The sequence below is a fragment of the Blastomonas sp. genome (assembly GCF_030373265.1).
Classification (GTDB): domain Bacteria; phylum Pseudomonadota; class Alphaproteobacteria; order Sphingomonadales; family Sphingomonadaceae; genus Blastomonas.
Map to the genome: position 1 here is coordinate 1 of NZ_JAUCZC010000001.1, position 55,834 is coordinate 55,834.

Genomic DNA, 55,834 nt, shown 5'->3' on the forward strand with positions numbered 1-55,834 from the left:
GCCCATGGCTGCGTAACTTAAACCAAACAGCCTCCGGGAAACCCGGTGCGGTTCACATCCATGATGGCCTGTCTCACAAACGCTGGCCCTTCGTCGCTATCCTGCAACTCTTCCATATAGACATTAATCAGAGCGATCATTTCTTTTCGCTCGTGTTCTTCGAGTTCAGGATAGCTTACAACTTGTCTGACTGTTTTCTCCAAGAACCCTAACCGAGCACCGTGGTCCCTCATAGCCGGAAGTCCACCATTGCCGTGGTTCCAGACGTTAAAAAGAGCCGATCCAGCAAATCCATTCTTAAACGCAGTGATCTCTTCTGCCGCTTTGTCGCGGTTGATCGGCTTCATGTCGGAAGCGACCACAATGTCATAGACCAGATCGGCACGTTCTAAAATACAGGCTACAATCTTGTAGAATTCAGCTGACCAAGGTTCCACCTCAAACTTTTCTGCGAGGTAAGCACCGCCTTTTGTGTTGGTGCTGTCGAGGAGGTTTGAGGCGACATCTGAAAGTTCTGTCGCGGGATCGGTTATTGTGGCCATGCGCCGTTATAGCGGACGGCCGTTCACCGTGGAAGCGTTAGGAAAGTTGCTTGCGGATAATCCGGTGGATCGTCTTCAATGGGCCGGAGGGAATCTTCCAGCCCAGCTGCTCCGCGATATGGTCGTCACTGCAACTCAGCTGCACCATCCTCAACCCGGCTGTCATTCGCTCAGGATCGCCAATCGCGTCGGGCTTTTCCGGTCGTTCAATGGCGAGGAGGAAATGCCACGAGGATGGCCATGCGGTGATCTGCTGTTGTAGGTCGCGGGCTTGCGCGAGGGTGAGGATAATGGGCGAGGTCATGCTGTATTTAAGGGACCACGTAGCCTACACGGCTTGCCCATTAGCCCGATGCCTGCTTTCTGCTTTTTCGAATGTTACTCGTGGGGGAGGCGATGCCGGACAAGCTCTACAAATATAAACCGTTTGGGGTGAACACCCTCCGGGCGATAACCGAGGCGGAGGTTTTTTATGCCAAGCCTTCCACATTCAATGACCCACTGGACTGCGATCCAACAATCGACATGGATATCGATCGAACCCATTTGGAGCGGCTTCTGTTTCGAATGTTGATGAGAGATGAGACTGAGGACGATGCTCGAGAGCGGATTGGATACCTTCGTTACATGTCAACGGAATATGGAGATTTTAGAACGGACCCGGACGTTGAAAACTACCTCATGCGAATGTTGGCACGGGATATAAAGTCTGAGTTGGATAAGGAGCTGGGTACAGAGGGAGTGCTTTCTTTGTCTGCTACCTGGCAAAGTGGATTGATGTGGTCGCACTATGCAGACGAGCACCGAGGCATTTGCATTGAATATGACACTCGTGACATCCCACATCCGTGTTTGGGGAAGGTGGATTACAAAGGTCCGCGCGCTGTCAAAACCAGCGACCTATACCGTTGGAAAGTTCAGGAGCGAACAGATGCCAAGGATCGGGTCTTTCAAACGTACTTTTACACGAAGTCAAAAGAGTGGCGTTATGAGCGCGAGTGGCGTGACCGGCGATTCAAAAGCGGTGTAGCGGAAGTTCAATTCCGAACAACAGCTATACTTTTTGGATATCGCTGCAATTCAAGTGTCATCAAAAGCATTGTAAAGTTGCTAAACGACAACCCGGAAATCAAAATCTGGCAAGTGCTTCCAAAGGATGAGGGCTTCGGCCTTCGTCGCCAACAGGTTGATAGGCGGGAAATTGACGCATTGGCAATCCGCGAGCCAGGATTCTTGATGTTCAAGGACATCGTTTGGGATGACGATAATGCCGACACTGAAGACCTTGGACCAATTGCCGAGATACAAGCCGACGAACCGCCAAAGAAGGATTAGCCCAGCGCCAGCTTGAGCATGATCGCGGTGGTGCGGTCGTTCAGGACGACGACGATCTTGGGCCGGATAGGATTGCGGCATAGGTAGGCATTTAGGAAATGGTCGGTGCGGGCATTTTCGTCCAGCCATTCAGGCAATTGGGATCGCCATGGTCGGCTTTTATGGTCGAAGTTCAGGTAAGCCTTATAGGGAGGCTCCCTCATCGGTTGGCCTGCAAGGGTGCATAGGTGAGGCATCTGGGTTTGAGGCTGTCGAACACGTCCTTGAACCTACTGTCGCAATCTGTTTCCTGCCATAGCGTTTTTAGTTGATCCTCATCCAAGGTCAGGTTCCAGCGATAGCCGATAGTGAATTGCACCTCACGTTCGTTGAGCTGTCGGGTATCGACGCGGAGGCGCGTGACCCTCGCAAGTGTGGTTTGAACATCAAATGCTGCGTGGGGCTTTATCACGGACGAGCATCCTCGCCGGGCGGCTTCCACATGGCCAGCTTGAACATGATCGCATCATCGCTGGATTTGAACTGGATGAGGTAGGTTTCGACGCCTCGCGCCAGCTCAGCCGCATAGTTTTCTCTAGTGATCCCTGCATTCGAGACACCAACCTGAATGGCTACGCGGTTTAGCAGCCGGCGGCTGATGTTGGTCGGCAAGCCTAGCACGGTGACCGCAACCTTCTCATTGCTATCCGTGGATAGCAGGGCAATTCGCTCGATCAAATCCGTGATGCGATGGTAATCACCGCATTCACGCGCTTCTTGCTCGACAGTAATGCGCTTTATCTCTCGCCACTCATCAATGGTGAGATCACCCACCATTTCTCGTCGAGCGATGGTGTATCTGTCCGGTGTTAAGGTATGAAGGTATTCTGCCACTCTGTCGTATTCCAGTGTCGTGACGTTGAACTTGTAGGGATAGTGGTCGGTCATTGTAGTTCTCCTTTCCTGACCCCCTATTTACGCAGATGGCTAACTCAGATTTTGCAGTGAGTCCGCGTCACCGGAAAAGAGTGAAATCAAGTCCAAAGAGTGGATGACGCAGGAGTCGGGCGATGTCTTTTACGATGATGTCGGCGCAATAGTGCAGCTGGCAAGATCGGAGTAACTCACAATGGCTAAGTTCAACCCCTCGCTGCTCGTTCCTGCAAACGCCCAGGCAGCAGCTTCCGCGCAGCGCAGTGCAAAGGAGGTCGCACTTGCAAACATTGACAAGCAAAAGCACCTCTTCAACACTCCGGAGGACAAGGAAGGCAAGCGGACGTTCAAATCCGTCGATGGCGGTCGGGTGCAGTTCACTCTCAGGGTCAGCAACACTCCGCTGGTTCTCGGTCAGTATGAGGTCGATGGTGTGAAGGCTGATGTTCGCGAGATGACCGTCCCGGCGGCAAACTTTGCTGAGGCGCTCGACTATTTCGCGGACAAGCTGAAGGCTGGAGAATTTGACGGCCAGCTGGCTGCGCTGGATGAAAAGAAGACTGCCCGCACTGCAAAGCTGCGCAAGACCCGTTCGGAGAAGAAGGCGGAAGCAAAGCCTGCATAACTGCAAGCCACCTCAACCCAAGCCCCGGTGCTAGTCACCGGGGCTTTTTTGCTGTCTGCTGTTGACCTCTGGTTAAGATTGTGTGCCTATCGCGCCAGCATCACACTTGTGGAGATCGAAATGGCAGGCTTTCTGGAATTCATCGACAACACACTGGGCACTCATTTCGATGCACCAGTCTATGACCCCTCAAAGGGCCGGAAGAAGATGGTGTCGGTAATCGACAAAGCGGCAGCACAGCACAATGAGGGAAAGACACCTCCCACGCGCTCGTGGAAGCTGGGCAGCAACAATGCCATCCGGTTTTCCCCAAAGATCAATGGCAATCCCGTGCTGATTGGTGGTGAAGCTGAGAACCATATTCCAGCTGATCGCTTTCAGGACTTCCTTGCCGGATTGAAGGCCGCAGTTGAGGCGGGTGATTTGGACGAGGAGATCAAGGCCGCGCTGGAAGGCGAGCAGGGCAGCACGGCTAAGCCAGCCCGCAAGCGCACCACATCATCCTCAAATGCCGATAAGCCTTGGGCTGTTCGGAAAGGCTGGGGAGAACTTTCGGCTGAGGATAAGCGCGCTGTTAGCTCACGTTACCGCTGGGGCAAAAACCCCGACAATTCGATCATTGCGGAAGCGGGCCATAAGCCGGACGCGCCGATCTCTGCTGAGCGCAAGAAAGCCTAATAAGGATGGAGCGGCTGAGACCGATCAGCCGCTCCACCGCTTTTAGCCTTTGATGTAACGCAATCGGGAAGCCTCGCTCGCATATTCGCTGAGCGTTTTCGTGGGCTTCCAATGCAAGTCCTGCTCAATGCGCAGGCCACCCATCAGCTTGAGGCTGGCTAGTTCGTCTAGGCACACATAACCCAACTCGGGTTCTCCCACGCCCAAATCGCAAAGGCCGAATGCCAGGCTGCTATCGGGTTCGAGTTCGGTCAGTACCCACGTGCCTGACCCACAGGGGTTGAACAGCTTGACCACAGGTGTGAAGTCTCGTTCCTGTCTTGTGCCCTTGAGGGGCGCTTGTTCCTGCCAGTTCATCACCAGCTGCTGAACGTCCTCGGGGCGGATCATCTTGAGGAAGTCCATCATGCACCTCCCTTGTGGATAACAGGCTGCTTACCAGACCAGTCGATATTCTCGGCAATCCATGCGGGGACGAACTCCCAATCGAATGGCTGGTCATACTGGTCTTTGACCTCTGCCCAGGCGGCGTCGATCTCATCTACCCATTCAAGCACGGTGAGACGCAGGCCGCTTGTGCCGATTTCCTCGCGGATGCGATTGGCCTTTGCGCGCAGACCTTTTTGCCCTGCACCGCCGTTGAGAATTTCGAGAACGGCTTGCCATGCGACGGCTGCTGTTTCCAAACTGCTTGGGGGATATTGCTTGCTTGTCATGTGGCTCTCCTTGTTTTGCCACAAGAACATCAAGCGCCTTCGGGCTGGGAGAGCAAGAACAAGGGTGGTCGGAGAGAAGGGAAAAGAGTGGCCGGTTGCGCCAGGAAGTAGATGACTGGTGAATCAGGTGATGTCTTGATGTCCTTGCATGGAACAGGAGACACACGCCATGCAGATCGATCTCAGTGCGCTCGCAACCTTTGTTGAAACTCTGGACTGTAACGCAGAGTTTGAAGATGATGCGTTCGCATTCACTTTTGATGATGTGCGCGTCTACTGCGAGCGCAAGCGTAGGCACTTCAACCTGCACATTGGTGCAGAGGTGCTACAAATGCCCCGCTAAGGGGTCTGCGCGGTTTGATAGGTCTAGAGTGCGCCTAATTTGCGGGCGCGGTCGGCCAGCTTCTCATATCGCCCGCCAACGATCTTACCGAAGTGGCGACACCACGCCGCTAGAAATGCCGCTTCTTCCTCACGGCGCTTGGCTTTGCCGAGAATGACGGCGATACGCCATGGATAGTAGGGCGCTGGCTGGTCGCCTTTTATAAACCAGTTATCCAGGCTTTCGTTCACAATGGCGATTTGCCTGCCAAGGTCATTGTCGATTGACCGCAGTTCGGCACGAAATGCCTCCTCCGATTGGTTGAGGATCGTGAGGCCGCCTGAAGCCTGCCCATATGTCTTGCCTTGCAGCATCGTAGGAAATGCAGCTGCAAACGACGCCCTAAAGAGGTCACTTGCCTGATGGCGAGGTAGGATTGCGGTCGTGTCGAGGCGATGGGTTATCTCACTCAATTCCTTTTGGAAGTCCATCGCTGTCTCCTTTGTTCGCAGTCTGTCCTATTTCCGTCCCTGCTGTCCAGAGCATCTATAAGGCGCTTTGGTGTATCTGGTATTCGGCTTCGGGAAAATCAGGATGCCAGTCGATCTCACCATTGGGACCAAGGAAGGTTGTGCCTTGACCGTGTTCCTTTCCGATCAACTCACCTTCCTGATTGTATGACAAGCGCAGCGCATTGGCACCAATTACGATGTGCATGTTGCGCTCAGTGTCACATTCCATCGACTTGATGAGACTGTTGAGCGTTTGCTTCATCGCAACCCTGGCTGCATTTCGTGTTTCCGCATCATCTGAGAACACCGAAGTCTGCTGGTGGTCGATTAGCGCGAGAAAATCCGGGGAAGGGGAGGAGGATCGCAAGGACATCAGGTGCGCTTCAAGCGAGGCTATCTCTTTGGACTGTTCTGCGGCCTCTGCCTCAAGTTCAAGCATCAGCCGCTCCATTGTGGCGCTGTTGGTCCTGACGAAGCTAACGGCGGCATTGGCTGCTTGGGCTTGCTTGTCCTCCAGGTAGCGCCTCGCCTCTGCAACCTGCACCTCAACGTCTGAGATGTCGGCAGTTGGAGCGCCTAACTGGTTTTGGGCAAGCCATCCTGACACGAGTTCGACAACCGCCTTTTCCAGTTTCTCGTATCGGACCCAATTTCGGTTCGTGCAGCGCGGTATGCCTCGCTCCTCGTCATGAACTCGATTGAGGGCGTTATGGCATTTCAGGTAGCTGAAGCTCTGCTTTGCAACATATTTGAGGTGCGGTGTTTTGCTATATCGCCTCAGGGCACCTTTCTTCACCGTTGTTTCGAGCTTCATCCGACCATCACAAACGCCGCATTTTGCGATGCCGGAAAAAAGGTTGTCGTGGGTTTTCTTCCATGAACCACTCGTGCTTTTCCTGGCTTGCCGTGCCGCGTGAGCCTTTGCGAAGGTCACGGGGTCTATGGCTTGTGGATAATGGTTGAGGACGACGACGCCTTTGCTGGTCATGGGACCACTGCGCGGCTGGTTCATCGGGTTGTATTCCCCCATAACCGCACGGTTCAGCACTAGCTTGGTCAGATAGCCGACGGTCCAACCATTGTTGCTTTTCTGTCCTAGGTGGTTCCAGACGGGTTCACCTCGCGCATTCAGTATTTTTGCAATCGACGGAGTGCCATGCCCGTCAATGGTAAGCTGGAATATCTCGCGGAGGATGGCGACCCGATTGAGGTTTAGGGTCATCTTGTAGGCTGGTCGATCTGCTGCCTTGGTGATTCGTTTTGTGTCCAACCAAGCGGGCACGGTGGAGGTGTAACTGATATGTTGCCCAGCTGTTGACTGTGCCACCTCAACCTTCCGGTTATGCGCAGCGCGCAGGCGCTTGCTCTTTTTCTCGCTTTCCTCGCGTGACAGTTCCGACTTGACCACCGCCTCAATAACGCTCGTCATCGAGACGCGCTCATAGGCCGGGTAAACCCGGTCACCATCCACAGTTGCGACTGTTACGCCTTGGCTGGTCAGCTTTTGCAGGAAAGGCAGGATCGCATCGTAACCTTGGCGGCTGATGCGGTCCAAATTCTCGACGACCAGGACGTGCCCGTTCCGATAAAGCCCTGCTTCTGCTTCCTGCTCAAAAGCGAAGAGGAGGCCATGCTCTGACCTGTTTTTCCCGGTGTAGGCGCTGAGGCCTTCATCGACCAGCTCGCGGGCTGCTGAACCCTGCCAACCGCGTCGGGCTATCATGTCCCTGCACAGGATCAACTGGCGTGCCTTGCTGTTGCCTAGGGCTTGCTCGGCGTTTGAAAAACGCGCGTAAATTGTTGCTGGTAGCGTCATCGTCCCCTCAATGCGTTGGGAGGGGTTAAAATATCCCAACTCCTATAACGGTATTACCGGCGCGGAGGTTCCGACGATCCGCTCGTGCGCGGCGGCGCTGCTGGTGCTCGCGGCGCTGGCGCTCGGGCGCGATCCGGTGTCACCGCGGCTGATCGCGGCAGGGGCGATGCTGGTGCTGGTCTTCTGGCCGGAAACGCTGATGGGGCCAAGCTTTCAGCTGAGCTTTGCAGCGGTCACCGCGATCATCGCGTTGCATGATCACCCGAAGATGCGCGGCTGGGCGACGGCCGACCTGTCGTGGCCGGGCCGCCTCGCGCGGTTTCTCGCCATGCTGTTCCTCACCGGGCTGCTGATCGAGTTCACGCTGATGCCGATCGCGCTGTACCATTTCAGCAAGGGGGGGCTGTATGGCGCGTTGGCCAATATGATCGCGATCCCGCTGACGACCTTCGTGATTATGCCGCTTGAGGCCATCGCGCTGCTGCTCGACATCGCAGGGCTGGGCGCTCCACTGTGGTGGCTGTGCGGTGCGGCGCTTGATGCGTTGCTGACGCTCGCGCACGCGGTTTCCGATGCACCCGGCGCGGTGACGCTGTTTCCCAAGATGCCGCCCTGGACGTTCGCGCTGTTCATCTTTGGCGGGTTGTGGGTGTTCCTCTGGCGCAGCCGCGCGCGCTGGCTGGGACTGGTTCCGATCGCGCTGGCCAGCGTGCTGGTCGCCCTGCAACCGGTGCCCGATCTGCTGATCACCGGCGATGGCCAGCATATCGCGATCACCGGACAGCAGGGCCAGATGGTGGTGCTGCGCGCGCGCACCGGCGATTTTGCGCTGCAGACGCTGAGCGAAAGCGCGGCGTTCGAGGGGGAGCCGACCGCGATGGAGGACTGGCGCGAGGCCAGCTGCAGCGCCGAGTTCTGCAGCTTTGCGCTGCCAGGGGATACGCGGACGTTCACCGCGCTGGTCGGGCGCAACCGCGAGCGGGTGCCCGAGCGTGCGCTCGCGGCAGCTTGCAGGCGGGCCGATATCGTTATCGCCGCCCGCTGGCTTCCGCGCAGCTGCCGCCCGCGCTGGCTCAAGGTCGATCGGGCGATGCTGGCACGGACCGGCGGGCTGGCGCTGTATCTCGATCAGGGGGCAGTGCGCACCGTGGCTGCCAATCATCGCGGGCATCCGTGGTGGGACAGGGCGGTGGCGCTGCGCGAGGCGGATCGGGAGGCGAAGCGCGCCGCCCGGTTCAGCACTCCACCACGTTGACCGCGAGCCCGCCCTGCGAGGTTTCCTTGTAACGCTCGTTCATGTCGAGCCCGGTGCGGCGCATCGTTTCGATCACCTCGTCGAGGCTGACCCGGTGGGTGCCGTCGCCCATCATCGAGAGCCGTGCCGCCTCGATCGCCTTGACCGCGCCGACCGCGTTGCGCTCGATGCACGGCACCTGCACCAGCCCCGCGACCGGATCGCAGGTGAGGCCCAGATTGTGTTCCATGCCGATCTCGGCAGCGTTCTCGACCTGCATCGCCGAACCACCCCAGGCGGCGACCAGCCCGGCTGCGGCCATCGAGCAGGCGACCCCGACCTCACCCTGACAGCCGACTTCGGCACCCGAGATCGAGGCGTTCTCCTTGAACAGCGAGCCGATCGCGGCGGCGGTCAGCAGAAAGCGTTCGACCCCGGCCTGGTCCGCGCCCGGCGCAAAGCGGTCGTAGAAGCGCAGCACCGAGGGCACGATGCCGGCGGCGCCGTTGGTCGGTGCAGTGACGACCTTGCCGCCTGCCGCATTCTCCTCGTTCACCGCCAGCGCCCACAGGTTGACCCAGTCGATGACGGTGAGCGGATCGGACAGCATCCGTTCCTGCCGGGCCATCAGATGCGCCATGATCAGGGGCGCGCGGCGCTTCACGCGCAGGCCTCCGGGAAGCTCGCCGCCGGTGCGGATGCCGCGATCGATGCAGGCTGACATCGCATCGGCAATCTTGGCCAGCCCGGCGGACAGCGTGTCGGCATCGCACGCAGCCAGTTCATTGGCGCGGGTGATCTCGGCGATCGACATCCCGGTGCGCTCGGCGATCATGAGCAATTGCGCGCCCGAGCCGAAGACGTGCGGCGGATCCCACAGCCCGCCTGCGGCCGGGGCATTGGCTGCGGTTTCATCCTGATCGACCACCGCGCCGCCGCCGACCGAGAAATAGGCGCGCTGTTCGATCTGCGCTCCGGCGCAATCGAATGCGGTGAACGTCATCGCGTTGGAATGATAGTCGAGCCGCTCGCGCTGCAGAAACAACAGGTCGCTGTTTTCGTCGAAAGCGATGCGGTGGCGCTTGCCCAGCAGGATATCGCCCGAGCTGCGGATCTGCTCGACCAGCCGGTCGGCGGAGTCGGGATCGCAGCTCACCGGTTCTTCCCCAGCCAGCCCCAGCAGAATGGCACGGTCGCTGGCATGGCCCTTGCCGGTCAGCGCGAGGGATCCGTAGAGCCTGGTCTCGATCCGCACGACGCGGTCCAGCACCCCAAGCTCACGCAGCCGTACGACGAATCGGTTGGCAGCGACCATCGGCCCCATGGTGTGCGAGCTCGACGGCCCGATGCCGATCTTGAAGAGGTCGAAAACAGACGCGACCATTTTGTGTCCTTGTGTTGGGGGTCAGTCTGCCGAGCGGCCCTTGGCGCCGAGCAGGTGGCGTTGCCAGAACGCCAATGTTGTCCAGAACAGGAAGTCGGCATTTTCCTTGCGGCGAAAACCATGGCCCTCGTTGCGCGCCAGCAAATGCCAGGCGACGCCGCCACGCGAGCGCACCGCATCGATGATCTGGTCCGCCTCGCTCGCGGGCACCCGCGGGTCATTGGCACCCGTTACCACCAGCAAAGGCATCTTGAGCTCGTCGACTCGCGTGAGCGGGCTGATTTCCTCCAGCTTGGCGCGCAATTCGGGCACGCGCTCGTCGCCATATTCGAAGCGTCTCAAATCCCGGCGGTATTCCTCTGTATTTTCAAGAAAAGTAACGAAGTTCGAAATCGCAACGATGCAGTTCGCGGCGTTGAACCTGCGGCTGTAGCGAATGGCGCTGGCATAACACATATAGCCGCCATAGCTGCCTCCGGTGACTCCGAAGCGTTTGGGATCGAGCATGGGATGCTTGCCGAGGCGATCGAGCAGCGCGCCGATATCCTTGACCGAGTTTTCGCGCAGGAATGGGCCGTTATCCAGGCTGACGAACCGTTTGCCAAAGCCTGTCGACCCCCGGACGTTGGGATAAAACAGAGCGATTCCAAGCTCATTGATCAGATAGTTGCTGCGACCTAGGAAGCCTGCCGTGGCCTGGCCCTCCGGTCCGCCATGGATCGACATGATCAGCGGGCGTTTGCCGGGATGGCGCTTGGCGTCGGGACGGTAAAGCAGACCGGATATCGGCTCGCCATCGAAGCTCTGGATCTCGATCAGTTCGGGCAGGACGTTGTCGGCAGGGTCGAGTCCACCGGTTTCGCTTTCGGTCCAGCGGGTGATCCGCAGCGTGGCCGGATCGAGACTGTAGGCATCACCGGGCGACTGGTTGGAATAGACCGTGAACCCCAAGGTCCCCCATGGCGCGAACTTCATGCCCGCCCCGATCTCCCCGGGGGGAAGCCCCGCCACGGGACGCTTGGCGCCGCTGTCAATATCGTACAGGTAAAGCCTGGAAAAGCCTGCCTCATTAACGACATAGGCAATGGTCTTGCCGTCGGCTGCAATATCGAAATTGCTGATGTCCCAGCGTTCTCCATCGATCATCGGGGTGAAAAGTCCCGTGGTCGGATCGAGCACGCCGATCCGCTGCACGTCCGAATCCTTGTCGCTCGATACCCAAAGCTGGCCATCGGGCGCGAATTTGAGCGTCCCGTACGCAACCGGCGTGGCATCGCGGGTCACCTTGCGGATCTCGCCGCTCGCCACATCGATGATATGCAACTGGCTATCGGTCACCGAGATATAGTTGAACACCAAAAGTTCTTGGCTGTTGGGGGCAAAGTCGATCGCCACCCAGCCGCCGCTGTCGCTGGACAACACCAGCCGCGCCGACGCGGGATCGCGCGGATCCATCACATAGATATCGTTATACACGCCGGTGCGCATGTTGCTGCCAAACGCGACCAGTGTGCCGTCACCCGACCAAGGGCCCAGCGTGTGACGGCTTTTGCCATCGCTCAGCAATGTCATCCGGCCGACGTCGAGCGCGTAGATCTGCGAAACTTCGTTGCCGCCAGCATCCTTTTCGACCAGCAGCATCGACCCGTCGGGTGACCAGCTGCCGCGATAGATCGGCTCTTCCTCGAAGCTGATCTGGCGCCGCGCGCTGCCCGGCGCGGCGACGCGGTGGAGTTGCGAGACATTGCCGAACCGCGTGGTGATCAGCATCGAGCGGTCCTGGGGATGCCAGCCCGAAAAGCTGGCTGTGCGGTACTCCAGATATGGCCGGGTGTCGGCGACCAGCGACAGCGGGATGGGCGGAACGCCATCGGCCAGCATCGCGACGGGCGGCGGCACGGCAGGCTCGGCGATGGCGCTTTCCTGGGCGATGGCGGACACCATAGTGGTCAGCATCCAAACAGCGCACAGGCACGGTGCAACTGCCCGCCATTTCCGTCTGCCCATGCGCGATCTCTCCCGTTCTCGTTGCTGGCTGCTCTATGCGGGCGATGGCTTTTTGGCAATCAGTGCGCTCCAGGCGCTCTCCATGCGTTAGCCCTAGGCAGTGCTTGCACCACGTCCTAGAAGCCCCTGCATGGACCGCACCGCCGCCCGTACCCCAGAACGTACCCCTTCCAGTAGCGCGCCCTTCGTTTTGCTGGACGACGCCCGGGCCGATCATGCCAGCGCCGCGCGGCTGTATGCCGATCCGGTGCGCTGCCTTTCTGCGCGCACTGCTGGCGAACTCGACCTGCTGCTGGATGCGCTTCAGGCGGCGGGCCGGGAAGGGCTACATGCCGCAGGGTATTTTGCCTATGAGGCCGGGCTGGCGCTGGAGCCGCGATTGCGCCCGCTGCTGGCGGACATGCCGCCGATGACTCTGGCGTGGTTCGGACTTTTCGAGGGTCATGACGTCATGACACCGGATAGCGTGCCCGACTGGCTTGCCGGCCAGGGCGAGGCAGCCGACGCCTATCTCGCTTCGGCTCGCCCCGCGATGCTGCAGGAGGACTATGCCGCGCGCTTTGCCCGGGTCCACGATGGCATCTCGAGCGGCGACATCTATCAGGCGAACCTCACCTTCCAGAACCATGCGGCGATGTCGGGCCACCCGCTGGCCTTGTATGGCGCTCTGCGGGCCGGCTCGGCGGCGGGCTATGGCGGGGTGGTCTTCGATGGCACCGACTGGCTGCTCAGCCTCTCGCCCGAACTCTTCTTCTCGCTGCGTGGTGGAGAGGTCACCGCACGGCCGATGAAGGGAACTGCCCCGCGCCACCGCGATCCGCAACGCGACGCCGATGCCGCACGCGCGCTGGAAACCTCCGAAAAGGATCGCGCCGAAAACCTGATGATCGTCGATCTGCTGCGCAACGACCTGTCACGGGTCGCAGTCCCTGGCAGCGTGGGGGTAACCGATCTGTTCCGCATCGAAAGCTACCCCACGGTGCACCAGATGACCTCCACGGTGCGCGCGGCCATCGCGCACGGGCTCGACGCGATCGATGTGGTGCGCGCAATCTTTCCGTGCGGCTCGATCACCGGTGCCCCGAAGATCCGCGCGATGGAGATGCTGCATGCTATCGAGGCCGGGCCGCGCGGGATCTATTGCGGTTCGATCGGCCGGATCGACCCCTATCGTGGCAAGGCCCCGGGCGATGCCGCCTTCAATGTCGCAATTCGCACCTTGCATCTGGCAGGCGATGCGCAAAAGGTCTCGCTTGGGCTGGGATCGGGTGTGGTCGCAGATTCCAGCAGCAGTGCCGAATGGCGCGAATGTCTGGTCAAGGGGGCGTTCTTGAAGGCGGCGACGAAGCATTTCGATCTGATCGAAACCATGGGGTTCGATCCCGCGCAGGGCATATTGCGGCTCGAGATGCACCTCGAGCGGATGAAGGAGAGCGCGGCGGAATTGGGCTTTTCGTTCGATCGTCACGCCGTGCGCAATGCGCTCAACCATGCCTGTTTCTATCTCGACGCGCCCACCCGGATACGCCTGCTGCTTGCGCCGAGCGGCGATACCGCGATCGAGATGCGCGCTGCGCCCGCACCGCTCGCCGAGCCGCTCCGCGTGGCAATCTGTCCCATGCAACTGTCGCCCGCCGACCTCAGGCTTGTGCACAAGACCACCGATCGTGCCTGCTACGACCAGCCGCGGCGAGCCTCTCAGGCGCAGCATGGCGCCGACGAGGTCGTGTTCACCGATGGCAATGGCGCCCTGACCGAGGGCAGCTTCACCAGCCTGTTCGTCGAGCGCGATGGCAGGCTGTTGACCCCCAAGCTGTCACAAGGCCTGCTGCCGGGCGTCTTGCGGCGCGAACTGCTGGAGCAGGGCAGGGCGGCCGAGGCGGTGCTGCACACAGACGATCTTGCCGATGGGTTCTGGCTCGGCAACTCGCTGCGCGGGTTGATGCGAGCCCAACTGGTCGACTGATCGACGCCGGCCATCGCCTTGCAGAATTGGCTGAACATTGCCCTGTGCGCTGGTTCACAGCGGATACAGACGATTTAGGCGAGCTTGGGGAGGCCCAAGCAATGCCATCACCGGTACGGCTTGATTCGCATCCGGCGCGGCATACGTCGCATTCACGGTTGTAACCCCGCGGGCCATGCCGACGAACATTGGCTGCGGCAAGAAGAAGACGAGATCGAAATGAGCATTATCCTGACATCGGACCTGTTCCGCAATTTCATGGGTGGATTTGTCATCGGCGCGGTGGCGTTGCTAGCGTTGCAGCCGCGTGAATCCGATGCCCGATCCTATTCTGCGCCGGTCGCGGTCGAAGCGCCCGTCACCGGCCTGGGGGTCTGATGGCGCTGCGTTCTGGCCCCTTGACCGCGCTGGCTGCGCTCGGCTTGCTGAGCGCTGCGGTGGTCGCCATCGGCGGTGGCACCCAGGCTTTTGCCGCCGAAGAGGCCAAGATCATCCCCGCGCCCAAACTCAAGGCGGTGGAATCCGGCAAGCAGCGGGTGGCGATTTTCGCAGGTGGCTGTTTCTGGGGTGTCGAAGGCGTGTTCAGTCACGTCAAGGGCGTCAAGAGCGCGGTGTCGGGCTATCATGGCGATGGCAAGGCGAACGCCAGCTATGACGATGTGTCGAGCGGTGCGACGCGCCATGCCGAATCCGTCCGCGTGGTCTATGATCCTGCGCAGGTCAGCTATGGCCAGCTGCTGCAGGTCTATTTTTCGGTGATTGCGGATCCCACGCTGCTCAATCGGCAGGGCCCCGATACGGGCCGTCATTACCGGACTGCGCTCGTGCCGATGGACAAGGCGCAAGCACAGGTCGCGCGCGCCTATATCGTCGAACTTGAAAAATCCGGCGTATGGAAGAAGCGCATCGTCACTGCGGTCGAACCGTACAAGGGCTTTTTTCCGGCGGAAACCTATCACCAGGACTTCATGTTCAAGAACCCCGACCATCCCTACATCCAGCGCTGGGATGCGGTGAAGGTCGTCAATCTCAAGCGTGTCTTTCCTGCACTCTATTCGGCAAAACCCGTCCGCGGCTGATACGCTGCCAGCATGCTTGCCATTGCAACCGGCGGGTGCGGCGCGTAGATACACAGACATGTCCACCGTCAAAGACCATGGCCACAGGCACAAGGAGCATGCGGGGGCAGACCTTGCCCATGCTGCGCGCGTATCGCTGGAAGCAGCGGGCGAGCAGTGGACCGACATGCGCGAGTCGATCTTCACCGCCTTGGCGGAAATCGAAAAGCCTGCATCAGCCTATGATATTGCCGACTCCGTCAGCAAAGCGCGTGGCAAGCGCGTCGCCCCGAACAGCGTGTATCGCATTCTCGACCTTTTCGTCCGCACCAACCTTGCGCGGCGGGTGGAGAGCATCAACGCGTATATCGCCAATTCTCATCCGGGTTGCCTGCACGACTGCATCTTTCTGGTGTGCGATTCGTGCGGATCGGCGACCCATATCGACGACGACGGCCTGTCGCGCAGCGTTCGCAAGACCGCTGAAGCCGCAGGCTATGCCGACATCCGTCCGGTCATCGAGGTTCGTGGCCGCTGTGCGGAATGCGACTGAAACTCCGCATTTGCGGAACTGTCCAAAAAACTTTACACTTATCCCGCCAGTCCATGTCGGTTATTCGACAGAGCCCCGCAGTTGGGCTAGGATCAGCGGTCGAAAGGGAGCTCAATGACCACTCTGCCCGCCACGCCACTTCTCGATACCGTCGATGTGCCTGCCGACATGCGCAAGCTCAAGCCTTCGCAGCTTCGCCAGCTTGCCGATGAGCTGCGGCAGGAAGTCATCTCGGCGGTTTCTGTCACCGGCGGGCATCTCGGCGCGGGCCTGGGCGTGGTCGAACTGACCACCGCGATCCATTATGTGTTCGATACGCCCAATGATCGGCTGATCTGGGATGTCGGGCACCAGTGCTATCCGCACAAGATCCTCACCGGCCGGCGCGACCGGATTCGCACACTGCGCACCGGCGGCGGCCTTTCGGGCTTCACCAAGCGCTCCGAGAGCGAGTACGATCCGTTCGGCGCAGCGCACAGCTCGACCTCGATTTCCGCTGCGCTGGGCTTTGCCACCGCCAACCAGATGACCGGAGCGCCGGGCAAGGCGATCGCGGTGATCGGCGACGGTGCGATGAGCGCGGGCATGGCCTATGAGGCGATGAACAACGCCGAGCGCGCGGGCAACCGGCTGGTCGTGATCCTCAACGACAACGACATGTCGATCGCCCCGCCGGTCGGCGGGCTGTCGGGTTATCTCGCACGCATCGTCTCGAGCCGCGAGTTTCTGGGGGTGCGCGAGGCGCTCAAGCGTCTGGCGCGCAAGCTGCCCAAAAGCCTGCACCAGGCGGCGCGCAAGACCGACGAATACGCGCGCGGAATGGCAATGGGCGGCACGCTGTTCGAGGAACTGGGCTTCTATTATGTCGGCCCGATCGACGGCCATGACATGGACCAGCTGGTCGCGGTGCTCGAGAACGTGCGCGATGCTGCCGAAGGGCCGTGCCTGATCCATGTCGTCACGCAGAAGGGCAAGGGCTATGCCCCCGCCGAGGCTGCCGCCGACAAATATCACGGCGTCGCCAAGTTCGATGTCGTCACCGGCAAGCAGGACAAGGCCGCCGCCGGTCCGCCCGCCTATCAGAACGTGTTCGGCGAAACCTTGGCCAAGCTCGCCGACACCGACCCCCGGATCTGCGCGATCACCGCGGCGATGCCTTCGGGCACCGGGGTCGACAAGTTCGCCAAGGCGCATCCTGACCGCAGCTTCGATGTCGGCATTGCCGAGCAGCACGCGGTGACCTTCGCGGCAGGCCTTGCCGCGCAGGGCATGCGCCCGTTCTGCGCGATCTATTCGACCTTCCTCCAGCGCGCGTACGACCAGGTCGTGCACGATGTCGCGATCCAGAACCTGCCGGTGCGCTTCGCGATCGACCGCGCCGGCCTGGTTGGCGCGGATGGCTCGACTCATGCCGGATCGTTCGACGTCACCTACCTTGCGACCCTGCCCAACATGGTGGTGATGGCCGCCGCCGATGAGGCCGAACTGGTCCACATGACCTACACCGCCGCCTGCCACGACAGCGGCCCGATCGCATTCCGTTACCCGCGTGGCAACGGCATCGGCATTCCGCTGCCGGAAGTTCCCGAGCGGCTCGAGATCGGCAAGGGCCGGATCGTGCGCGAGGGCAAGAAGGTTGCCATTCTGTCGCTGGGCACGCGTCTGGCCGAGGCGCGCAAGGCGGCCGACGTGCTCGATGCCAAGGGGCTGTCGACCACGGTCGCCGACCTGCGCTTTGCCAAGCCGCTTGACGAGGAACTGATCCGCAAGCTGCTCGCCACCCATGAGGTGTGCGTCACGGTGGAAGAAGGTGCGATCGGCGGATTGGGCGCGCATGTGCTGACGATGGCATCGGACGCGGGGTTGATCGATGCTGGCCTCAAGCTGCGCACGATGCGTTTGCCTGACGTCTTCCAGGACCAGGAAAAGCCCGAAGTGCAATATGCCGAAGCCGGGCTCGATGCCGACGGCATCGTCGAGACGGTGCTCAAGGCATTGCGCCACAACAGCGCTGGTGTCAGCGTCGTCGGGGATGGTGCGCGGGCCTAGCTGTCCCGCGCCGCATCACCTGCGCCAGGCACAAAAAAGCCCGGCCGATCGCGTGATCGGCCGGGCTTTTTGTATCCGGGGTGCCCGTGCTTATTGCGGGATGGAGGCTTTCGCGTCCTGCCCGTCGCCTTCAGGAGCAGCGACGATGTCGCGGGTTGTCGCGCCCTTGTCGGTGGTCTGGGTGGCGGGGTCGCCAACCTGCGAGCGGATCGCGGCATCGGGCCTTCCGGCACGGTCGAGCGCTGCGCCCTCGACACCGGGGCGCTGCTGCGGGCCGCCGAACAAAGCGTCGAGCGCCTGCTGGCTGGCCGGAACCGACTGCGGACGCGCGGCGCCGGGCGTAGGCGGGGTCAAGGCAAAATCGGGTGGGATCACCAGGGGTGCCTGGCGCGACACCGCGAACTCGTCCGGACGGTCGCGGTTGAAGACGCCGCCGCCCGAGCCGCAGGCCGACAATGTCGCTGCCGCGACCGAGACGCCGGCGAAGAGGGCCAATTTGCGGCCAGGATTAAACATGCTCATTCTCCGTTTTGGCGGCAGGGGCGCCATCGTTAGTCCCGCCAGCCTGAACCGCCGCTGTCGCAGGGTCCGATTTCGAGGACTTGTCGCCGATTATCAGAACGCGGGCAAGCAATAACAACACCCCGATGGTGATCGCGGCATCGGCCACGTTGAAGATCATGAACGGCCGGAATGCGCCGATATGCAGGTCGGCATAATCGACGACATAGCCCAGCCGGGCGCGATCGATGATGTTGCCCAGAGCCCCGCCCAGGATCATCCCCAGCGCCAATATGTCGCCGCGCGCGCGTTCCTTCCACATCCACAACAGCACGATGGTGGCGATGATGCCGGTCAGCGCAACCAGCAGCCAACGCGCGGTATCGGTCTCGGCGGTGAGGAAGCCCATCGAGACGCCGCGGTTTTCGGCCCAGGTCAGGTTGAAGAACGAGGTGATCTCGATCTGCATCCGGCTTTTGAGCGCGAGCGGCCCTGCGACGATGAACTTGACGAGCTGGTCTGCGACCAGGATGGCGCCAGCCAGCGCGACGCCCTCGGTGCGATAGCGAGCGAGGGTCACGCCAGCATCTCCGTGCAGCGATCGCACAAGGTGCCGTCTTCGGTCACCTCGGGCAGGTGACGCCAGCAGCGGCCGCATTTGTGGTGGGTTGTGCGGGTGACTTCGATGACCTTGGTCTCGGCAACAGCATCATCGGTAAAGCCGGTGACCTGCGCGGACGAAACGATGAGCAACTCGTCAAACTCTTCCTTGCCCAGCGAAGATGCAGAAGCAGCGGCAAGCGGGTCCTTCAGCTTGATAGCAACTTCGGCCTCAAGGCTTGAGCGAATGATCTTGTCCCTGCGGAATGGCTCAATGGCTGCGGAAACACCAAGCCGCAGGTCTCGCAAACGCTCCCACTTCGCGACAAATTCCGGTTCCCCGCGAAGGCGGGGACCCATCTCCTGACCGTCCGATGATGGGCCCCTGCCTTCGCAGGGGACCGCGTCCGCGCCGCTCAGCAGCGCCGCAAAATCGGGCCATTCGAGCAGATGCACGCTGCCGCCATCGGGATAGCGCGTCGTCCACACCTCTTCCGCCGTGAACACCAGCACCGGTGCGGCATAGCGGACCAAAGCCTCGAACAGCACATGCAGCACCGTGCGGTACGCGCGGCGCTTGTCGGTGCCGTGCGGATGCGCGGGGCCGATGTCGCAGTACAGGCAGTCCTTGCGGATATCGAAGAAGAACGCCGACAGGTCGTTGTTGGCGAAATCGGCCAGCGACCGGACATAGGTGTTATAGTCGAAGTCCTCCACTGCCTGGCGCAGCTTGGCGTCGAGATCGGCGAGCAGGTGAAGCACATAACGCTCGAGCTCGGGCATGGCCTCGACGCCGACCCGTTCCGCGTCATCGAACCCGGCGAGTGCGCCGAGCAGATAGCGGAAGGTGTTGCGCAGCTTGCGATACTGGTCCGAGACGCCGGCGAGAATTTCCTTGCCGATGCGGTGGTCCTCGGTGAAATCGACCGACAGCGCCCACAGCCGCAGGATGTCCGCGCCCGAATCCTTGATCAGCGTCAGCGGATCGATGGTGTTGCCCAGCGACTTGGACATCTTCATGCCCTTGGCGTCCATCGTGAAGCCATGCGTCAGTACCGCCTTGTATGGCGCATGGCCGCGCGTGCCGCAGCTTTCCATCAGCGACGACTGGAACCAGCCGCGATGCTGATCCGATCCTTCGAGATACAGGTCCGCCCACGGACCGACATGACCTTCGGGCCGCGTCAGATCGGGCCATTTGCCGCTTTCGAGCACGAAGGCATGGGTGCAGCCGCTGTCGAACCAGACATCGAGAATGTCGGTGACGCGCTCGTAATCGGCGATGTCGTAATCGGGGCCGAGCAGGGCAGGGGCGGCGGCGTCGTTCCAGGCGTCGACGCCGGCCTCGCGCATGGCCGCGACGATGCGGGCGTTGACGTGAATGTCCTTGAGATACTGGCCGGTCTTGCGGTTGACGAACAAGGTGATCGGCACGCCCCAGGCGCGCTGGCGGCTGATCACCCAGTCGGGGCGACCCTCGACCATCGAACGAATGCGGTTTTCGCCCTTCGTAGGCACCCAGCGGGTTTCGGAAATCGCGGTCATCGCGGTCTCGCGCAGCGTGTGCGAGGCGCACAGGCCCTCGTCCGCCGGATCGATCGCGCCGCCTTCGTTTTCCCAGCCCTTTTCGGCGCGGGTCTTGGCGGGGAGATGGGTGAGCGGCGCGTCCATCGGGATGAACCATTGCGGGGTGCAGCGATAGATCACGCGCGCCTTCGACCGCCAAGAGTGCGGATAGCTGTGCTGGAATGCGGCGGCGGAAAGCAGGGCACCGGCGGCGCGCAGGTCTTCGCAGATCGGGCCGTCGGGTGCATTGAACTTGGGGTTGATCACCGACATCCGCCGCTCATCCGCGCCGCCGAGCCAGGCCCAGTCATCGCGATAGCGTCCGTCGCCCTCGACCGCGAATACCGGTTCGATGCCATGCGCCTTGCACAGATCGAAATCGTCCTCGCCATGGTCGGGCGACATATGGACGAGGCCGGTGCCCGCATCGGTGGTGACGAAATCGCCGGGCAGGAACGGGCGGGGCTTGGCGAAGAAGCCGCCGAGTGCGTGCATTGGGTGCCGGGCGGTGGCGCGATCGAGCTGCGAACCTTGCAGATTGTAAAAGCCGCCATCGAATTCAGCGGCGTCATACAGAAAGTCGTCAAATTCTACGATAGGGTTCTCGCTCGACCACTCAGCAGCGGATGGCAGCTCACGAAGCTGCCGTTCAACCCGCGCACGGAATTCCGGATACAGCTTTTTCGCAACAACGACTCTCTTCCCATTCCATGGCGCGTCGATGTGTGTCGTGATCTCAAAAAGCGCGTACTCAACCTCAGGCCCATAAGCGAGCGCCTGGTTCACCGGGATCGTCCAGGGCGTGGTCGTCCAGATCACCGCATAGGCGCCAACAAGTTCGGGCGCATTGGGCGCATCGATGATCTCGAACGCCACATCGATCTGCGTGCTCGTCACATCGGCATATTCGACCTCGGCTTCGGCGAGCGCGGTCTTTTCGACCGGCGACCACATCACCGGCTTGGCGCCGCGATAGAGCTGGCCGCTTTCCGCGAACTTCATCAGCTCCTGCACGATGGTCGCTTCCGCAGCGAAGTCCATCGTCAGGTACGGATTGTCCCAATCGCCGTTGATGCCCAGGCGCTTCAACTGCTCGCGCTGGGTGTCCACCCAATGCTGGGCATAAGCGCGGCATTCGGCGCGGAAGGCGACGGGATCGACCTCGTCCTTGTTGAGCTTCTTCTTGCGATACTGCTCCTCGATCTTCCATTCGATCGGAAGACCATGGCAGTCCCAACCGGGAACGTACGGTGCGTCCTTGCCGAGCAGCGACTGGGTACGGCAGACCATGTCCTTGAGGATATGGTTGAGCGCATGGCCGATGTGCATGTCGCCATTCGCGTATGGCGGGCCATCGTGGAGGATGAACTTTTCACGACCTTTTCGTGCGTCCCGCAGCTGACGGTAGAGGTCGGCCTCCTGCCAGCGCGCCAGTATAGCCGGTTCCTTCTGGGCGAGGCCAGCCTTCATCGGGAAGTCGGTGGCGGGCAAAAAGACGGTGTCTTTATAGTCCGTGGCGGGGCTTGCAGTCTGGTCAGTCATAGACGCTGGCGCTTAAGGCGCGCGGGGCTTTCAGGCAAGCAATTCCCGCGCGCGCACGCAGTCCGCCTCGATCTGCGCGGTCAGTTCCTCCATCGAGCCGAACTTCGCCTCGGGGCGGATGAAGTGGCGCAGCGCGACCTCGATCGTCTGGCCATACAGGTCTTCGTTGAAATCGAAGAAATGCGGCTCGAGCAGTTCCTTGGGCGGATCGAACTGCGGGCGGATGCCAAGGTTCGCCGCGCCCTTGAGTACCCGGCCATCGGCGAGGTGCCCGGTAACGGCATACACGCCGTATTTCGGCCGCAGATAACTGCCCATGTCGACGTTCGCGGTGGGATAGCCCAGCAGCCGCCCGTTCTTGTCGCCATGCTGCACAACGCCCTGCACCGCGAACGGGCGGGTCATCAGCCGCTCGGCCTCGTCGGGATGGCCGTCGATCAGGCACTGGCGGATGCGGCTCGACGAGATTACCGCGTCTTCGGTCGACACCGGGCCGATCGCCTCGCTGCGCAGGCCGAGCAAAGCGCCCAGATCGCGCAGCACCTCGATGTTGCCACCGCGGCCCTTGCCGAAGGTGAAATCCTCGCCGGTGACCACGCCCTTGGCGCCGAAGCGCGTCACCAGCAGATCGCCGATGAAATTGCCCGCGGTGGTGTTGGCGAGCTTTTCGTCGAAGGCGAACACCAGCATTGCGTCGGCCCCGGCCTCGGCGAATAACGTCTGGCGCTGGTCGAGACTGGTCAGGCGGAAGGGTGCGACGTCGGGCTTGAAATAGCGCACTGGGTGCGGATCGAAGGTGGCGACGATCGCGGGGCGATGGTCTTCTTTCGCCCAGGCGATCGCGCGGCCCACCACGGCCTGATGCCCGGCGTGAAAGCCGTCGAAATTGCCCAGCGCGATGATGCCCCCGCGCAACCGTTCTGGCAGCCGATCGCCGCCTTCCACCCTGATCATGACATCGGCCTATAAGCGCTTGCCGGGCAGGGGTTCAATGCCCTGTTTGATGATCCGCAGAGCGTTGCCGCCCATCACGGCGCGAATCTCGGCCTCGGTGAAGCCGGTATCGAGCAACGCCTGGGTCACCTGGACGATCTGGCTGGCGTCGAACCGGGTGGTCACCGCGCCGTCGAAATCGCTGCCCAGCGCGGCGTGCTCGATGCCGACGAGATCGCGGACATGCTTGATCGAGCGCGCAATCTGCACCGGATCGGTCGAGCACAACGCCCCATCCCAATAGCCGATGCCGATGATCCCGCCGGTCGCCGCGACGCCGCGAATCTCGGTATCGCTGAGGTTGCGGTTGACCCTGCACACCGCCTGCACGCCGCCATGGCTCGAGACGACGGGGCGGCGCGCCATGGCGAGGATGTCGGCGACCGCCGGATGGCTCGAATGCGCGATGTCGACGATGATGCCCTTGGCTTCCATCGCGCGGATCATCTTGCGGCCAAATGGGGTGAGCCCGCCTTTGGCCTCGCCGTGCATCGATCCGGCAAGATCGTTGTCGAAGAAATGCACCAGCCCCGCCATGCGCATGCCGACGCTGTAGAGGCGGTCGAGATTCTCCGCCTTGCCCTCGAGGTTCTGCAATCCTTCGACCGAGAACAGCGCGCCGGTGACCGGCTTGCCTGCAGCGCGCGCGGCGAGCAGTGTGTCGACATCGGCGGACCGGCGCACCAGCATCAGCCGGCCATCCGAGGCTTTGGCGGCGGCCTCGAGCCTCTGGCCGTGCCACATTGAGCGTTCGTGCACCGAAAACCAGGTGCGCACCGGCTGCAACTGCGCCATCGCCAGCAGCGTGATGTTGTCGGTGTCGGCAGAGTTGCTGTCGTAGTTCTGCCCGCGCGGGGTCTTGGACACCGACGAGAAGATCTGCAGCGCGACATTGCCCGCCTCGAGCCTTGGCAGATCGATGTGCCCGCGCTCCGCCGTGTCGAGCAGGTCGCGCTTCCACAGCAGGGTGTCGCCGTGCAGATCGGCGATCTGCAGCGTCTTGTGCAACGCCGCCGCATCGGCGCGGATTTGCGGCAGCGGCTCGTCGGTGACGACATTGGTCTGCGCCTCGAACCGCCCCGGCAGCACTGTGACCACGAACACCAGCCCCGCTGCCAGCAGCAGCACCAGACCGATCAGGATCTTGCGGATCACCGGCGGATCATTTGCGCACGAGCGTGACGAAGCTGAACGCGGGCCGGTCGCGATGCTCGGGATCGGCCGCATGATCGGCGCGGGCGGTCTCGCGCCATGCGTCCGGGTCGAAGGCGGGCATCACCGTGTCGCCGGCTGGTTCGGCATGGACCTCGGTCAGCTCGATCCGGTCGGCGCGTGGCAGGAACAACGTGAAGATCTCGGCGCCGCCGATCACCGCGACATGCGGCGCGTTGGCAGCCGCGATCGCCGCGTCGACGCTGTGCACCACTTCGGCGCCCTCTTCGGCCCAGTCCTTGCTGCGCGTGAGCACGATGTGGCGCCGCCCGGGGAGCAGGCCGGGCAGGCTGTCGAAGGTCTTGCGGCCCATGATCATCGGCTTGTTCTGGGTCAGCGCCTTGAAGTGGCGCAGGTCCATCGGAAGGTGCCACGGCAGCGTGCCATTGGCGCCGATGACGCCGTTGCGCGCGCGCGCCAGCACCAGAAAGATATCGGGATGGTTCATGCTTGCCCTCCCGCAGGCGTCAGCGAAATGCGTGTGACATGGCCCATCTTGCGGCCGGGCGCGGCGCGATGCTTGCCATAAAGATGCAGGTGGTTGGCCGGATCGGCGAGCAGCTCAGGCCAGCGATGCGCGTCCTCGCCGATCAGGTTGCGCATCTCGGCGCTGTGGCAGGCCAAAGCGGTTTCGCCCAGCGGCAGACCGCATATCGCGCGGATGTGGTTCTCGAACTGGCTGGTGAACGCGCCCTCGATCGTCCAGTGGCCGCTGTTGTGGACGCGCGGCGCCATTTCGTTGAACACCGGACCGTCGGCGGTCGCGAAGAACTCCAGCGTCAGCACGCCGACATAATCGAGCGCTTGCGCCACCTTGGCGGCAAGCGCGCGGGCGGCGGGAACCTGCGCGGTGATGGCAGCGCTGGCAGGGACGGTCGATTTGTCCAGAATCCCTGCGACATGCGCATTTTCGGCGCTGTCCCAGAAGCGGATATCGCCATCGAGGCCGCGGGCTAGGATGACCGAGAATTCGGCATCGAAGGTGACAAAGCCTTCGATGATCGCAGCCACAGCGCCGGCCTCTTGCCAGCGCGTAACCGGGTCGTCGCCGGGCATCACGCGCGCCTGGCCCTTGCCATCATAGCCCATGCGGTTGGACTTGATGATCGCAGGGATGCCCGAGATGGCGATCGCAGCGGCGACATCGTCGGCAGTCTCGGCAAAGCCGTACGGCGCAGTGCGACCGCCCAGATCGGTGACGAAGCGCTTCTCGGCAATCCGGCTCTGCGCGATTTCCAGCGCTTTGGGCGAGGGGCGCAGCGGGACCTCGCCCGCTATCGCGACCAGCGGCGCCACGGGCACGTTCTCGAATTCATAGGTCACCACGTCGCAGGCATCGGCAAAGGCGGCGAGCGCGGCCTGATCGGAATATTCGGCCTGGGTGCTGGCGGCGGAAACCTCCGATCCCGGGCTGGTCGCCTCGGGCGCGAAGATGTGGCAGCGATAGCCCAGTTGCGCCGCCGCCATGCTGAGCATCCGGCCAAGCTGGCCTCCGCCCATGATGCCGATGGTTCTGCCCGGGGGGATAATGCTGCTCATACCGGGCGTTCACCCACCGATTCGCTCTGGGCGCTACGCCAGGCATCGAGCCGATCGGCCAGTGCCGGATCGGACAAGGCGAGGATCGAAGCGGCCAGCAGTCCGGCGTTCTTGGCGCCTGCCGGCCCGATCGCCAACGTGCCGACGGGAATTCCGCCGGGCATCTGGACGATGGACAACAGGCTGTCGAGACCGCTCAGCGCCTTGCTGGAGACCGGAACCCCAAGCACCGGCAGCCGTGTCATGCTGGCGATCATTCCAGGCAGATGCGCAGCGCCGCCTGCGCCGGCGATAATCACCCGGAAGCCAGCATCGACTGCGGTTCTGGCAAAATCGGCCATCCGTTCGGGGGTACGATGGGCCGATACGATTCGGCAATCATGCGCCACCCCCAGATCGTCGAGCACGGCTGCCGCACCGGACATCGTTTCCCAGTCCGACTGGCTGCCCATGACGATCGCCACCGGGGGAGCAACGGAAGATGCTATGGAAGGCGCAACCGGCACCGGGTCGGGCTTATGGGATGGCTCGGCCACGCATTTGTCTCCGCAGGTTTGCTGGTTCGATCAGCGTCTTAAAGCCAAAGACCTGCACCCGCAATCACCATGCAAAGGAAATTCAGCCCGTTCGCAAGCCCGAATAGCTGTCCCGGTTGTGCACACTTTATACTTGGTTTCCGGCATTTTCATCATGCTGCGCGGCATCAGAGTTGCTATGTCCGGCGTAGGGATCGCAAACAGGGGCTTTCAGGTATCACTTCATGAAAATGAACGACGTCCAAGGCAACGAGGGTGTGTATGCACCCCAGGCTGACATGGCGATGAGCCATGAACAGCTTGCGTTGCTTTGCTCCGATCTGAGGCAGCAAAATGCCTTTCTCAGCGCGCGGGTGCGCGTGCTGGAAGAGGAAATTTGCCGCGACACGCTGACGCCGTTGTTCAACCGCCGACATTTCGAACAGGCTGTGGCGGTCTCGATCGCGCATTGCCAGCGGTACGGCAGCCGCTCCGCGCTGCTGTTCATCGATGTCGATGACCTCAAGTCGATCAACGATTCGTATGGCCATGCTGCAGGCGATGAAGCGCTGCGCACCATCGCCCAGGTGCTGCTGGCCAATGTGCGATCGACCGATGTGGTCGCGCGGATCGGTGGCGACGAGTTCGCGTTGCTGCTGGGCACGATCAGCGATGACGATGTCGAGCAGAAGATCGCACAGTTGACCGCCGGAATCGCAGCCTGCCGTCCCGACTTTGCAGGCGGACAGGCCCGTCTTTCGGCGACGTTCGGCCATGCATTTATCCATCCGGATGACCGCGCCGACAAGGTTTTGGCCCGTGCCGACAGCCAGATGTACCGATCGAAGCGCTCAAGAGGCGGCCTGCTGCGCTGATTCGCGCGTTGCCCCCCCTAAATTCGGGGAGTGTTAACGCTTATGCTTTACGCGGCGTTACATGACCCAATGGCACAAGATCCTGATCGCGATGGGGTTCAGCGTTGGCGTAACACTGGCGTCCATGCTGGCGATGGCGACATTGACCGGTGAGGATATTCCCTGGCCATTCTGGGCTTGGGGCGCTGCCTGCCCGGCGCTGATCTCGGGTCCGGTCACCTATGTCCTTGCCAGCCAGGCAGAGGCCAATCGCAGGTTGAACCGTCAGCTGCTGGCGACCCAGAGCGTCTTGCGAGCACAGGCCGATATCGATCATCTCACCGGCACGCTCAACCGCGCTGCCTTCTATCGCTCGGCTGCGAGCTATGACGGGGACGCGCCCGCCTGCGTGCTGCTGGCGGACATCGATCATTTCAAGGCGATCAACGATCAGCATGGCCATGCGGCGGGTGATCACGCGCTCCGCATCGTGGCCAGAACGCTGCAGGCGGCGCTGCGTCCGGACGACCTGCTGGGTCGGGTGGGCGGCGAGGAGTTTGCCGTGCTGCTCGCCGGCATGCCGATGGAGTTGGGATTGACCATCGCCGAGCGGGCACGTTCGGCGATCGCTGGCCTTGAGGTGACGACCACAGAGGGCGTGCCGATCGCGCTGTCGATCTCGATCGGTGTTGCTCCGCTGGCGGCAGGGGCGGTGCTAGATCAGGCATTGGCGCAGGCCGATGCAGCGATGTATTCCGCCAAGCGCAGCGGCCGCAACCGGGTTCTGGCGGCGGTGTAACATCCCGATTGCAAGCCGGCCCACCCCCTGCAATGCTGCAGACCGGTTTGGAAACAGGGGTTTGCGATGCGATCAAAATTGTTTGGACTGCTTTTGGCGTGTTCGGTGCTGGGCGCGCCAGCGTTCGCACAATCCGCTCCTGCTCCTGCGGCGACGCCGGGCTCCACCCCCGGTCCGGCCACCGGCACCGGCGCGGTGGATTACGCCGCCCAGCTCAAGCAGGGCGATGCGATCCTCAAGGATTTCAGCTTCGGCACCGGCGAGACCATGGCCGAACTGCGGATGCATTACGCGACATTGGGCACGCCCCGGCGCGATGCGCAGGGCAGGGTGACCAATGCGGTGATGGTGCTGCACGGCACCGGCGGCAGCGGACTGCAGTTTCTCCAGCCACAGTTCGCGCAGGAGCTGTTCGGCCCCGGCCAGCCGCTCGATATCACCCGGTATTATGTCATCCTCCCAGACAACATCGGGCATGGCAAATCCTCCAAGCCGAGCGATGGGCTGAAGATGCAATTTCCCGCCTATGACTATACCGACATGGTCAAGGCGCAGCGGCGGATGCTGGTCGAGGGGCTGAAGGTCGACCGGCTGCGGCTGGTGATGGGCACATCGATGGGCTGCATGCACGGCTTCGTCTGGGGGCAGGTCGACCCCGGCTTCGTCCAGGCGATGATGCCGATGGCGTGCCTGCCGATGCCGATCGCCGGGCACAACCGCATGTGGCGCAAGGCCGCGGTGGAAGGGATCAAGGCTGACCCGGTCTGGGCGGGCGGTGATTATACCGCGCCGCCGGTGATGGGGCTGCGCGTCGCTGCCAGCCTGTTGCAGGTCGCAGGCTTCGCGCCGCTCTATCTGCAAAAGGCCTTTCCCACGCGCGATGCGGCGGACGCCTATATCACCCAGCGGATCGAGGCTTCGATCAAGGGCATCGATGCCAACGACATCATCTACCAGGTCGAATCCTCGCGCAATTACGACCCGTCCGCGAGCGTCGAGCAGATGACGATGCCGGTGACCTGGATCAATTCCTCGGATGATTTCATCAACCCGTGGGATTATGGCGTTGCCGAAGACTTTGGCGAAAGGCTGCCCGATGGCAAATATCTGCTGATCAAGGCCACCGACGACACCCGCGGCCACAGCACGCACACCTGGGCGAAGTTCTGGACGGACGAGCTGGTGGCGCTGCTGGCGCGGAGCGGGAGGTAACGCTTCTCCTTGCCGTCACCCCCGCGGACGCGGGGGTGACGCTTTTATAAGCCGATCACGGCAAAGAAAGCGGGATTCCCGCGTACGCGGGAATGACGGGGTTAAAACCGATACTCAGGCGAACACGCTCGCGAGCTGGTCGCTGTTGGTGCCTTCTTTCGATCCGCGCAGCTCGATATAGACCGCAGCGATGCCCGCCGCGCCGACGGCGGCGCTCACCGTGCTGAGCAGCGCGCTGCTGACCAGCGAGAGGCTGGTGCTGATCAGCGAGATCACGCCGATCGGAATGGCGATGATCATGCTGAAGATGAAGAAGACCACGATCAGCCCCAGCAATTTCCAGCGCGATCCCTTTGTCAGCGCCGCGCTGCGGCTCAGCGCCTCGAAAACCCCCATATTTTCGACCATCAGCACCGGTACCGCGACCATCCACATCAGGTAGAGGATCACCCCGGGGATGATCAGGAAGACAAAGCCGATCGAGACACCGATGGCCACGACGATGCCCAGGCCGATCAATGGAAGCAGCTTGGCGACGGCGCGGTTGACGCACTCGCCGAAATTGACCGGCCTGCCGGCAAGGTCGTTCGCCGACACCACGATCAGCGAGGCCTGCAGCACGATCGACAGGAACAGGAACACGATATAGCCGATCATGCTGGTGAAGATCGCTCCGGGGCTGGCGAACAGCGCCAGCGGATCCGATGACTGCGGTGTCGTTGCCATCCCGATCAGCAGCTGCGGCAGGCCGACAATGATCAGCGACAGCCCCAGAAACAACGGTGCGTTGCGCGCGATCACGCCAAAGGTGTTTGAAAATACGTTCGAAATGCTGAAATCAGCCGGTCTGCTTGCCATGGAAATCTCCCCGTTATCGTGTCCCGAGCACCCGAATCCTTCTGGTTTTGCAGGGGCAACCTAACACGCAGGTCCAAGGCGTCCAGTGTCCCAGGACACAGGCCGGTTTCGCGGCCGCCCATGATCCTCTGCAAATCGCCTTGCTCCACCGCACGGCTTCTGCGATCAAACCGGCTGTGACTGCCGGCCCAGCCCTTTCCGCACCACGCCGTGACGGCTTTGACGCGGCCTATGATCAGGTGCGTGGGGGCAGTGATATCCAGTTTGCGCCCAGCTTCGCCAAACCCCCCGACCCGCCACCCGCATGGTGGGGCGATGTGATCAAATGGCTCGAACAGGCTTTGGGCCCGGTGGCGCAGGCGCTGGCGAGCGCATGGCCGGTGCTGAGCAAGCTGTTGCTGGTCGCGCTGGCGGTGGGCGTGCTCGCGCTTGTGTGGGTGATCCTGGCCCCATACATCGCCGACTGGCGCGAACGCCGCGCAGGCGCGGCGCCTGACTGGACGCCCGATCAGGCGCTGGCGCGCAGGCTGCTCGAGGAGGCCGACGCGCTGGCCGCCCGGGGCCGCTATGACGAGGCGGCGCACCTGCTGCTTTACCGGTCGATCGAGGATATCGCGGCCAAACGGCCCGAGCTGCTGCGACCCAGCACCACGGCGCGCGAGATCGGTGCGTTCGAGGCGCTGTCGGCGCGGGCGCGGTCTGCCTTTGGCGTGATCGCCGGGCATGTCGAGGCGAGCTTCTTCGCGCGCCGCCCGCTTGATCGCAGCGCATGGGACAGCTCGCGCGAAGCCTATCGCGCGTTTGCGCTGGATGGTGGCTGAGATGAGCAGCGGGGGTGGCACCAATCCTTTCGCGCGCGGCACGGTGCTGCTGATGGTCGCCATCGGTTTCGCCGCATTCCTGGCGCTGCTGTATGCGATCGGCGCTGGCGGGGCGCTCAGATCGGGCAACAATGGCGCGGCGCATGGCGCGTCGGTCAGTTCGATCGGCTATTCGGCTTTGGGGCGGCTGCTCGAGCAGACCGGCACCAAGGTAAGCTATGGCCGCGGCCCCAATGCACTGCAGCAGCAGGACATGCTGATCGTAACCCCCGAGATCAGCGCGGACCCCGAAGAACTCGCGGCCCTGGTCAATCAGCGGGCTTTTACCGGTCCCACCATCATCATCCTGCCCAAATGGCAGGTGACGCCCGAACAAGGCCTGAAAAGTGGTTGGGTGCGGCTGGATTCCCCGATGCTGGCGATGCAGGCGCCGCAACTGCTGAGCCAGCTTGCGCCGGCGCGCACCAAGCTCGAAGGGATGGATGAAGCCCCCATCCCCGTGCCGTTCATTCAGCCGGAAAAGCCCGAGGATCGCGGCGTAATGATCCGCCAGGCGCTGACATCACGCGTCACCATCTCTGGCGATCGATTGAAAACCGTGCTGGCCGACACGGCCACCGGCCGCGCGCGGGTGGTGGTAATCGATGATGGCGGCTGGTACCCCGCACTCGATCGCACCGCGCCCGACAATCCCGCCGCAGCGCCCGGTATCCAGCAGGGCCGCTATCCGGTGGTCATCGTCGCCGATGCCGACCTGATGAACAACATGGGCCTGGCAAACCGCGAGACCGCGCGGCAGGCGCTGCAGATCATCGACAGCGCCTGGTCGGGCGGCGGCGAAGGCGTAGTGTTCGACCTCACCCAGAACGGGCTGGGCGCGTCGGAAAACCTGCTCTCGGTCGCGTTCCGTCCACCCTTTGTCGGTGCGGTCGTGTGCCTCGTGCTCGCCGCCATCGCCTTTGGCTGGATGGCGTTCTGTCGGTTTGGTCCCGCACTCGCCGAGACCCGGCCCTTCGGCTTCGGCAAGACCGCGCTGGTCAAGGGCAGCGCTGGTCTGATCCGGCGGCTGGGGCGCGATCATCTGATCGCAGACGCCTATGCGGATCTGGTGCGCGACCGGGCGGCGCGGTCGCTGGGCCTGCCGCCGGGCCTGCCGCGCGATCAGGTCGATGCGCGGCTGGCGATGGTTGCGCCCGACGTCGAAGGCCACAGCTATGAAACCCTCAGCGACAACATGCGCGCCGCGCGCGACCGCCCCGCTATCCTGGCGGCGGCGCGCGCGCTGAATGCCTGGAAGAAGGAACAATTGGGATGAACATTGCCGATATCAATGCGCTGGGTACGCGCATCCGGGCGGAGATGGCGAAGGCGATCATCGGCCAGGACGACACGATCGACCATATGCTGATTGCATTGTTCTCTTCGGGTCACGTCCTGCTCGAAGGGCCGCCGGGCACCGCCAAGACGTTCATGGCGCAGTGCTTTGCCGCGTGCCTGTCGCTCGATTACGGGCGTATCCAGTTCACGCCCGATCTGATGCCCGGCGATATCGTCGGCTCCAACCTGTTCAACTTCCAGACCAGCCAGTTCACGCTGACCCGCGGGCCGATCTTCACCGACCTGCTGCTCGCCGACGAGATCAACCGCACCCCGCCCAAGACGCAGGCGGCGCTGCTCGAGGCGATGCAGGAGCGCAGCGTCACGCTCGACGGCACCCGCCACGCGCTGTCGCCACACTTCATGGTGGTCGCAACGCAGAACCCGATCGAGCAGCAGGGCGTGTATCCGCTGCCCGAGGCGCAGCTCGACCGCTTCCTGTTCAAGCTGCTGGTCAGCTATCCCAGCGCCGAGGAAGAGACGCGGATCGTTGCCGAATATGGCAGACGCACCGGTGCGCAGCGCCCATCGGCGTTCGACATCCAGCCGCAGGTCAGCGGCGAAGACCTGACAGCAGCCCGCGCGGCGGTGGGTGAGGTGAAACTGGTCGAGGATGTCGTCGCCTATATCGTGCGGCTGGTGCGCGCGACGCGCGAGGCCGCCGATTTCGAAAGCGGCGCCAGCCCCCGCGCTGCGATCATGCTCGCCAATGCGGCGCGGGCGCGCGCGGCGCTGCAGGGCCGCGATTACGTGGTCCCCGATGACGTCAAGCAGCTTGCCGCTTCGGTGCTGCGCCATCGCACCTTGCTGTCGCCCGCCGCCGAGATAGAGGGCCGCAGGGTCGAGACGATCGTCGCCGATCTGGTCGAGCGCACCGAGGCGCCGCGTTGATTGCGGTCTACCCCAGTCTGCGCGCCGGGTTGCTGATCGCCGCCGGTGCGCCGGTGGCCATGCTGCTCGCGGCGGTTTCGCCGGGGTTGTGGGCCTTGGGCCCGGCGTGGTCAGCGGCCATGCTGCTGCTCGCCGCGCTCGATGCCCTGGTCGCGGGGCGCGCGCGCTCGATCCGGCTGGTGGTGCCCGCAAGCAGCGAACTGGGGCAGGCGGTCCACATCAGGGTGGAGGCCGAACTTTCGGGCCGCACGCCGGTGCGCCGCGCGCAGGCCAGCATCGCGGTCGAGACGCGTCTTGTGCCTGACGGTCGCGGCGATGGTGCGCTGGCGGACCCAGATGGGTCGGGCACCTTGTCCGGCACCATCAGCCTGCAACCTGTGCGCCGCGGCGCGCTGGTGATCGAGACGCTCTGGCTGCGCTGGCAGGGGCCGATGGGGCTCGGCTGGCGGCAGGCCAGCCGGGCGAGCGGCGAGAGCGTGGCTATCCTGCCCGACATCGCCGCGGTCCGCGCGCCCGCTTTGCAGGTGTTCCTGAAAGAGGCGATCTTCGGCATCCTTGCCCGGCAGGTGCGCGGCGAGGGCAGCGAGTTCGAAGCGCTGGTGGAATATCAGCCGGGGTTCGACCGGCGCGCGATCGACTGGAAGAGCTCGGCGCGGCACTCGAAGCTGCTGGCGCGCGAGTACGATACCGAGCGCAACAACCAGATCGTGTTCGCGCTCGATTCGGGCTCGGACATGTGCGAGCCGGTCGCGGGCCTTCCGCGGATCGACCGCGCAGTCTCGGCGGCTTTGCTGACCAGCTATGTCGCGCTCAAGGCAGGCGATCAGGTGCGGTTGTTCTCGTTCGCGGCCAGACCCGAACGCACCACCGGGTTCGTCTCGGGAAGCCGCAATTTCTTTCGCCTGCAGTCGGAGGCTGCGCAGATCGACTACCGGCACGAAGAGTCCAACTACACGCTCGCGCTCTCGACGCTGGCGGCGCAACTGCAGCGGCGGTCGCTGATCGTGGTGTTCACCGACTTTACCGACCCCACCAGCGCCGAACTGATGCTCGAATCGGTCGGAAGGCTGATCGACCGGCACCTGCTGCTGTTCGTGGCGATGGAGGACGAGGAGCTCATGGCGCTGGTCGATCAGGCGCCCGAGGCCAGCGAGCAGGTCGCGCAAAGCGTCGCGGCGGCGGGCCTGCTGGCGCAGCGGCGGCTGGTGATCACGCGCCTCAGGCATCTCGGGGTCGAGGTGATCGAGGGGCGTCATGACGAGATCGGCACGCGGCTGATGAACGCCTATCTCAAGATCAAGCGGCGGGGACAGTTGTGAACGGATCGGTGGGCCAGCCCGGCGGTGAGCAGGCAGTCGCCGCAGCGGTGCTGCGCAGCGACCGCTTCCGGCTCGAGCGCGAGGCCGACTGGGTGCGGCTCGATGGCATGATCACCGCGATGGAGAAGGGGCGGCTCAAGCGGCTGGCGGATGACGATGTCATGGCGCTGCCGGTGTTGTACCGCAACCTGCTCTCGAGCCTGTCGATCGCACGCGAAAGCTCGCTCGATTCCGGGCTGATCGCCTATCTCGAATCGCTCACCTTGCGCGCGTATTTCATCGTCTATGGCACGCGAACCACTTTTGGCGGATGGTGCCGCAGCTTCTTCGGCGGTGACCTCAGCCGCGCGGTGCGCGCGATCGGTCTCGATATCGTGATCGCGCTGGCGGCGATGGTGATCGGAGCGATGGTCGGCTTCTGGCTTGTCGAGGCGGACCAGCAATGGTTCTACCGGCTGGTGCCAGCCCAGTTCAGCGATGTCCGCGTCCCCGGCGCCTCGCGCGAGGCGCTGCTCGGGACGCTGTTCGGCGATCCCGATGGCGAGGGTTTGGCGGTATTCGCCGCCTATCTGTTCAGCAACAACGCGCAGGTCGCGATCCTGGCCTTTGCCTTGGGCTTTGCCTTTGGCGTGCCAACGGTGCTGCTGCTGATCTACAACACCGCCTCGCTCGGCGCGATGCTGTGGGTCTTCGCCTCGCGCGGGCTGACGGTCGAGTTTGTCGGCTGGCTATCGATCCATGGCACGACCGAATTGCTGGCAATCCTGCTCGGGGGCGCGGCGGGTCTGCACATCGGCCGCGCGCTCGGCTTCCCGGGACGGCGCAGCCATCTGGCGGCGCTCAGCCATTCCGGGCGGACCGCGGCACAGGTGATGACAGGCGTCATCGTCATGCTGATCTGCGCGGGACTGCTCGAAGGCTTTGCCCGCCAGCTCGTTCAGTCGACCGAGATCCGCTATGCCATCGGCTACGGCATTCTCGCGCTGTGGCTCGCCTATTTCTTTGCGTTCCGTCCGAGGCGCAGCTGATGGCGCGCAAAGCCCAACTCGGTCGCAGCCACGGCACCGACCCCAAGCTGAAGCGCACTCTGGTGACGCCCGAAGGGGTGGCGCTCGATATCGCGGTGGCTCCGGCGAGCGCGCGTATCGGGGCTTTGTTCATCGACCTCACTGCGCTTTTCGGGCTGGTGCTGGCTTTCGTGCTGACGGTGTTTCTGATCGCCTGGGCCTATTCGAGTGCTGGCCTGCCTGCGGTGTCGGATGGCTTCACCGGCTTTCTGTTCGTGCTGTTCATCATTGGCCTGTTTCTGGCGCGCAATGCCTATTTCCTGTTTTTCGAGCTCGGTCAGCGCGCCGCGACGTGGGGCAAGCGCGCGCTTGGCATCCGGGTGGCCTCGCGCGACGGCGGCAGGCTCACGGCAGAGGCGATCATCGCGCGCAACCTGCTGCGCGATATCGAGATGTTCCTGCCGCTCATGTTCATGACCTCGGGCGGCGTACAGGGCACGCTGAGCGAGTTCGCCGCCTGGTCGGGGATCATCTGGGTCGGCGTGTTTCTGGTCTTTCCATTGCTCAACAAGGACCGGCTGCGCTGCGGCGACCTGATCGCGGGCACCTGGGTGGTGGAAGCGCCGCGCTCGGCCCTGGGCGCGGTCGTTGCGAGCGGGGTCACGCCCGCGCCCGCAATGGGTGACGGCCCGGGGCTACCAGCCGACCGCTACCGCTTCGAGGACGCCGAATTGTCGGTGTATGGCGAATATGAGCTTCAGATGCTCGAGACCGTGCTGCGCACCGCCAATCCCGACGCGATGGAAACGGTGGCCGCGACCATCTGCGCCAAGATCGGCTGGACCCCGCCGACCGGCGACGAACGCGCATTCCTGGAGGCTTATTACACCCAGCTGCGCTCTCGTCTCGAACGCGGCCTGCGCTTCGGCAGACGCCGCGCCGACAAGAACAGCTGACATTTCCGCTCGATGCGAGGGGATCTGCACCGTCTTCAGACTCTCATTTGACGCACCGCTGCAACGCTTCGTCGTTTCCCGCGTAAGGGTGATGTTCAATCGAAACGCACCAAAAAATCAGCCTTCTGCATGGTCTGATCAGAAAAAACGGTGTGCTTCGTAATAGAGGGAAACATTACCATGCCGATTCTCAGCTTGATTCTCGTACTTGTCGCCGTCGGCGTCGGCCTTTGGTTGATCAACAACTACATTCCGATGGACGGAAAGATCAAAAGCATTCTCAACGCGGTCGTGGTCATTGGTGTGATCATCTGGCTGCTGCAGGTTTTCGGCATTCTGGGTTCGCTCAGCGGCGTTACCGTCGGCTAAACGCAGTTCGGCCGCTCCGTCATTGTCGACGGAGCGGCCGATTCTTTTTGACGTTCGACGCGGGTTCAGCCGAAGCGGTTGCCCAGCAAGCCGCTGACGGCTTCCGACGTCGGCGCACCCTGGATGCGCATGGTCTGCATCGGATCAGCAAGCATCGCCTGAGCCGTCTGCCAGGCAAATACCTCCATCGAAGCATCCGAGCGATCGCCACCATCGATTGCCATCAACCGTGCAGCCGGAGGGCTTGCAGCGGATGGTCGGCTGATCAGGCTGATCACGCCGTCGTCGGGCGCGAGATTGGCCGGCGGATCGGTCGCAGGTGGCACGATCGCGCTGGTCTGGGTCGACGCGCGTATATAGACCGTCCGCATGGCCGGCGATCCGGCAGGGTCTGAACTGTTGTTGATCATGATGACACATCCCGGCAAAGTTTCAGCCGGAGAATGCCAGACGCGCCCTTAAACGAAACTTTAGAAACGTGGGCGCCGGCGTCTTAACGATGATTTGCCGCGGAGCACCGCCGTGTCGCGCCGAGCTTGGCCCAGGCGAGATCGGCGAACTCGCACAATAACGGCCGTGTGTCACGCGGATCGATGATGTCTTCGATGGCAAAATGCTCGGCGCTGCGAAACGGGCTGCGGACCTTGTTCAGCCGTTCGCGGATTGCCTCCAGATGCGCCGCAGGATCGGCGCTGGCTTCGAGCTCGGACTTGTAGGCCACCTCGACGCCGCCTTCGATCGGCAGCGAGCCCCAGTCGCCGCTCGGCCAGGCGAAGCGATACTGGAAGCGCTCGGCGTTCGACATCGCCGATCCTGCGATGCCATAGGCACGGCGGACGATGACCGAGGCGAACGGCACCTTGGCGCGGTAGATCGCGTTCATCGCGTTGACGCCGTAGCGGATCGTGCCTGCGCGCTCGGCATCGGCGCCAATCATGAAGCCGGGATTGTCGACCAGATGGACGATCGGCAGCCCGAACTGGTCCGCCAGCTTGACGAAACGCTCGGCCTTTTCGCTGGTCCTGGCCTCCCACGAGCCGCCCAGAAAGCTGGGATCGCTGGCGAGCACCGCGACCGGCCAGCCGTCGAGCCGGGCAAAGGCGGTGATCGCCGCGCGGCCCCATCGCTTGCCCATCTCGAACACGCTGCCGGTATCGAACACCTGTTCGAGCACGCGGCGCATCGCATAGACCTGCGCCGGGTTGCGCGGGACGGTGCTGAGCAGGGCCTCTTCTCGGCGGTCCGCCGGATCGTCGCAGGGCGTTCGCGCGGCGAGCGTATCGACCGACGAGGGGAGGTAGGAGAGGAATCGGCGCGCGACGGCAAAGGCTTGCGCCTCGGAGGCGACCTCTTCGTCGACCACGCCGTTGCGGCAATGGATTTCGGTGCCGCCAAGGCCCTCCTTGTCCACCGTCTCGCCGATCGCGGCAGCGACTGCGGGGCCGGCGGCAAACAATTGCGACAGGCCCTTGACCATCACCGAATAATGGCTGGCGACGGTGCGCGCCGCGCCCAGCCCTGCGGTCGGCCCCAAAGCGAGCGCGACGACCGGCACGGTTTCCAGATTGGTGACGATATGGTCCCAGCCGGGGACCATCGGCACATAGGTGTAGCCCATCGTCTCGAGCGTCTTGACCGAGCCGCCGCCGCCGGTGCCATCGATCATCCGGATCAGCGGCAGCCGCATCTCGTGCGCCATCGCCTCGCACTGGACGAACTTGCGGTACACAGCGGCATCGCCTGCGCCGCCGCGCACGGTGAAATCGTCCGCGCTGGCGACGACGGCGCGGCCATTGATATCACCGCGCCCGAAGATGAAGTTGGACGCGGCAAAGTCGGCCAGATCGCCGTTGTCGTCATAGCTGCCGCGCCCGGCGATCTTGCCGATCTCGCGAAAGCTGCCCGGATCGAGCAGGCCGTCGATCCGCGCGCGGGCATCCATCTTGCCGCGGCCATGCTGGCGCGCGACTTTTTCCGTGCCGCCCATGTTTTCGGCCAGCGCACGGCGCTGATTCAATTCGTCGATTTCGGTCTGCCAGGTCATAACAGCGACGCTAGCGCGGGACCCTGGCCGGGTCACGCACCAATAGTGGTCAGCCCTTTTTCGCCTTGGCCATCGACTGGACCGCACCCAGCGTCAGCTTGACGTGATCGCGATAGTCCATGTCGTTGTGGAGGAAGGTGACGCGGCCATTGGGGGCGATGACCATGCTGGTGCGCCCGGTCATGTTGGGGCGTCCCGACAGGCCGACGCCATAGGACTGGATCATCTGCGGGGTGGCCTGCGCGACGGCGAACTTGCTCTGGCACGCTTCGGTCGAGAACTTCTTGAGCTCGTCGATGCCGTCGGCGGACAGGCCGATCACGGTGGCGCCGGCCTTTTTGAAATCGTCCATGCGGGTGGCGAACTCATGCGCTTCTGCGGTGCAGCCGCTGGTGAACGCCTTGGGGAAGAAATACAGCACCACCGGGCCTTTCTTGAGTTCGCTGGCGAGGCTGAGCTTGTAGGCCTTGCCCGCTTTCGCACCGGTGGTGGTGAACAACGGCGCCTTGCTGCCGATCGCAAGCTTGGCGGTGTCTGCCGCGATGGCAGGGGCAGCCGCCAACAGGGTGGCGGTTCCCGCGGTCAGCGACAGGGCGGCGAGGCAACAGGCAATGGAAGCGCGCATGGGTTTGGATCCTTCTGGAAGAAAGCTGTTTCACACTTAGGCACCGGACGCAGCTTTTCCAGTGCGGCATCGGCAATTGCCCCGCGCGTGGCGTGAAAACAACAAACCCTTCCGCCCAGGAGGGAGGAAGGGTTCGTTGTGTTCGGGCTGAAACCCGGGCTTAAGCCTTGCGCGTGCCCGACATCGCCATGGTGCCGAAAGCGCCGGCCTTGACCTGACCGGTGATGGTGTCGCCCTCGACGGTGGCGGTGCCTTCCAGCTTCATCGGCATGGGCACCTTCATGTCCATGGTCCAGGTCAGCGTGTTGCCGTCGACCTTGCCGTCGTTGATGTCGAGCGCGCCCATCTGGCCGGCGTTCGATCCGGTCCAGCTGTCGCCATCGACATTGACGGTGAGCACCGACTTCTGGTCGCCCATCGGCGATTTGGTTACGCAATCATATTGTCCAGCTACTGACATGGTCATTCCTCTCTTGGGTGGTTGAAGTGAAAACGCTTAGTTGTCTCCGGCTGCCGGGGCAGCACGGCGAACTTCGATCGGCATGTTCAATGCCTTGAGCTGATCCTCGATCTTGGCGGCATCGCCGACGATCAGCCAGGTCAGCGTCTTGGGGTCGAGCGCACCGCGCATCGCCCCATTGAGCTTGTCGGCGTCCATGGCGCGATACTGCGCGGCCAGGCTTTCGGCATAGTCCGCCGGGCGGCCATAGAGCACGTCCGACTGCATCTGCGACAGCACCGAGGCCGAGCGCTCATAGGTGCCTGCCAGCTCCAGGCTGTTGCCCTTGACCGTGCGGTCGAGCTCTGCAGGCGTCACGCCCTTGTCGCCGATGAAGCCGTTCATCTGCTCGATGATCGCGGCAACCGAGGGGCCGGTCTGGTTGGTCTGCACCGGCGCGAAGATGAGGAACGGCACGTCGTTCTTGGGCCGCTGGATCAGCGAGCGCGAGCCGTAGGACCAGCCCTTGGTTTCGCGCAGGTCCATGTTGATCCGCGACAGGAAGTCGCCGCCCATGATGTCGTTGGCGGTTTCCAGCGCGAGCAGGTTGTCGGTGCCTTTGGCCTTGAGCACCTGACCCGCCAGGATCAGCGACTGCGGCGAGTTGGGCCGGTCGACCAGGATGATTCTGCCCTGACCTTCGGGGATGGCCGCACTGAAGTCCTTTTCCAGCAGGGCCATGCGGTTCGACGGCCATTTGCCGAAGCGCTGCTCGAGCATCGGCAGCATGTCGGCGAGCGTGGTGTCGCCGACGACGAATATCGACGCGCGCTCGGGGCGCATCCACTGGCTGTGATAGGCGGCAAGCTGGTCGCGGGTCAGCGTCGTCACCGACTCGGGGTTGCCGGTGCCGGTCAGCGGAACGCCATAAGGGTGGTTCGCGCCGTACAGCAGGGGCGGCAGGTTGCGCAAAGCGATGCCCTGCGGCTGGCTGAGCTCGGCCTGGATGCGGGTGAGCTGCTGCACGCGGACGCGCTCGAGTTCCTTGGCATCGAAGGCAGGGTTGCGGATGACATCGGCCAGCAGATCGAGCGAAGCGCCCAGGTTGGGCTTCATCGCGCTCATCGAGACGATGGTGCGATCAAGATCCGACGAGGCGTTGATGTTGGTGCCCAGCCGCTCCTGCGCCTCGGCCAGCTGCACCGAGTTGAGCGTGCGGGTGCCTTCCTGCAGCAGCGCGATCATCAAGCTGTTGGTGCCCAGCGCATCCTTGGGGTCGCTGGCATAGCCGGCATCGAAGCTCACCGCGACGCGCACCACGGGGACGGCGGTCCGCTGGGCGAAGCGCACCTTGATGCCGTTGGACAGCTCGGCTTCCTCGACATCGGGGAAATCAAGATCGGGCACCGCGCCGGCTTCGGGGAAGGTCGAGCGGTCGACCGCGGCCAGCGGCTGCTTGCTCGCCGACCCTGCCGCGATCGCATCGGCGGACAGCGTCGAATAGAACGCCGGGGCGGCCAGCACGCCGGTGCGCATGGCGGGGCCTGAAGCATCTGCGTCACCGGCAGCGCCGCCAGCGTCGTCCTCATAGGCATCGCGCTCACCGGGGAGCACGTGCAGCTTGGCGACCGGCCGCGTGAGCCACTTGTTCATCGCTGCGGTGACCTTGGCCGGGGTCATTGCCGCGAGCATCTCGAGCTGCTTCTGGTAGAACGCCGGATCGTTGGAATAGAGCGCGCCTTCGGCGAGGGTAACCGCCTTGCCGCTGAACCCGCCGACCTGCTCAAGCCCGTTGATCCGCTGCGCTGCCTCGCGGGTGGCAACACGTTGAACCTCATCGGCGGTGGGGCCCTTGGCGATGAAGTCGGCCAGGATCGCGTCGAAGCGCTGCGAGACGGCGTCGATATCCGCGCCAGGTTTCACGTCGACATAAGCCTCGAACACGCTGCCGTGCACGAAGGGCAGGGCCATCGCGGTGACGGCGACCGCAGTCTGTTCCTCGCGCACCAGGATGTTGTCGAGCCGCGAGCTGGCAAGGCCGCCCAGTACGGTGGCAGCGACATCAAGCGCCGCATAATCGGGATCGTTGAGCCCCGGCACCGTCCAGAAGCGATACAGCCGCGCGGTAGGAACCTTGTCCTTCATCTCGGCAACCTTGACGGCATCGAGCGTGGGCAGCGGCGGGTTGAGCTTGGCGACCTGCGGGCCGCGCGCGATATCGCCGAAATATTTTTCGACCAGCGGCCGCGCCTCGGCAACGTTGATGTCGCCGGCCAGCACCAGGATCGCGTTGTTGGGGCCGTAATGGTCAGTGAACCACTTTTTCATGTCGTCGAGCGAAGCGGCCTGCAGGTCGGCCATCGATCCGATCGTCGAGTGGCCATAGGGATGATCGGGCGGGGTCAGCATCTCGATCTGCTTGTATTCGACCAGGCCATAAGGCTGGTTGTCGCCCTGGCGCTTTTCGTTCTGCACCACGCCGATCTGGTTGGTCAGCTTTTCCTGGGTGATGCCGTTGAGCAGATGGCCCATGCGGTCGCTCTCGAGGAACAGCGCGCCTTCAAGCCCGGCCTTGGGCACGGTCTGGAAATAGTTGGTGCGATCGAACCAGGTGGTGCCGTTGAAATCGGTCGCGCCCAGCTTCTTGAGGTACTCGAAATAGTCGCCCTCGGCGTTTTCCGAACCGTTGAACATGATGTGCTCGAACAGATGGGCATAGCCGGTCTTGCCCTTGGGTTCGTGCTTGGAGCCGACATCATACCAGATCGACACCGCGACGATCGGTGCCTTGCGGTCCTCGTGCACGATCACCGTCAGGCCGTTGTCGAGCTTGAACTGCTGATAGGGGATATTGACCGTCTTGACGAGATCGGCGACCGGTGCAGCCTGTTGCGCCGAAGCGGGTGCGATCGCGACGGTCAGCGCCAGCGAGGAGACGGCGATAAGCGAACGGAAAGGTTTGAACATTGAAGTGAGCCTCTCTTGGGAACGTTGCAATGCTTGTGGTTCGATCGCATCGACAGATGCGTCAGGACGGCGGTCTGTCATAGGTTGCTGATGGAAACCATAAGCACTGTGGCCCTCGATTCAAGCGGTGTTTCGCCCGAAATTCAGACATGGATCAGGGTCGGTAGCGGCGTTTGGCATGCGGCATCAACTGTTCGCGGGTAAAATAGACCGGCTTGGTCTTGTGGTCTACGAACAGCTTCGCCTGATCGGTATAATGCGGGCTGTCGGGCCGTGTCGTTGCCGCGCCGAAAGGTTGGATCGAACGCGAGGTGACATTGCCCTCGGCATCCCATTCGACGAACTGGATGAAGCTGTCGCCATGGCGCACCGCGAGCCGGCCGTCCGTCTCGTCGATATCCCACAAGGTCGCCGCGCGCAGCGTGTCCGAGCCACCATCCATCGGCAGATCGACCTCGCCCTGGCGCAGCCGCAATACGGTGCCGAGCTTCGGGTCGAGCGAGGCGAAATGCGTGTCCAAATGGTCGATCGTCTCGGTCAGGACCTCGCGCGCGTCAGGCAGCGGCAGGCGGCGATAGCTCTGCCGCATCGCCGGACGCATCACCATCAGCGCCAGGGCATCGCCTTTGCCCTTGCCGTCGAGCTGCCAGTCCCAGGCGCGCAGCAACGCCTGGGCCAGCGCGATGCGGTTGTCGCCGTCTGGTTTGACCGCAAGCAGGGCCGCCATCCACTGGGTCGCGTAATCCGATTTGTCGTAGCCGACATCGTATTTGATCCGCTCGAGCGTCGCCGCGTCGATCTGGCCCGCCGCCTCGAACAGCTTGATCGCCTGCCGCGCGCGGTTGGTCATGTCGTCTTCGATCCCCATCAGCGGGGAGAAACTGGCAGGGTCGAGCTCGTCACCCGGGCCGGCGGCGACATAGGGCGTGTTGTTGGCGTTCATGATGTAACCCGATGCCGGATTGACCAGCATCGGCACCCGGTCCCACGGCAGATGCGTCTGCCAGATCAGGTCGCTGCGATTGCCCGGCAGCACGCCGCGCCAGTTCGCACCGGGTTTGCGCGCGGGGAACAGCGCATTGTACGCCATCGCGATATTGCCCGCGGCATCGGCATAGATGAAGTTGGTCGCGGGCACGCCCTGGATCGCCATCGCCTGCTGCCATTCGGCGAAGTTACGCGCCTTGTTGATCCGGAAATACTGCTCCAGCATTTTCAGGTCATCTAGTCCGGCATAGCGGATGGCGAACGCCCCCTTGGCGTTGATGATCACCGGTCCGTGCGCGGAGCGGTAGATCGTCTGCGGATAGGGCAGGGTGAACGGCCCCATCTTGACCTTGAGCCACACCCGTTTCGCCTCGAGATCGCGCCACTGGCCGTCGAGCCGGTACTGCGTCTTGTCGTCGTTGAGTTCGAGCTTGTAGACATCGATCAGATCGGGGCGGTTGACGGTGTTGGTCCAGCCCAGGGTCTTGTTGTGCCCCAGGAACGGATAAGGCGATCCGGGGAAGGTCGCGCCGGCGAAGTCCCAGCCTTCTTCCGAATGCACCACGAGCTCGTACCACGCGACGCCGCCGCGCCAGGGCTGGTGCGAGTTGGACACCAGCCGGGTGACGTTGTCGGTCGAGCGGCCAGGGGCGATGGCAAAGGCGTTCGATCCGTTCATGTCGGGCTCGGGGCCGATCGGGGTGATCCGGTTTTCAGGCTCGCCGGTGAGCTTGGGTCCGCCTTCGATGGGCAAGTCCTTGCCCTCGGCCAGTGCGCCCAGCACCGAATCGAGCCCGAAGAAGAACGGCGAACGCAGCGCGAACCCCGCCGCGATGTCCTGGCCGTTGAGCGGGAACAGGCCGCTGAGGCTGACCTCTTCGGGATGCTTGTCGGCATAATGATTAAGGCCGGCGGCATAGGCATCGAGGAGCGCGCGGATGTCGGCGGGCAGCGCGGCGTACTTGCGATCCACCGTTCCGCGGATGTCGAGCAGATGCGCGGCGAAATCGATCTTGGCGCCGTCGGCGCCCGAGAGTGCGCCCATCCGCGCCCGGGTCATCGCGGCGACTTCTTGCAGCGTCGAAAAGTCATCCTCGGCATGGGCATAGGCGATGCCGTACGAGACATCGGGGTCGGTTCGCCCAAAGATGTGCGGAACGCCGAAATCATCGCGGACAATCTCGACGTCATAAGCACGCTGCGCGGGCGCACGAACCTCTTCGGCCACCAGGGGTTCCCAGATGGCAAGCGCGATGGCGGTGACGAGGATCAGGGCGACGAGGCCGAGAGCGATGCGCTTGAAGACACGAAACATGCAGCGCACCATATCAGCCCGGCAGGCCGCGTCTACTGACAAAGCTGTAGGTAGCGCGTGGTTGGCTAACACCCAGCCATTCGGCTAGGGCAGGTGCTCATTCACGGGCGGACAGGGAGAGCAGGCGATGCATCTGCGACAGCGCTATGGAACTTGGGCGGCGGCTGGCGGGGACATTGTCCGTGGTTGATGGCGCCCGTCCGTTTGTTCTGCGCGAGCATTTCGCCGATGGCTCGCCGCCCAGCGCGATCGAGCGCGCGCTGGTCGAGGAGGCGCCGGTGGCGATCGAGATCAACGGGCTCGGCTATGCGGTGATGATGGCAACGCCCGCGGATCTTGAAGATTATGCGCTGGGTTTCTGCCTGTCCGAACAGCTGATCGCGTCGGCCGGCGAGATGGTGTCCGCTTATGCTGCGCCCGTCGACGCAGGCGGCTGGGTGCTGCGTGTGCAGCTGGATGTCGCCAACGCCGCGCCGCTGATCGAACGCGCCCGGTTGCGGCTGGCCGAGGGGAGCTGCGGACTGTGTGGGATCGAGAGCCTCGAGCAGGTGATGCGGCCGCTGGCGCCGGTCGCCGCCTCGCTGGACGTCGAGCCTGCGGCGATGTTCCGCGCGGTCGATGCGCTGCGCGACCGGCAGGTGCTGGGCAAGGTCACCCGCGCTGCGCACGCTGCGGCGTTGTGCACGGCCGATGGCACGATCCGGCTGGTGCGCGAGGATATCGGGCGGCACAATGCGCTCGACAAATTGCTCGGCGCTGCCGGGCGGCAGGGATTGGCGATCGCCGAGCATTTCATCGTGCTCACCGCGCGGTGCAGCTTCGAACTCGTGCAGAAGGCGGTGATCGCCGGAGCGCCGGTGCTGGTCACGATCTCGGCGGCCTCGACGCTCGCGGCTGATCAGGCGGCGGCGCATGGCCTGCGCCTGATCAGCCTGGCGCGGCACGACAGCCTGCTGGAGCACGGCGGACCGGACATTCGCGGATAGCTGTCCGGTTGCTCGGCTGCTCTACCAAACGTTGGCGCGTGCGGGTCAGGCTGTCCGGCGGGCGGCGGCTGCCGTCACCAGTTCCGGCACCGGCTTGGCATAGCGCATATTGGCGATCAGCGAATCGACCAGTTCGATCCCGACGGGTCGGCTGAACAGATAGCCCTGGATGTTCGAACAGCCCTGCGCGCGCAGCGCCTCGAGCTGCGCAGCGTCCTCGACGCCCTCCGCGATCGTTTCCATGCCCAGTGCCGCGGCGAGCGCGGTGATTGCGCCGATGATGGCACGCGCGCTGGCATCGGTGGCGAGATCGTCGACGAAGCTCTTGTCGATCTTGATCTTGTCGAAGGGGAACGAGCGCAGATAGTTGAGCGAGCTGTAGCCGGTGCCGAAGTCGTCCAGCGCGATGCGCACGCCGCATTCGCGCAGCGCGTTGAGCATCGATGTGGTCCGCTCGATATTGTCGATGAACAGCGATTCGGTGACTTCGAGTTCGAGCCGCCCGGGCTTGAGGCCGGCCTTGTCGAGCGCCTGCATGACCAGCAGCGGCAGCCCGGCGTTCTTGAACAGCACCGGTGACAGGTTGACTGCGACTCGCACATCCTCGGGCCAGTGCCGCGCGCGCTGGCACGCTTCGTTGAGCACCCATTCGCTGATCGGCACGATCATGCCGGTATCTTCGGCGAGCGGGATGAAATCTGCCGGGGACACCCGTCCGCGCAGCGGGTGCTGCCAGCGGACCAGTGCCTCGAACCCCATAACCCGGTCCTGCTCGAGACTGAACAGCGGCTGGTAGTTGAGGAAGAACTGGCCCTTGCGGACCGCCTCGCGCATGTCGATCTCCATCTGGTGGCGCTTGCGGGCCTCCATATCCATCGCCTGCTCGAAAAAGCACGAGCAATTGCGGCCCTCGTTCTTGGCGCGATAGAGCGCAAGATCCGCGTTCTTGATGAGATCATCCGGGCAATTGCCATCGCCCGGCGCGACCGCGATCCCGATACTGCAGCTCGTTTCCAGCCGGTGATCGCGCAACTGGAAGGGGGCCTGGAAGACCGCGCTGACCCGGTCGGCGAGCAGAGCCATATTGGCATTGGGATCGAGCTGGTCGATCAGGATGGCAAATTCGTCCCCACCCTGGCGGCTGATCAACGCTCCCGGCATCGTCGTGCGCAGCCGGTCTGCCACCGCGCGCAGCAATTCGTCTCCCACCGGATGGCCCAAGGTGTCGTTGACCGCCTTGAAGTTGTCGAGGTCGAAATACATCACCATGATGCGTTCGGAGTTGATGCGCCGGCCCAGTGCGAACTCGAGCTGCTCGGCGAACAGCTTGCGGTTGGGCAGGTTGGTCAGGTCGTCGTGCAGCGCGATATGCGTGATCCGCTCCTCGCGTTCCTTGATCGAATCGACCATCGAGTTGAAGCTGTCGGCGAGGCGCCCGACTTCATCCTGCGACGCGATCGCGACCTTGTCGCGCGATCCACGGCTGATTTCCTGCGCGGCGTTTTCCAGCGCTGCGATCGGGCGGGTGATGCCGCGCGAGACAATCGCGCCGATCGCGATCGACAGCACCAGACCGATCGCGCTCAGCGCCAGCAGAAGATATTTGATCGGGTTGTATTGAGCGAGCGCGCTGCCCAGCGAATAGCGCAATACCAGGCGCGGTTCGGGCCCCTTGTCGAGTGCACTCAGCGGCTTGGACCAGTAAAGCGTCCGCTCGCCCGCGATCCGGGTTTCGACCGGCTCGGTGGCGCTCGCTTGCTGGAGCGTGATCCCGCCAGGCAGCTCGCCCGATGTCCGGATGCGCGCCGCCATGCCTTTGGGGGCGAGTTTGGCCATGTCGCGCATCGCTGCGGCGTCGAGTGGGCGGGCCAGCACCAGCCAGCCGGCAAGGTCGGGGATCAGGATCGGCGCGGCCACCGCGTTGTAATGATGGTCGCCCACCTGGAGAACGCCGCGATCCAGCCCCGAATCGACGGCGTCCCACAGGGCGTCCTGTTCGGCTGGGCTCAACTGCGCGCCGGTGCTGACGAAATCACCCTGCAGCGGCACCATGATGGCCAGCGGTGCCCCCGCCCGGTCGCGCAGGCTGTCGAGCGCGCTGGCGATGGTCGGCTGGTCGCTGATCGCGAACGCCTCGCGGAAGCCGAAATCCGCCGCGAGCACGTCTGCCGAGGTGCGCATCTGCGCCGCCTGGAGTTCCAGGATCTTGTCGAATGTCGCAGCGCTGGTGGCCATCTCGCTGGTGGCAACGCTTTCGGCGTACCGTTCGACACCGCCGGTGGCGACGATGATGAAGGCGGTGAACGTCAGCGCAATCACTGCAGCGTACCAAACCGTGATACGGGTGGCGAGGGAGCGGAAGCGCCCGGGAACAGGTAGGGTTGCAAAAGCCATGGCGGGTTACTTGAGCGGCCGCAGCTCGACGGATATGGGCCGAGACATGGCCTGACCGGCGGTTAGCGTGACGGCTTCCAGATGCTCGCCGGTACGGCTGCGCAGTCCCGGATGCCAGACCTTGATCGTCGCGGCTCCGCCCGGCAGCTGCGCCAGCCTGACCAGACCGTTGTGATCGGTCTTGGCGGCATAGGGCGTGTCGACCACCTTGATATAGCCGCGCATCTTGTCGTGGATCTTGCAACCCAGCGAAACGCTGCCGGGGACCGCGAACGCGTGGGTCCGGGTTTCGTCGCGCCCATAAAGCTGGATGTCGATCTTGGCAGCCTTGGAAAAGCTGTAGATGCTGTGGCGCACCTTGTCGTGGTTGGGGAAGCGCACCGTGGCGCCTGCGGGCACGATCAGCGTGCCAGGGGTGAACGAGATGTTCGCCTGCGCCATGTCGTATTTCCAGCCGAAACGGATTGGCCCGGATGCACCCGCCGATTTGGGATACACCATCACCACGGCGTCGCGGACGGGCAGGCCATTGGCCTGCTTGACGGTGACGGCCAGGCTGGCCGGTCCGGCCGCCTGTGACGAAGGGATGGCGGCGCAGGCGGCAAGCGCTGCGCACAAGGCCATGGAAGCGGGGAGTTTGGGGAAAGGCATGCCGCTTCGCTAGCCCCGAAAGAGTTAAAATTTGCTGGAGCGCCCTATCGATTCAACGTGTTGCGCGGTAAAAATCGCGTCAAAATGAATATTTTACATGGCGTTACCCTCGCAGCCCGCCATCCTTAACTTTTGATTAGCCAGTTTTCCCTTACCCGCTGTTTATGAACGCTATTTCTTCCCATCGGCTCTTGGCGGGCCTGACCTGCCTGGCTGTTTTCACCTGTGGGCCTGCGCACGCGCAGGATCTGCGCAACGGCGGCAAGCTGCTCCTCACCAACGGCGTCAGCACGATCGAAGGATCGGGTGGCGGCGGGCTGGCCACCTGGAGCACGATCGCGGGCAATGCCACGCAGGAGGGTATCGGTGCCTCGGCGCACGGAACGATCATCGAATTGCCCGACTATAACTGGACCAGCTATGGCGTCTCGCTCGGCTTTTTCGACCGGGTGGAACTGAGCTATGCGCGGCAGAACCTCGACACCATCGACGTCGGCACGGCGCTCGGCCTCGGGCGCGGCTATACGCTTAACCAGGACGTGTTCGGTGCCAAATTGCGGGTGGCTGGTGATGTCGTCTATGGCGATGCGCTGATGCCGCAGATCGCGGTCGGGGTGCAGCACAAACGGTCGAGCGACGATGCCGTCGTTGCCGCGGTCGGCGGAGCCTCGCCGCAGGGCACCGATTTCTATATCAGCGCGACCAAGCTGTTCCTGTCGCACAGCGTGCTGGCCAATGCGACAGTGCGGTTCACCAAGGCGAACCAGGGCGGTCTGCTGGGCTTCGGCAGCGCGACACAGAACAATCACAAGCCACAGTTCGAAGGCTCGCTCGCCTATCAGGTCTCGCGGCGCTTCGTCATCGGCGGCGAGTATCGCACCAAGCCCGACAATCTGGCCATCGCGCGCGAGGATGACTGGCTCGACCTGTTCGCAGCCTATGCGCTGACCCGCAATGTCACCGTCACCGCCGCCTATGTCGATCTGGGCAGCATCGCCACTGCCGACAACCAGCGCGGCGGGTTTCTGTCGCTGCAGGCGGCGTTTTGAGTTTTCGTTTGGGAATATGTCCATGATCAGCCTCGTTTTCGCTCTTGCCCTGTCCACGTTGCAGGAGACGCCCATCGCCGATGAACCCGCGGTCGCAGGCGAAGCTGTGCCCGAGCCTCAGCGCGATCCGGTGACCGGCGAACTGCCGGTCGATCCTTATGAGATGTCGAACGCGCATGCGGGCGCTGCGCCGTTCACCGGGACAGGGATGCGCGACGCGTTCCACGGGGAGGAGGGTATCCGCCGCGTCGTCGACGGCATGGTCGACCGCGCCATCGTCGATCCTCGAATTTCCGAAGTTTTCGTCTCGCACGATCTGGTCCGGCTGCGCCGGGCGTTGTTTGAGCAGTTCTGCCATATCCTCAATGCAGGCTGCGACTACACCGGCCGCGACATGGAAGCATCGCACCGTGATCTCGGCCTGCAGGTCGATGATCTCAACGTGCTGGTCGAAAACCTACAGGCGGCAATGGCATCGGAAAAGATCGGGTTTGCCGCGCAAAACCGCTTCCTGTCGAAGCTTGCACCCATGAAACGCGATGTGGTGACCCACTGATCGAGTGGGGATCGGTGGCACGCCTGTTTGCAAGCGGCATCGCGCGTGGTATTGACACAGGTGTAAGCGGGTAGCCCGCCCGCCGCTGATCAGGTGCCACGATGACCGAGCCCGTCTTCCGTCACCCCGACCGCCCCGTGCCGAAATTCCGGCCGTTCAGGGCGATGCACCATTTCCGAAAGCTGGTGGCGGACAAGGAAGACACCGAGCAGGTGTTCCACATCTTCCAGTGCCTGCCGCGCAAGGGGCTGGTCGATGAGGCCAGGGCTTTCGTCTACAGCGATTTCGGCAAGGCCCTGCGCGCCAGCGAGCCGTATCTTCCTGACCTTCTCGACGACCATGACAGGTTGCGGAGGATGCCCCAGGGCAGCGTCGCGCACGCCTATGTCGATTTCATGCAGCGCGAAGGGCTGTCGGCGGCGGGCCTTGTCGAGGAATACGACCGGTTCCAGCGCGGGCGTCGCTTCGGCGATCTGATCGAATGGTACGTCAACCGGCTGCGCGACACCCACGACCTGCTGCATGTGCTCACCGGCTATGGCCGCGATGCGCTCGGCGAACAGTGCGTGCTGGCGTTCACTTATGGTCAGAACCCCGCGCCGGGAAACATCTTCATCGCCTATCTGGGCGGGCTCAACATGAAGTGGACGATCCCCAGCGATGCGCCGGTGTTCAAGGCGATTGGCGAGGCGCGCAGGCTGGGCAAGGCCTGCGCACGCATATCCGAGCAGTCGATTGCAGCCCTGCTGGCCGAGCCTCTCGACTCTGCGCGGCAGCGGCTGAACATCACGCCGCCCGAATTCTATGGCATGGCGCACGACCGGTTCAGGGCGCGCGGCATCGATCCGTATAACCTGCTGGGCAGGCCTCAGCCCGCCTGACGTTGCGGGCGGTCAGGTCAGCGACCGCATCGCCAGCAACACCCGCTCCACCCATTCCGGGCGGCAGATCAGCAGGTCGGGCATGTAGGTGTCGGACTGGTTGTAGACCAACGCCGAGCCATCGACCCGGCTGACATGCAGACCGTGCGCCGCGGCCACCGCCACCGGGGCACAGCTGTCCCATTCGAACTGACCGCCGGTGTGGAGGTAGATCTCGGCCTCGCCGCGCACGATTGCCATCGCCTTGGCGCCTGCGCTCCCCATTGGCAGCAGCTCCGCGCCCAGAACCTCCGCCACCCCTAGCGCCTCTTTGGCGGGACGCGTGCGGCTGACCACCATGCGCGGGATCGGCGCGCCGGGCGGCAGGGTGAGCGGCTGATCGCTGCGCAACACGAGATCGAGCGCGGGCAGCGCGACCGCGCCGACGCTGGCGACGCCATCGATCGCCAGCCCGATGTGCACCGCCCAGTCGGCGCGTTCCTCGCCATATTCGCGGGTGCCATCGACCGGATCGATGATCCACACACGGCGATGCGCAAGCCGCTCGAAATCGTCCTTTTCCTCCTCGGACAGCACGCCGTCATCGGGCCGCTGTTCACGCAGGGCGTGCAGCAGGAACTGGTTGGCGGTCTGGTCCCCCGCCTGGCCCAGCGTCTTGCCGCTGACCAGCCCGGAGGCACGGACCTCGAGCAGGATCTGCCCTGCGACATGCGCGAGATGCGCGGCGAGCTCGGCGTCGGTCCTGCTCATTTCAGCGGCAACAGCTGGCGGATGATATGCTCGGCAGCCTCTGCGGGGGTCATCGCGACGGTGTTGACGCAGATGTCGGGGCCTTCGGGCGGCTCATAGGGGCTGTCGATGCCGGTGAAGTTCTTGAGGTCACCCGCACGCGCCTTCTTGTAGAGCCCTTTCACGTCGCGCGCCTCGGCGACCTCCAGCGGAGTATCGACGAAAATCTCGACGAATTCGCCCTCGGGCAGCATCTTGCGCACCAGCTCGCGTTCGGCGCGGAACGGGCTGATGAACGCGGTCAGCACGATGAGGCCTGCATCGGCCATCAGCTTGGCCACCTCGCCGACGCGGCGGATGTTCTCGATCCGGTCGGCCTCGGTGAAGCCCAGATCGCGGTTGAGACCGTGGCGGACATTGTCGCCATCCAGCAGGAAGGTGTGCCGGTTCATCACGTTGAGCTGCTTTTCGACCTCGTTGGCAATGGTCGACTTGCCCGATCCGGAGAGGCCGGTGAACCACAGAACCTTGGCCTTCTGGTTCTTGAGCGCGGCGTGCACCTCGCGGGTGACGTCGGTCGCCTGCCAATGGACGTTCTGCGCGCGGCGCAGGCTGAAATGCAGCATGCCAGCGGCAACGGTGCGGTTGGTCAATTTGTCTACAAGCACGAACCCGCCCAAAGTCCGGCTGTCGGCATAGGCTTCGAACACCAAAGGCTTGTCGGTGGCGATTTCCGCCACGCCGATGGCGTTGAGCTCGAGCGTCTTGGCGGCAAGCTGTTCAAGCGTGTTGACGTTGACGGTGTATTTGGGCTGCTGCACCGTGACCGAGACGGTCTGGGTACCGAGCTTGAGCCAGTAGGAGCGGCCCACCAGCATCGCCTCGTCGTCCATCCACACGATGGTCGCTTCGAACTGGTCGGCGACCTGCGGCGGGTGGTCGGCGGTGGCCAGCACGTCGCCGCGCGAGCAATCGATCTCGTCGGCCAGGCACACGGTAACCGACTGGCCCGCCACCGCCTCATCGAGATCGCCGTCGAGCGTCACGATGCGGCTGACGGTGCTGGTCTTGCCCGAAGGCAGCACCCGCACCGGGTCTCCCGGCTTGACCGAGCCGGTGGCGATCAGTCCGGAAAATCCGCGAAAGTCGAGATTGGGGCGGTTGACCCACTGCACCGGCATGCGGAACGGCTTGCCGGCATCGAGCGAGGACAGCACCTCGACCGTCTCGAGATGATCGATCAATGTCGGTCCGGTGTACCACGGCGTATTCTCCGAACGCGTCGTGATGTTGTCGCCCTTGAAGCCGCTGATCGGCATCGCGGTGAAGCTCTCGATGCCGATGCTGGTGGCAAATCCGCGATACTCGGCGACGATCTCGTCGAAGCGGGCCTGGTCGTAGTCCACCAGGTCCATCTTGTTGACCGCCAGCACGATGTTGCGGATGCCGATCAGCTGGCACAGATACGAATGCCGCCGCGTCTGCACGAGCACGCCCTTGCGTGCGTCGATCAGGATCACGGCAAGGTCCGCGGTCGAGGCGCCGGTGACCATGTTGCGGGTGTACTGCTCGTGCCCCGGGCAGTCGGCGACGATGAACTTGCGCTTTTCTGTGTTGAAGAAGCGATAGGCGACATCGATGGTGATGCCCTGCTCGCGCTCGGCGGCGAGGCCATCGACCAGCAGGGCGAAGTCGATTTCCTGGCCTTGCGTGCCGACCTTCTTGCTGTCGCTTTCGAGCGCGGCGAGCTGGTCCTCGAAGATCATCTTGCTGTCGTACAGCAGCCGCCCGATCAGCGTCGACTTGCCGTCGTCCACCGACCCGCAGGTGATGAAGCGCAGCATCGTCTTGTGCTGATGGACGTCGAGATACGCGTCGATGTCCTCGGCGATCAGGGCTTCGGTCTGGTAGATGGCGTCCATCAGAAATAGCCCTCCTGCTTTTTCTTCTCCATGCCCGCGCCGCCGGCATCCTTGTCGATCACGCGGCCCTGACGCTCCGAGGTGGTGGTGAGCAGCGTTTCCTGGATCACCTCGCTCAGCGTGCTCGCGGTGCTTTCGACCGCGCCGGTCAGCGGGAAGCAGCCCAGGGTGCGAAAGCGGATCGAGCGTTCGGTGATTGCGGGCTTTTGGCCCAGCACCTTGGTCAGCCGATCGATGTCATCGGCCATGAACAGCTGCCCCTCCCATTCGAAGGTCGGGCGGACGGCGGCGAAATACAGCGGCACGATCGGCACATCGTTGAGCTGGATATACTGCCAGATGTCGAGCTCAGTCCAGTTGCTTATCGGGAACACGCGGATGCTCTCGCCCTTGTTTTTCCGCGCGTTGTAGAGGTTCCATAATTCGGGGCGCTGGTTCTTGGGGTCCCAGCCGTGCGAGGCGGTGCGGAACGAGAAGATGCGCTCCTTGGCGCGGCTCTTTTCCTCGTCGCGCCGCGCGCCGCCGAAGGCTGCGTCGAAGCCGTGCAGGTCAAGCGCCTGTTTGAGCCCCTCGGTCTTCCACATGTCTGTGTGCAGCGGGCCGTGGTCGAACGGGTTGATCCCGCGCTCGGTGGCTTCCGGGTTCTGATAGACCAGCAGTTCCATGCCGCTCTCGCGCGCCATCCGGTCGCGCAAGCCATACATGTCCTTGAACTTCCAGGTGGTATCGACGTGGAGCAGCGGGAAGGGCGGGGGCGATGGGAAGAACGCCTTGCGCGCTAGGTGCAGCATCACCGCGCTGTCCTTGCCCACCGAATACAGCATCACCGGCTTGTCTGCCTGCGCCGCCACCTCGCGCATGATGTGGATGGCTTCGGCCTCGAGCCGTTCCAGATGGGTCAGGGTGCGGGTCATCGCGCAGGAACTCCATGTTTGCTGCACCCGGCCATGGCACAGGGGAGGGGGGCTTGAACCTCCCATATGGGAGGGTATAAGCAGCGCATGCGTGTTGATACCGGCCTGCTAGAAGCCCTCCACGAGGGGATGTTCCAGACACCGCTCTGGGATGGCTTTCTGCAGCGTCTGCGCGCCAGCGCCGGCGCGGGGTTCGCACTGCTCGCGATCCGGCCGCAGGGGCAGAGCGTTGTCGCTGAACTCGTCGCGGGAGATGGGCCGGTTGCGCCGGTGCGCCGCCTGCTCGCGCGGGCCAATCTGCGCGAAGGGCGGGGCTATGCGCTCGATGAACTGCTCGATCTGGCAGAGCCGGATGCGCGCGCCGAAGTGCGCGAGGCGCTGCACGCTGCGCGGCTCACGGCACTGCGCGCGATCCGGGTGACCGAGCCCAGCGGCGTTGACGGCTGGCTCGCGGTGGCGGGGGACCGGGCGCTGGGATCATCGGCGGGGGCGTTGTTGCTGGGGCTGGCCCCGCATCTGCGGATCGCGCTGCGCAGCTTTGCCGCGCTGGAGCGCGAACGCTTCCGCTCGGCGGTGACCGGCGAGGCGTTCAACCGGCTCAACATCGCCTGGATGACGCTCGACGCGCAGGGGCGGATCGTCGAATCGACGCAAAGCATGGAGCAGATGTTCCAGTGGGGCAGCCTGCTCCGGCGCGGGCGCTACGACCGGCTGGTGCCGGCCTCGCCCGCGATC

At 63.4% G+C, this 55,834-nt stretch carries 56 protein-coding genes (1 of these 56 cut by a window edge); 25 read left to right on the plus strand and 31 right to left on the minus strand.

What is annotated here, in order from left to right; translation table 11 throughout:
- Positions 1–17 precede the first annotated feature (17 nt).
- Entirely contained in the window at positions 18–542 is a 525-nt protein-coding gene (locus QUV11_RS00005; RefSeq protein ID WP_300879857.1) for a hypothetical protein, read from the minus strand.
- Positions 543–579: 37 nt separating this feature from the next.
- Complete coding sequence (locus tag QUV11_RS00010) at positions 580–846, minus strand: hypothetical protein (RefSeq protein ID WP_300879858.1); 267 nt, start codon at positions 844–846, stop codon at positions 580–582.
- A 92-nt stretch (positions 847–938) separates the two neighbouring features.
- Here QUV11_RS00010 and QUV11_RS00015 point away from each other — a divergent pair, with 92 nt between their 5' ends.
- Positions 939–1,877: a DUF2971 domain-containing protein gene (locus QUV11_RS00015; RefSeq protein ID WP_300879859.1), complete on the plus strand. Its 939-nt coding sequence runs from the start codon at positions 939–941 to the stop codon at positions 1,875–1,877.
- On the opposite strand, the gene QUV11_RS00020 is transcribed toward QUV11_RS00015, so the two are convergent.
- The 3 genes from QUV11_RS00020 to QUV11_RS00030 all read right to left on the minus strand — a co-directional run bounded on the left by QUV11_RS00020 (position 1,874) and on the right by QUV11_RS00030 (position 2,804).
- Positions 1,874–2,014: a hypothetical protein gene (locus QUV11_RS00020; RefSeq protein ID WP_300879860.1), complete on the minus strand. Its 141-nt coding sequence runs from the start codon at positions 2,012–2,014 to the stop codon at positions 1,874–1,876. The two genes, QUV11_RS00015 and QUV11_RS00020, sit on opposite strands and share 4 nt — an antisense overlap.
- Positions 2,015–2,076: 62 nt before the next feature.
- A complete protein-coding gene (locus tag QUV11_RS00025) occupies positions 2,077–2,328 on the minus strand; it encodes a hypothetical protein (protein ID WP_300879861.1) in 252 nt (83 codons plus the stop codon).
- The gene (locus QUV11_RS00030; protein ID WP_300879862.1) at positions 2,325–2,804 is read right to left on the minus strand and encodes a hypothetical protein; all 480 of its coding nucleotides are present in this window, start codon (positions 2,802–2,804) and stop codon (positions 2,325–2,327) included. Before QUV11_RS00030 ends, QUV11_RS00025 begins: the two co-directional genes overlap by 4 nt.
- 181 nt (positions 2,805–2,985) lie before the next feature.
- Here QUV11_RS00030 and QUV11_RS00035 point away from each other — a divergent pair, with 181 nt between their 5' ends.
- Positions 2,986–3,414 (plus strand): hypothetical protein, encoded by a 429-nt coding sequence (locus tag QUV11_RS00035; RefSeq protein WP_300879863.1) that lies wholly within the window; start codon positions 2,986–2,988, stop codon positions 3,412–3,414.
- A 120-nt stretch (positions 3,415–3,534) separates the two neighbouring features.
- Entirely contained in the window at positions 3,535–4,092 is a 558-nt protein-coding gene (locus tag QUV11_RS00040; RefSeq protein WP_300879864.1) for a hypothetical protein, read from the plus strand.
- A 42-nt stretch (positions 4,093–4,134) separates the two neighbouring features.
- Here the strand turns inward: QUV11_RS00040 and QUV11_RS00045 are convergent, their stop codons facing one another.
- Both QUV11_RS00045 and QUV11_RS00050 read right to left on the minus strand, forming a co-directional pair.
- On the minus strand, positions 4,135–4,497 hold the full coding sequence (locus QUV11_RS00045; RefSeq protein ID WP_300879865.1) for a DUF2958 domain-containing protein: 363 nt from the start codon (positions 4,495–4,497) through the stop codon (positions 4,135–4,137).
- Positions 4,497–4,808, minus strand: coding sequence for a hypothetical protein (locus QUV11_RS00050; RefSeq protein ID WP_300879866.1), 312 nt, complete (start codon positions 4,806–4,808; stop codon positions 4,497–4,499). Before QUV11_RS00050 ends, QUV11_RS00045 begins: the two co-directional genes overlap by 1 nt.
- Positions 4,809–4,977: 169 nt before the next feature.
- On the opposite strand from QUV11_RS00050, the gene QUV11_RS00055 reads away from it, so the two are divergent.
- Complete coding sequence (locus QUV11_RS00055) at positions 4,978–5,151, plus strand: hypothetical protein (RefSeq protein ID WP_300879867.1); 174 nt, start codon at positions 4,978–4,980, stop codon at positions 5,149–5,151.
- 23 nt (positions 5,152–5,174) lie between these two features.
- Here the strand turns inward: QUV11_RS00055 and QUV11_RS00060 are convergent, their stop codons facing one another.
- Together QUV11_RS00060 and QUV11_RS00065 are read right to left on the minus strand one after the other, a co-directional pair.
- Positions 5,175–5,621 (minus strand): hypothetical protein, encoded by a 447-nt coding sequence (locus tag QUV11_RS00060; RefSeq protein WP_300879868.1) that lies wholly within the window; start codon positions 5,619–5,621, stop codon positions 5,175–5,177.
- 55 nt (positions 5,622–5,676) lie between these two features.
- Positions 5,677–7,458, minus strand: coding sequence for a recombinase family protein (locus QUV11_RS00065; RefSeq protein WP_300879869.1), 1,782 nt, complete (start codon positions 7,456–7,458; stop codon positions 5,677–5,679).
- 10 nt (positions 7,459–7,468) lie between these two features.
- On the opposite strand from QUV11_RS00065, the gene QUV11_RS00070 reads away from it, so the two are divergent.
- A complete protein-coding gene (locus QUV11_RS00070) occupies positions 7,469–8,713 on the plus strand; it encodes a ComEC/Rec2 family competence protein (protein WP_300879870.1) in 1,245 nt (414 codons plus the stop codon).
- Here the strand turns inward: QUV11_RS00070 and QUV11_RS00075 are convergent.
- On the minus strand, positions 8,694–10,076 hold the full coding sequence (locus tag QUV11_RS00075; protein WP_300879871.1) for an L-serine ammonia-lyase: 1,383 nt from the start codon (positions 10,074–10,076) through the stop codon (positions 8,694–8,696). The two genes, QUV11_RS00070 and QUV11_RS00075, sit on opposite strands and share 20 nt — an antisense overlap.
- A 21-nt stretch (positions 10,077–10,097) precedes the next feature.
- Complete coding sequence (locus tag QUV11_RS00080; RefSeq protein WP_300879872.1) at positions 10,098–12,032, minus strand: prolyl oligopeptidase family serine peptidase; 1,935 nt, start codon at positions 12,030–12,032, stop codon at positions 10,098–10,100.
- Between the two features lie 181 nt (positions 12,033–12,213).
- Between QUV11_RS00080 and pabB the strand changes: the two genes are divergently transcribed.
- From pabB to dxs, 5 genes are all read left to right on the plus strand, one after another.
- The gene (gene pabB / locus QUV11_RS00085) at positions 12,214–14,049 is read left to right on the plus strand and encodes an aminodeoxychorismate synthase component I (RefSeq protein ID WP_300879873.1); all 1,836 of its coding nucleotides are present in this window, start codon (positions 12,214–12,216) and stop codon (positions 14,047–14,049) included.
- A 219-nt stretch (positions 14,050–14,268) separates the two neighbouring features.
- Positions 14,269–14,427, plus strand: a complete 159-nt coding sequence (locus QUV11_RS00090) for a hypothetical protein (protein WP_300879874.1) — start codon at positions 14,269–14,271, stop codon at positions 14,425–14,427.
- The gene (msrA, locus tag QUV11_RS00095; RefSeq protein ID WP_300879875.1) at positions 14,427–15,128 is read left to right on the plus strand and encodes a peptide-methionine (S)-S-oxide reductase MsrA; all 702 of its coding nucleotides are present in this window, start codon (positions 14,427–14,429) and stop codon (positions 15,126–15,128) included. Before QUV11_RS00090 ends, msrA begins: the two co-directional genes overlap by 1 nt.
- Before the next feature lie 58 nt (positions 15,129–15,186).
- The gene (locus QUV11_RS00100) at positions 15,187–15,660 is read left to right on the plus strand and encodes a Fur family transcriptional regulator (protein WP_300879876.1); all 474 of its coding nucleotides are present in this window, start codon (positions 15,187–15,189) and stop codon (positions 15,658–15,660) included.
- Positions 15,661–15,774: 114 nt separating this feature from the next.
- Positions 15,775–17,709: a 1-deoxy-D-xylulose-5-phosphate synthase gene (gene dxs, locus QUV11_RS00105; RefSeq protein WP_300879877.1), complete on the plus strand. Its 1,935-nt coding sequence runs from the start codon at positions 15,775–15,777 to the stop codon at positions 17,707–17,709.
- A gap of 90 nt (positions 17,710–17,799) precedes the next feature.
- On the opposite strand, the gene QUV11_RS00110 is transcribed toward dxs, so the two are convergent.
- From QUV11_RS00110 to purE, 8 genes are read right to left on the minus strand one after another with little or no spacing between them, the layout of a single operon-like run.
- Positions 17,800–18,225 carry a DUF3035 domain-containing protein gene (locus QUV11_RS00110; protein ID WP_300879878.1) on the minus strand — a complete coding sequence of 142 codons (426 nt, stop codon included), beginning with the start codon at positions 18,223–18,225 and terminating at the stop codon, positions 17,800–17,802.
- A complete protein-coding gene (gene lspA / locus QUV11_RS00115; protein WP_300879879.1) occupies positions 18,218–18,790 on the minus strand; it encodes a signal peptidase II in 573 nt (190 codons plus the stop codon). The genes QUV11_RS00110 and lspA overlap by 8 nt, the downstream gene beginning before the upstream one ends.
- Positions 18,787–21,918, minus strand: coding sequence for an isoleucine--tRNA ligase (ileS, locus tag QUV11_RS00120; protein ID WP_300879880.1), 3,132 nt, complete (start codon positions 21,916–21,918; stop codon positions 18,787–18,789). Before ileS ends, lspA begins: the two co-directional genes overlap by 4 nt.
- Before the next feature lie 30 nt (positions 21,919–21,948).
- Complete coding sequence (locus QUV11_RS00125) at positions 21,949–22,872, minus strand: bifunctional riboflavin kinase/FAD synthetase (protein ID WP_300879881.1); 924 nt, start codon at positions 22,870–22,872, stop codon at positions 21,949–21,951.
- 9 nt (positions 22,873–22,881) lie between these two features.
- Positions 22,882–24,066, minus strand: a complete 1,185-nt coding sequence (locus QUV11_RS00130; protein WP_300879882.1) for a dipeptidase — start codon at positions 24,064–24,066, stop codon at positions 22,882–22,884.
- Positions 24,067–24,073: 7 nt separating this feature from the next.
- Positions 24,074–24,571, minus strand: coding sequence for a dihydrofolate reductase (locus tag QUV11_RS00135; protein WP_300879883.1), 498 nt, complete (start codon positions 24,569–24,571; stop codon positions 24,074–24,076).
- Entirely contained in the window at positions 24,568–25,662 is a 1,095-nt protein-coding gene (locus QUV11_RS00140; RefSeq protein ID WP_300879884.1) for a 5-(carboxyamino)imidazole ribonucleotide synthase, read from the minus strand. Before QUV11_RS00140 ends, QUV11_RS00135 begins: the two co-directional genes overlap by 4 nt.
- Positions 25,659–26,114, minus strand: a complete 456-nt coding sequence (gene purE, locus QUV11_RS00145; protein WP_300880045.1) for a 5-(carboxyamino)imidazole ribonucleotide mutase — start codon at positions 26,112–26,114, stop codon at positions 25,659–25,661. Before purE ends, QUV11_RS00140 begins: the two co-directional genes overlap by 4 nt.
- A 308-nt stretch (positions 26,115–26,422) precedes the next feature.
- On the opposite strand from purE, the gene QUV11_RS00150 reads away from it, so the two are divergent.
- The 3 genes from QUV11_RS00150 to QUV11_RS00160 all read left to right on the plus strand — a co-directional run bounded on the left by QUV11_RS00150 (position 26,423) and on the right by QUV11_RS00160 (position 29,042).
- Positions 26,423–27,052 (plus strand): GGDEF domain-containing protein, encoded by a 630-nt coding sequence (locus QUV11_RS00150; protein ID WP_300879885.1) that lies wholly within the window; start codon positions 26,423–26,425, stop codon positions 27,050–27,052.
- A gap of 61 nt (positions 27,053–27,113) precedes the next feature.
- Positions 27,114–27,830 carry a GGDEF domain-containing protein gene (locus tag QUV11_RS00155; protein ID WP_300879886.1) on the plus strand — a complete coding sequence of 239 codons (717 nt, stop codon included), beginning with the start codon at positions 27,114–27,116 and terminating at the stop codon, positions 27,828–27,830.
- Positions 27,831–27,896: 66 nt separating this feature from the next.
- Entirely contained in the window at positions 27,897–29,042 is a 1,146-nt protein-coding gene (locus QUV11_RS00160; RefSeq protein WP_300879887.1) for an alpha/beta fold hydrolase, read from the plus strand.
- Between the two features lie 114 nt (positions 29,043–29,156).
- On the opposite strand, the gene QUV11_RS00165 is transcribed toward QUV11_RS00160, so the two are convergent.
- Positions 29,157–29,900 carry a hypothetical protein gene (locus tag QUV11_RS00165; RefSeq protein ID WP_300879888.1) on the minus strand — a complete coding sequence of 248 codons (744 nt, stop codon included), beginning with the start codon at positions 29,898–29,900 and terminating at the stop codon, positions 29,157–29,159.
- A 176-nt stretch (positions 29,901–30,076) separates the two neighbouring features.
- Here QUV11_RS00165 and QUV11_RS00170 point away from each other — a divergent pair, with 176 nt between their 5' ends.
- The 7 genes from QUV11_RS00170 to QUV11_RS00200 all read left to right on the plus strand — a co-directional run bounded on the left by QUV11_RS00170 (position 30,077) and on the right by QUV11_RS00200 (position 36,640).
- Positions 30,077–30,721 (plus strand): hypothetical protein, encoded by a 645-nt coding sequence (locus QUV11_RS00170; RefSeq protein ID WP_300879889.1) that lies wholly within the window; start codon positions 30,077–30,079, stop codon positions 30,719–30,721.
- Between the two features lies 1 nt (position 30,722).
- Positions 30,723–32,036 (plus strand): DUF4350 domain-containing protein, encoded by a 1,314-nt coding sequence (locus QUV11_RS00175; RefSeq protein ID WP_300879890.1) that lies wholly within the window; start codon positions 30,723–30,725, stop codon positions 32,034–32,036.
- Positions 32,033–32,989, plus strand: coding sequence for a MoxR family ATPase (locus tag QUV11_RS00180; protein ID WP_300879891.1), 957 nt, complete (start codon positions 32,033–32,035; stop codon positions 32,987–32,989). Before QUV11_RS00175 ends, QUV11_RS00180 begins: the two co-directional genes overlap by 4 nt.
- The gene (locus QUV11_RS00185) at positions 32,986–34,308 is read left to right on the plus strand and encodes a DUF58 domain-containing protein (protein ID WP_300879892.1); all 1,323 of its coding nucleotides are present in this window, start codon (positions 32,986–32,988) and stop codon (positions 34,306–34,308) included. Before QUV11_RS00180 ends, QUV11_RS00185 begins: the two co-directional genes overlap by 4 nt.
- A complete protein-coding gene (locus QUV11_RS00190; RefSeq protein ID WP_300879893.1) occupies positions 34,305–35,336 on the plus strand; it encodes a stage II sporulation protein M in 1,032 nt (343 codons plus the stop codon). Before QUV11_RS00185 ends, QUV11_RS00190 begins: the two co-directional genes overlap by 4 nt.
- The gene (locus QUV11_RS00195; RefSeq protein ID WP_300879894.1) at positions 35,336–36,271 is read left to right on the plus strand and encodes an RDD family protein; all 936 of its coding nucleotides are present in this window, start codon (positions 35,336–35,338) and stop codon (positions 36,269–36,271) included. The genes QUV11_RS00190 and QUV11_RS00195 overlap by 1 nt, the downstream gene beginning before the upstream one ends.
- A 180-nt stretch (positions 36,272–36,451) precedes the next feature.
- Positions 36,452–36,640 carry a Thivi_2564 family membrane protein gene (locus QUV11_RS00200; RefSeq protein WP_300879895.1) on the plus strand — a complete coding sequence of 63 codons (189 nt, stop codon included), beginning with the start codon at positions 36,452–36,454 and terminating at the stop codon, positions 36,638–36,640.
- 65 nt (positions 36,641–36,705) lie between these two features.
- Here QUV11_RS00200 and QUV11_RS00205 read toward each other — a convergent pair whose 3' ends face one another.
- The 6 genes from QUV11_RS00205 to QUV11_RS00230 form a co-directional block, all read right to left on the minus strand.
- Positions 36,706–37,050, minus strand: coding sequence for a hypothetical protein (locus QUV11_RS00205; RefSeq protein WP_300879896.1), 345 nt, complete (start codon positions 37,048–37,050; stop codon positions 36,706–36,708).
- 83 nt (positions 37,051–37,133) lie between these two features.
- Entirely contained in the window at positions 37,134–38,684 is a 1,551-nt protein-coding gene (locus tag QUV11_RS00210; RefSeq protein ID WP_300879897.1) for an acyl-CoA carboxylase subunit beta, read from the minus strand.
- A 49-nt stretch (positions 38,685–38,733) separates the two neighbouring features.
- A complete protein-coding gene (locus QUV11_RS00215; protein WP_300879898.1) occupies positions 38,734–39,309 on the minus strand; it encodes a peroxiredoxin in 576 nt (191 codons plus the stop codon).
- Between the two features lie 160 nt (positions 39,310–39,469).
- Positions 39,470–39,769 carry a hypothetical protein gene (locus QUV11_RS00220; RefSeq protein WP_300879899.1) on the minus strand — a complete coding sequence of 100 codons (300 nt, stop codon included), beginning with the start codon at positions 39,767–39,769 and terminating at the stop codon, positions 39,470–39,472.
- Between the two features lie 36 nt (positions 39,770–39,805).
- Entirely contained in the window at positions 39,806–42,715 is a 2,910-nt protein-coding gene (locus QUV11_RS00225) for a pitrilysin family protein (protein ID WP_300879900.1), read from the minus strand.
- 154 nt (positions 42,716–42,869) lie between these two features.
- Complete coding sequence (locus QUV11_RS00230) at positions 42,870–45,017, minus strand: penicillin acylase family protein (RefSeq protein ID WP_300879901.1); 2,148 nt, start codon at positions 45,015–45,017, stop codon at positions 42,870–42,872.
- 146 nt (positions 45,018–45,163) lie between these two features.
- Here QUV11_RS00230 and fdhD point away from each other — a divergent pair, with 146 nt between their 5' ends.
- The gene (gene fdhD / locus QUV11_RS00235) at positions 45,164–46,003 is read left to right on the plus strand and encodes a formate dehydrogenase accessory sulfurtransferase FdhD (protein WP_300879902.1); all 840 of its coding nucleotides are present in this window, start codon (positions 45,164–45,166) and stop codon (positions 46,001–46,003) included.
- Positions 46,004–46,048: 45 nt separating this feature from the next.
- Here the strand turns inward: fdhD and QUV11_RS00240 are convergent, their stop codons facing one another.
- Positions 46,049–48,397 (minus strand): bifunctional diguanylate cyclase/phosphodiesterase, encoded by a 2,349-nt coding sequence (locus QUV11_RS00240; RefSeq protein WP_300879903.1) that lies wholly within the window; start codon positions 48,395–48,397, stop codon positions 46,049–46,051.
- Between the two features lie 6 nt (positions 48,398–48,403).
- Entirely contained in the window at positions 48,404–49,048 is a 645-nt protein-coding gene (locus QUV11_RS00245; RefSeq protein WP_300879904.1) for a carboxypeptidase regulatory-like domain-containing protein, read from the minus strand.
- A gap of 191 nt (positions 49,049–49,239) precedes the next feature.
- Between QUV11_RS00245 and QUV11_RS00250 the strand changes: the two genes are divergently transcribed.
- The 3 genes from QUV11_RS00250 to QUV11_RS00260 all read left to right on the plus strand — a co-directional run bounded on the left by QUV11_RS00250 (position 49,240) and on the right by QUV11_RS00260 (position 51,534).
- Positions 49,240–50,097 (plus strand): DUF3034 family protein, encoded by an 858-nt coding sequence (locus QUV11_RS00250; RefSeq protein ID WP_300879905.1) that lies wholly within the window; start codon positions 49,240–49,242, stop codon positions 50,095–50,097.
- Positions 50,098–50,119: 22 nt separating this feature from the next.
- The gene (locus QUV11_RS00255) at positions 50,120–50,653 is read left to right on the plus strand and encodes a group 1 truncated hemoglobin (RefSeq protein ID WP_300879906.1); all 534 of its coding nucleotides are present in this window, start codon (positions 50,120–50,122) and stop codon (positions 50,651–50,653) included.
- Positions 50,654–50,754: 101 nt separating this feature from the next.
- Positions 50,755–51,534: a Coq4 family protein gene (locus QUV11_RS00260; RefSeq protein ID WP_300879907.1), complete on the plus strand. Its 780-nt coding sequence runs from the start codon at positions 50,755–50,757 to the stop codon at positions 51,532–51,534.
- A 12-nt stretch (positions 51,535–51,546) separates the two neighbouring features.
- Here the strand turns inward: QUV11_RS00260 and QUV11_RS00265 are convergent, their stop codons facing one another.
- From QUV11_RS00265 to cysD, 3 genes are read right to left on the minus strand one after another with little or no spacing between them, the layout of a single operon-like run.
- Positions 51,547–52,284 (minus strand): 3'(2'),5'-bisphosphate nucleotidase CysQ, encoded by a 738-nt coding sequence (locus tag QUV11_RS00265; protein WP_300879908.1) that lies wholly within the window; start codon positions 52,282–52,284, stop codon positions 51,547–51,549.
- The gene (gene cysN, locus QUV11_RS00270; protein ID WP_300879909.1) at positions 52,281–54,185 is read right to left on the minus strand and encodes a sulfate adenylyltransferase subunit CysN; all 1,905 of its coding nucleotides are present in this window, start codon (positions 54,183–54,185) and stop codon (positions 52,281–52,283) included. The genes QUV11_RS00265 and cysN overlap by 4 nt, the downstream gene beginning before the upstream one ends.
- On the minus strand, positions 54,185–55,099 hold the full coding sequence (gene cysD, locus QUV11_RS00275; protein WP_289618446.1) for a sulfate adenylyltransferase subunit CysD: 915 nt from the start codon (positions 55,097–55,099) through the stop codon (positions 54,185–54,187). Before cysD ends, cysN begins: the two co-directional genes overlap by 1 nt.
- Positions 55,100–55,186: 87 nt before the next feature.
- On the opposite strand from cysD, the gene QUV11_RS00280 reads away from it, so the two are divergent.
- Positions 55,187–55,834, plus strand: partial view of a helix-turn-helix transcriptional regulator gene (locus QUV11_RS00280; RefSeq protein WP_289618445.1) — the 5' portion only. 411 nt of this gene lie beyond the right edge of the window; only the first 648 of its 1,059 coding nucleotides appear in the window; the start codon lies at positions 55,187–55,189; its stop codon lies off the right edge, out of view.

Excerpts from the sequence above, each read along its gene's own strand:
- QUV11_RS00005 (WP_300879857.1), bottom strand. The coding sequence starts at position 542 with ATGGCCACAATAACCGATCCCGCGACAGAACTTTCAGATGTCGCCTCA.
- QUV11_RS00010 (WP_300879858.1), bottom strand. The coding sequence starts at position 846 with ATGACCTCGCCCATTATCCTCACCCTCGCGCAAGCCCGCGACCTACAA.
- QUV11_RS00015 (WP_300879859.1), top strand. The coding sequence starts at position 939 with ATGCCGGACAAGCTCTACAAATATAAACCGTTTGGGGTGAACACCCTC.
- QUV11_RS00030 (WP_300879862.1), bottom strand. The coding sequence starts at position 2,804 with ATGACCGACCACTATCCCTACAAGTTCAACGTCACGACACTGGAATAC.
- QUV11_RS00035 (WP_300879863.1), top strand. The coding sequence starts at position 2,986 with ATGGCTAAGTTCAACCCCTCGCTGCTCGTTCCTGCAAACGCCCAGGCA.
- QUV11_RS00040 (WP_300879864.1), top strand. The coding sequence starts at position 3,535 with ATGGCAGGCTTTCTGGAATTCATCGACAACACACTGGGCACTCATTTC.
- QUV11_RS00045 (WP_300879865.1), bottom strand. The coding sequence starts at position 4,497 with ATGGACTTCCTCAAGATGATCCGCCCCGAGGACGTTCAGCAGCTGGTG.
- QUV11_RS00050 (WP_300879866.1), bottom strand. The coding sequence starts at position 4,808 with ATGACAAGCAAGCAATATCCCCCAAGCAGTTTGGAAACAGCAGCCGTC.
- QUV11_RS00055 (WP_300879867.1), top strand. The coding sequence starts at position 4,978 with ATGCAGATCGATCTCAGTGCGCTCGCAACCTTTGTTGAAACTCTGGAC.
- QUV11_RS00060 (WP_300879868.1), bottom strand. The coding sequence starts at position 5,621 with ATGGACTTCCAAAAGGAATTGAGTGAGATAACCCATCGCCTCGACACG.
- QUV11_RS00065 (WP_300879869.1), bottom strand. The coding sequence starts at position 7,458 with ATGACGCTACCAGCAACAATTTACGCGCGTTTTTCAAACGCCGAGCAA.
- QUV11_RS00070 (WP_300879870.1), top strand. The coding sequence starts at position 7,469 with ATGCGTTGGGAGGGGTTAAAATATCCCAACTCCTATAACGGTATTACC.
- QUV11_RS00075 (WP_300879871.1), bottom strand. The coding sequence starts at position 10,076 with ATGGTCGCGTCTGTTTTCGACCTCTTCAAGATCGGCATCGGGCCGTCG.
- QUV11_RS00080 (WP_300879872.1), bottom strand. The coding sequence starts at position 12,032 with ATGCTGACCACTATGGTGTCCGCCATCGCCCAGGAAAGCGCCATCGCC.
- pabB (WP_300879873.1), top strand. The coding sequence starts at position 12,214 with ATGGACCGCACCGCCGCCCGTACCCCAGAACGTACCCCTTCCAGTAGC.
- QUV11_RS00090 (WP_300879874.1), top strand. The coding sequence starts at position 14,269 with ATGAGCATTATCCTGACATCGGACCTGTTCCGCAATTTCATGGGTGGA.
- msrA (WP_300879875.1), top strand. The coding sequence starts at position 14,427 with ATGGCGCTGCGTTCTGGCCCCTTGACCGCGCTGGCTGCGCTCGGCTTG.
- QUV11_RS00100 (WP_300879876.1), top strand. The coding sequence starts at position 15,187 with ATGTCCACCGTCAAAGACCATGGCCACAGGCACAAGGAGCATGCGGGG.
- dxs (WP_300879877.1), top strand. The coding sequence starts at position 15,775 with ATGACCACTCTGCCCGCCACGCCACTTCTCGATACCGTCGATGTGCCT.
- QUV11_RS00110 (WP_300879878.1), bottom strand. The coding sequence starts at position 18,225 with ATGTTTAATCCTGGCCGCAAATTGGCCCTCTTCGCCGGCGTCTCGGTC.
- ileS (WP_300879880.1), bottom strand. The coding sequence starts at position 21,918 with ATGACTGACCAGACTGCAAGCCCCGCCACGGACTATAAAGACACCGTC.
- QUV11_RS00125 (WP_300879881.1), bottom strand. The coding sequence starts at position 22,872 with ATGATCAGGGTGGAAGGCGGCGATCGGCTGCCAGAACGGTTGCGCGGG.
- QUV11_RS00135 (WP_300879883.1), bottom strand. The coding sequence starts at position 24,571 with ATGAACCATCCCGATATCTTTCTGGTGCTGGCGCGCGCGCGCAACGGC.
- QUV11_RS00140 (WP_300879884.1), bottom strand. The coding sequence starts at position 25,662 with ATGAGCAGCATTATCCCCCCGGGCAGAACCATCGGCATCATGGGCGGA.
- purE (WP_300880045.1), bottom strand. The coding sequence starts at position 26,114 with ATGGGCAGCCAGTCGGACTGGGAAACGATGTCCGGTGCGGCAGCCGTG.
- QUV11_RS00150 (WP_300879885.1), top strand. The coding sequence starts at position 26,423 with ATGAAAATGAACGACGTCCAAGGCAACGAGGGTGTGTATGCACCCCAG.
- QUV11_RS00155 (WP_300879886.1), top strand. The coding sequence starts at position 27,114 with ATGACCCAATGGCACAAGATCCTGATCGCGATGGGGTTCAGCGTTGGC.
- QUV11_RS00160 (WP_300879887.1), top strand. The coding sequence starts at position 27,897 with ATGCGATCAAAATTGTTTGGACTGCTTTTGGCGTGTTCGGTGCTGGGC.
- QUV11_RS00165 (WP_300879888.1), bottom strand. The coding sequence starts at position 29,900 with ATGGCAAGCAGACCGGCTGATTTCAGCATTTCGAACGTATTTTCAAAC.
- QUV11_RS00175 (WP_300879890.1), top strand. The coding sequence starts at position 30,723 with ATGAGCAGCGGGGGTGGCACCAATCCTTTCGCGCGCGGCACGGTGCTG.
- QUV11_RS00180 (WP_300879891.1), top strand. The coding sequence starts at position 32,033 with ATGAACATTGCCGATATCAATGCGCTGGGTACGCGCATCCGGGCGGAG.
- QUV11_RS00195 (WP_300879894.1), top strand. The coding sequence starts at position 35,336 with ATGGCGCGCAAAGCCCAACTCGGTCGCAGCCACGGCACCGACCCCAAG.
- QUV11_RS00200 (WP_300879895.1), top strand. The coding sequence starts at position 36,452 with ATGCCGATTCTCAGCTTGATTCTCGTACTTGTCGCCGTCGGCGTCGGC.
- QUV11_RS00205 (WP_300879896.1), bottom strand. The coding sequence starts at position 37,050 with ATGATCAACAACAGTTCAGACCCTGCCGGATCGCCGGCCATGCGGACG.
- QUV11_RS00210 (WP_300879897.1), bottom strand. The coding sequence starts at position 38,684 with ATGACCTGGCAGACCGAAATCGACGAATTGAATCAGCGCCGTGCGCTG.
- QUV11_RS00215 (WP_300879898.1), bottom strand. The coding sequence starts at position 39,309 with ATGCGCGCTTCCATTGCCTGTTGCCTCGCCGCCCTGTCGCTGACCGCG.
- QUV11_RS00220 (WP_300879899.1), bottom strand. The coding sequence starts at position 39,769 with ATGTCAGTAGCTGGACAATATGATTGCGTAACCAAATCGCCGATGGGC.
- QUV11_RS00225 (WP_300879900.1), bottom strand. The coding sequence starts at position 42,715 with ATGTTCAAACCTTTCCGTTCGCTTATCGCCGTCTCCTCGCTGGCGCTG.
- QUV11_RS00230 (WP_300879901.1), bottom strand. The coding sequence starts at position 45,017 with ATGTTTCGTGTCTTCAAGCGCATCGCTCTCGGCCTCGTCGCCCTGATC.
- fdhD (WP_300879902.1), top strand. The coding sequence starts at position 45,164 with ATGGAACTTGGGCGGCGGCTGGCGGGGACATTGTCCGTGGTTGATGGC.
- QUV11_RS00240 (WP_300879903.1), bottom strand. The coding sequence starts at position 48,397 with ATGGCTTTTGCAACCCTACCTGTTCCCGGGCGCTTCCGCTCCCTCGCC.
- QUV11_RS00245 (WP_300879904.1), bottom strand. The coding sequence starts at position 49,048 with ATGCCTTTCCCCAAACTCCCCGCTTCCATGGCCTTGTGCGCAGCGCTT.
- QUV11_RS00255 (WP_300879906.1), top strand. The coding sequence starts at position 50,120 with ATGATCAGCCTCGTTTTCGCTCTTGCCCTGTCCACGTTGCAGGAGACG.
- QUV11_RS00260 (WP_300879907.1), top strand. The coding sequence starts at position 50,755 with ATGACCGAGCCCGTCTTCCGTCACCCCGACCGCCCCGTGCCGAAATTC.
- QUV11_RS00265 (WP_300879908.1), bottom strand. The coding sequence starts at position 52,284 with ATGAGCAGGACCGACGCCGAGCTCGCCGCGCATCTCGCGCATGTCGCA.
- cysN (WP_300879909.1), bottom strand. The coding sequence starts at position 54,185 with ATGGACGCCATCTACCAGACCGAAGCCCTGATCGCCGAGGACATCGAC.
- cysD (WP_289618446.1), bottom strand. The coding sequence starts at position 55,099 with ATGACCCGCACCCTGACCCATCTGGAACGGCTCGAGGCCGAAGCCATC.